General features: G+C 63.9%; 59 protein-coding genes and 1 pseudogene (2 of these 60 only partly in view). 34 read left to right on the top strand and 26 right to left on the bottom strand.

The genetic code is table 11. The features are described 5' to 3' along the window. The 5 genes from A9K71_RS08325 to A9K71_RS08305 form a co-directional block, all read left to right on the top strand. Positions 1-777, top strand: the 3' portion of a protein-coding gene (locus A9K71_RS08325; protein WP_066993214.1) for a betaine/proline/choline family ABC transporter ATP-binding protein. It extends 264 nt beyond the left edge of the window; only the last 777 of its 1,041 coding nucleotides appear in the window; its start codon lies beyond the left edge, outside the window; the stop codon is at positions 775-777. Between the two features lie 100 nt (positions 778-877). Then, entirely contained in the window at positions 878-1,798 is a 921-nt protein-coding gene (locus A9K71_RS08320) for a dihydrodipicolinate synthase family protein (RefSeq protein ID WP_066993091.1), read from the top strand. Continuing rightward, entirely contained in the window at positions 1,783-3,300 is a 1,518-nt protein-coding gene (locus tag A9K71_RS08315; RefSeq protein ID WP_066993088.1) for an aldehyde dehydrogenase, read from the top strand. Before A9K71_RS08320 ends, A9K71_RS08315 begins: the two co-directional genes overlap by 16 nt. Next, the gene (locus A9K71_RS08310; protein WP_066993085.1) at positions 3,297-4,628 is read left to right on the top strand and encodes an FAD-binding oxidoreductase; all 1,332 of its coding nucleotides are present in this window, start codon (positions 3,297-3,299) and stop codon (positions 4,626-4,628) included. The genes A9K71_RS08315 and A9K71_RS08310 overlap by 4 nt, the downstream gene beginning before the upstream one ends. 68 nt (positions 4,629-4,696) lie before the next feature. Next, positions 4,697-5,692 (top strand): 4-hydroxyproline epimerase, encoded by a 996-nt coding sequence (locus A9K71_RS08305; RefSeq protein ID WP_066993211.1) that lies wholly within the window; start codon positions 4,697-4,699, stop codon positions 5,690-5,692. A 43-nt stretch (positions 5,693-5,735) separates the two neighbouring features. Here the strand turns inward: A9K71_RS08305 and A9K71_RS08300 are convergent, their stop codons facing one another. The 4 genes from A9K71_RS08300 to A9K71_RS08285 all read right to left on the bottom strand — a co-directional run bounded on the left by A9K71_RS08300 (position 5,736) and on the right by A9K71_RS08285 (position 10,178). Continuing rightward, positions 5,736-6,764, bottom strand: a complete 1,029-nt coding sequence (locus A9K71_RS08300) for a GlxA family transcriptional regulator (RefSeq protein WP_170950342.1) — start codon at positions 6,762-6,764, stop codon at positions 5,736-5,738. Positions 6,765-6,846: 82 nt separating this feature from the next. Then, a complete protein-coding gene (locus A9K71_RS08295; RefSeq protein WP_066993209.1) occupies positions 6,847-8,400 on the bottom strand; it encodes a trimethylamine methyltransferase family protein in 1,554 nt (517 codons plus the stop codon). Positions 8,401-8,637: 237 nt separating this feature from the next. After that, a complete protein-coding gene (locus A9K71_RS08290; protein ID WP_066993079.1) occupies positions 8,638-9,402 on the bottom strand; it encodes a glucose 1-dehydrogenase in 765 nt (254 codons plus the stop codon). 8 nt (positions 9,403-9,410) lie between these two features. Further along, a complete protein-coding gene (locus A9K71_RS08285; protein ID WP_066993076.1) occupies positions 9,411-10,178 on the bottom strand; it encodes an SDR family NAD(P)-dependent oxidoreductase in 768 nt (255 codons plus the stop codon). A gap of 397 nt (positions 10,179-10,575) precedes the next feature. Between A9K71_RS08285 and A9K71_RS08280 the strand changes: the two genes are divergently transcribed. Beyond that, complete coding sequence (locus tag A9K71_RS08280) at positions 10,576-11,487, top strand: LysR substrate-binding domain-containing protein (protein ID WP_066993073.1); 912 nt, start codon at positions 10,576-10,578, stop codon at positions 11,485-11,487. Between the two features lie 431 nt (positions 11,488-11,918). Here A9K71_RS08280 and A9K71_RS08275 read toward each other — a convergent pair whose 3' ends face one another. From A9K71_RS08275 to A9K71_RS08255, 5 genes are all read right to left on the bottom strand, one after another. After that, positions 11,919-12,872 carry an EamA family transporter gene (locus A9K71_RS08275; RefSeq protein ID WP_066993070.1) on the bottom strand — a complete coding sequence of 318 codons (954 nt, stop codon included), beginning with the start codon at positions 12,870-12,872 and terminating at the stop codon, positions 11,919-11,921. 137 nt (positions 12,873-13,009) lie between these two features. Beyond that, the gene (locus A9K71_RS08270) at positions 13,010-13,579 is read right to left on the bottom strand and encodes an EF-hand domain-containing protein (RefSeq protein ID WP_245299560.1); all 570 of its coding nucleotides are present in this window, start codon (positions 13,577-13,579) and stop codon (positions 13,010-13,012) included. A gap of 135 nt (positions 13,580-13,714) precedes the next feature. Beyond that, positions 13,715-14,866: an FAD-binding oxidoreductase gene (locus A9K71_RS08265; protein WP_082980396.1), complete on the bottom strand. Its 1,152-nt coding sequence runs from the start codon at positions 14,864-14,866 to the stop codon at positions 13,715-13,717. A gap of 24 nt (positions 14,867-14,890) precedes the next feature. Beyond that, positions 14,891-16,210, bottom strand: a complete 1,320-nt coding sequence (locus A9K71_RS08260) for an aspartate aminotransferase family protein (protein WP_066993064.1) — start codon at positions 16,208-16,210, stop codon at positions 14,891-14,893. Between the two features lie 225 nt (positions 16,211-16,435). Continuing rightward, positions 16,436-17,341, bottom strand: a complete 906-nt coding sequence (locus A9K71_RS08255; protein ID WP_066993055.1) for an alpha/beta hydrolase — start codon at positions 17,339-17,341, stop codon at positions 16,436-16,438. Positions 17,342-17,537: 196 nt separating this feature from the next. Here A9K71_RS08255 and A9K71_RS08250 point away from each other — a divergent pair, with 196 nt between their 5' ends. The 4 genes from A9K71_RS08250 to A9K71_RS08235 all read left to right on the top strand — a co-directional run bounded on the left by A9K71_RS08250 (position 17,538) and on the right by A9K71_RS08235 (position 20,126). Then, complete coding sequence (locus tag A9K71_RS08250; protein ID WP_066993053.1) at positions 17,538-18,686, top strand: amidohydrolase; 1,149 nt, start codon at positions 17,538-17,540, stop codon at positions 18,684-18,686. Between the two features lie 193 nt (positions 18,687-18,879). After that, entirely contained in the window at positions 18,880-19,242 is a 363-nt protein-coding gene (locus tag A9K71_RS08245; protein ID WP_066993051.1) for a VanZ family protein, read from the top strand. Further along, positions 19,193-19,567, top strand: a complete 375-nt coding sequence (locus tag A9K71_RS08240; protein ID WP_066993043.1) for a hypothetical protein — start codon at positions 19,193-19,195, stop codon at positions 19,565-19,567. Before A9K71_RS08245 ends, A9K71_RS08240 begins: the two co-directional genes overlap by 50 nt. Continuing rightward, the gene (locus A9K71_RS08235; protein ID WP_066993040.1) at positions 19,557-20,126 is read left to right on the top strand and encodes a DNA-3-methyladenine glycosylase; all 570 of its coding nucleotides are present in this window, start codon (positions 19,557-19,559) and stop codon (positions 20,124-20,126) included. The genes A9K71_RS08240 and A9K71_RS08235 overlap by 11 nt, the downstream gene beginning before the upstream one ends. A gap of 18 nt (positions 20,127-20,144) precedes the next feature. On the opposite strand, the gene A9K71_RS08230 is transcribed toward A9K71_RS08235, so the two are convergent. Then, positions 20,145-20,435, bottom strand: coding sequence for a DUF982 domain-containing protein (locus tag A9K71_RS08230; RefSeq protein ID WP_066993037.1), 291 nt, complete (start codon positions 20,433-20,435; stop codon positions 20,145-20,147). A gap of 149 nt (positions 20,436-20,584) precedes the next feature. Between A9K71_RS08230 and A9K71_RS08225 the strand changes: the two genes are divergently transcribed. Beyond that, a complete protein-coding gene (locus A9K71_RS08225) occupies positions 20,585-20,944 on the top strand; it encodes a hypothetical protein (protein WP_066993034.1) in 360 nt (119 codons plus the stop codon). Between the two features lie 96 nt (positions 20,945-21,040). On the opposite strand, the gene A9K71_RS08220 is transcribed toward A9K71_RS08225, so the two are convergent. Continuing rightward, positions 21,041-21,643, bottom strand: coding sequence for a cupin (locus A9K71_RS08220; RefSeq protein ID WP_066993206.1), 603 nt, complete (start codon positions 21,641-21,643; stop codon positions 21,041-21,043). A 220-nt stretch (positions 21,644-21,863) separates the two neighbouring features. On the opposite strand from A9K71_RS08220, the gene A9K71_RS08215 reads away from it, so the two are divergent. After that, positions 21,864-22,382 (top strand): hypothetical protein, encoded by a 519-nt coding sequence (locus A9K71_RS08215; protein ID WP_156752611.1) that lies wholly within the window; start codon positions 21,864-21,866, stop codon positions 22,380-22,382. Between the two features lie 61 nt (positions 22,383-22,443). On the opposite strand, the gene A9K71_RS08210 is transcribed toward A9K71_RS08215, so the two are convergent. From A9K71_RS08210 to A9K71_RS08190, 5 genes and pseudogenes are all read right to left on the bottom strand, one after another. Then, positions 22,444-23,640: an arabinose transporter gene (locus A9K71_RS08210; protein WP_066993028.1), complete on the bottom strand. Its 1,197-nt coding sequence runs from the start codon at positions 23,638-23,640 to the stop codon at positions 22,444-22,446. 9 nt (positions 23,641-23,649) lie between these two features. Then, a complete protein-coding gene (locus A9K71_RS08205) occupies positions 23,650-24,666 on the bottom strand; it encodes a zinc-dependent alcohol dehydrogenase family protein (RefSeq protein ID WP_066993024.1) in 1,017 nt (338 codons plus the stop codon). A gap of 28 nt (positions 24,667-24,694) precedes the next feature. Next, complete coding sequence (locus A9K71_RS08200; RefSeq protein ID WP_066993021.1) at positions 24,695-25,090, bottom strand: cupin domain-containing protein; 396 nt, start codon at positions 25,088-25,090, stop codon at positions 24,695-24,697. Between the two features lie 19 nt (positions 25,091-25,109). Then, a complete protein-coding gene (locus A9K71_RS30035) occupies positions 25,110-25,580 on the bottom strand; it encodes a cyclophilin-like fold protein (protein ID WP_066993018.1) in 471 nt (156 codons plus the stop codon). A gap of 25 nt (positions 25,581-25,605) precedes the next feature. Then, positions 25,606-26,766: pseudogene (locus A9K71_RS08190) on the bottom strand (MFS transporter); the annotation flags it as partial. Between the two features lie 148 nt (positions 26,767-26,914). Between A9K71_RS08190 and A9K71_RS08185 the strand changes: the two are divergent. The 4 genes from A9K71_RS08185 to A9K71_RS08170 all read left to right on the top strand — a co-directional run bounded on the left by A9K71_RS08185 (position 26,915) and on the right by A9K71_RS08170 (position 31,104). Beyond that, positions 26,915-27,808 carry a LysR family transcriptional regulator gene (locus A9K71_RS08185; RefSeq protein WP_066993015.1) on the top strand — a complete coding sequence of 298 codons (894 nt, stop codon included), beginning with the start codon at positions 26,915-26,917 and terminating at the stop codon, positions 27,806-27,808. Between the two features lie 148 nt (positions 27,809-27,956). Continuing rightward, positions 27,957-28,784 carry a transporter substrate-binding domain-containing protein gene (locus A9K71_RS08180; protein ID WP_066993012.1) on the top strand — a complete coding sequence of 276 codons (828 nt, stop codon included), beginning with the start codon at positions 27,957-27,959 and terminating at the stop codon, positions 28,782-28,784. 49 nt (positions 28,785-28,833) lie between these two features. Next, positions 28,834-30,114: an FAD-binding oxidoreductase gene (locus A9K71_RS08175; RefSeq protein ID WP_066993203.1), complete on the top strand. Its 1,281-nt coding sequence runs from the start codon at positions 28,834-28,836 to the stop codon at positions 30,112-30,114. 18 nt (positions 30,115-30,132) lie between these two features. Continuing rightward, positions 30,133-31,104, top strand: a complete 972-nt coding sequence (locus A9K71_RS08170; protein WP_066993007.1) for an amino acid ABC transporter permease — start codon at positions 30,133-30,135, stop codon at positions 31,102-31,104. Positions 31,105-31,107: 3 nt separating this feature from the next. On the opposite strand, the gene A9K71_RS08165 is transcribed toward A9K71_RS08170, so the two are convergent. Beyond that, positions 31,108-31,923: a PfkB family carbohydrate kinase gene (locus A9K71_RS08165; RefSeq protein WP_066993004.1), complete on the bottom strand. Its 816-nt coding sequence runs from the start codon at positions 31,921-31,923 to the stop codon at positions 31,108-31,110. A gap of 46 nt (positions 31,924-31,969) precedes the next feature. Then, positions 31,970-32,983, bottom strand: a complete 1,014-nt coding sequence (locus A9K71_RS08160) for an SIS domain-containing protein (RefSeq protein WP_066993001.1) — start codon at positions 32,981-32,983, stop codon at positions 31,970-31,972. A gap of 186 nt (positions 32,984-33,169) precedes the next feature. Here A9K71_RS08160 and A9K71_RS08155 point away from each other — a divergent pair, with 186 nt between their 5' ends. The 4 genes from A9K71_RS08155 to A9K71_RS08140 all read left to right on the top strand — a co-directional run bounded on the left by A9K71_RS08155 (position 33,170) and on the right by A9K71_RS08140 (position 37,120). Then, positions 33,170-33,901 (top strand): GntR family transcriptional regulator, encoded by a 732-nt coding sequence (locus A9K71_RS08155; protein ID WP_066993199.1) that lies wholly within the window; start codon positions 33,170-33,172, stop codon positions 33,899-33,901. Positions 33,902-34,333: 432 nt separating this feature from the next. Beyond that, positions 34,334-34,912: a TetR/AcrR family transcriptional regulator gene (locus A9K71_RS08150; protein ID WP_066992999.1), complete on the top strand. Its 579-nt coding sequence runs from the start codon at positions 34,334-34,336 to the stop codon at positions 34,910-34,912. Positions 34,913-34,951: 39 nt separating this feature from the next. Continuing rightward, positions 34,952-36,226 (top strand): beta-ketoacyl-ACP synthase II, encoded by a 1,275-nt coding sequence (gene fabF, locus A9K71_RS08145; protein ID WP_066992997.1) that lies wholly within the window; start codon positions 34,952-34,954, stop codon positions 36,224-36,226. Between the two features lie 78 nt (positions 36,227-36,304). Next, complete coding sequence (locus A9K71_RS08140; protein WP_066992995.1) at positions 36,305-37,120, top strand: oxidoreductase; 816 nt, start codon at positions 36,305-36,307, stop codon at positions 37,118-37,120. A 72-nt stretch (positions 37,121-37,192) separates the two neighbouring features. Here A9K71_RS08140 and A9K71_RS08135 read toward each other — a convergent pair whose 3' ends face one another. Further along, entirely contained in the window at positions 37,193-39,142 is a 1,950-nt protein-coding gene (locus A9K71_RS08135) for an EAL domain-containing protein (protein WP_245299555.1), read from the bottom strand. A 478-nt stretch (positions 39,143-39,620) separates the two neighbouring features. Here A9K71_RS08135 and A9K71_RS08130 point away from each other — a divergent pair, with 478 nt between their 5' ends. Both A9K71_RS08130 and A9K71_RS08125 read left to right on the top strand, forming a co-directional pair. After that, on the top strand, positions 39,621-41,156 hold the full coding sequence (locus A9K71_RS08130) for an FAD-dependent oxidoreductase (RefSeq protein WP_066992990.1): 1,536 nt from the start codon (positions 39,621-39,623) through the stop codon (positions 41,154-41,156). Between the two features lie 268 nt (positions 41,157-41,424). Further along, positions 41,425-41,610 (top strand): hypothetical protein, encoded by a 186-nt coding sequence (locus A9K71_RS08125; protein ID WP_066992988.1) that lies wholly within the window; start codon positions 41,425-41,427, stop codon positions 41,608-41,610. A gap of 54 nt (positions 41,611-41,664) precedes the next feature. Here A9K71_RS08125 and A9K71_RS08120 read toward each other — a convergent pair whose 3' ends face one another. Both A9K71_RS08120 and A9K71_RS32840 read right to left on the bottom strand, forming a co-directional pair. Continuing rightward, a complete protein-coding gene (locus tag A9K71_RS08120; protein ID WP_156752610.1) occupies positions 41,665-41,997 on the bottom strand; it encodes a hypothetical protein in 333 nt (110 codons plus the stop codon). 27 nt (positions 41,998-42,024) lie between these two features. Continuing rightward, entirely contained in the window at positions 42,025-42,150 is a 126-nt protein-coding gene (locus A9K71_RS32840; protein ID WP_280940527.1) for a hypothetical protein, read from the bottom strand. A gap of 173 nt (positions 42,151-42,323) precedes the next feature. Here A9K71_RS32840 and A9K71_RS08115 point away from each other — a divergent pair, with 173 nt between their 5' ends. The 4 genes from A9K71_RS08115 (at position 42,324) to A9K71_RS08100 (ending at position 44,175) form a co-directional block, all read left to right on the top strand. Then, entirely contained in the window at positions 42,324-42,554 is a 231-nt protein-coding gene (locus A9K71_RS08115; RefSeq protein WP_066992985.1) for a hypothetical protein, read from the top strand. A 362-nt stretch (positions 42,555-42,916) separates the two neighbouring features. Continuing rightward, complete coding sequence (locus A9K71_RS08110; RefSeq protein ID WP_066992982.1) at positions 42,917-43,222, top strand: hypothetical protein; 306 nt, start codon at positions 42,917-42,919, stop codon at positions 43,220-43,222. A 343-nt stretch (positions 43,223-43,565) separates the two neighbouring features. Next, positions 43,566-43,865 (top strand): DUF982 domain-containing protein, encoded by a 300-nt coding sequence (locus A9K71_RS08105; RefSeq protein ID WP_066992980.1) that lies wholly within the window; start codon positions 43,566-43,568, stop codon positions 43,863-43,865. A 22-nt stretch (positions 43,866-43,887) separates the two neighbouring features. Further along, on the top strand, positions 43,888-44,175 hold the full coding sequence (locus tag A9K71_RS08100; protein ID WP_066992979.1) for a DUF982 domain-containing protein: 288 nt from the start codon (positions 43,888-43,890) through the stop codon (positions 44,173-44,175). Between the two features lie 51 nt (positions 44,176-44,226). Here the strand turns inward: A9K71_RS08100 and A9K71_RS08095 are convergent, their stop codons facing one another. Further along, positions 44,227-44,736, bottom strand: coding sequence for a DUF892 family protein (locus tag A9K71_RS08095; protein ID WP_066992977.1), 510 nt, complete (start codon positions 44,734-44,736; stop codon positions 44,227-44,229). A 212-nt stretch (positions 44,737-44,948) separates the two neighbouring features. Between A9K71_RS08095 and A9K71_RS08090 the strand changes: the two genes are divergently transcribed. Beyond that, positions 44,949-45,137: a DUF3606 domain-containing protein gene (locus A9K71_RS08090; RefSeq protein WP_066992973.1), complete on the top strand. Its 189-nt coding sequence runs from the start codon at positions 44,949-44,951 to the stop codon at positions 45,135-45,137. Positions 45,138-45,181: 44 nt separating this feature from the next. After that, positions 45,182-45,304: a hypothetical protein gene (locus A9K71_RS32835; protein ID WP_280940525.1), complete on the top strand. Its 123-nt coding sequence runs from the start codon at positions 45,182-45,184 to the stop codon at positions 45,302-45,304. 286 nt (positions 45,305-45,590) lie between these two features. Here the strand turns inward: A9K71_RS32835 and ligD are convergent, their stop codons facing one another. Next, on the bottom strand, positions 45,591-47,360 hold the full coding sequence (gene ligD, locus A9K71_RS08085) for a DNA ligase D (RefSeq protein ID WP_066992971.1): 1,770 nt from the start codon (positions 47,358-47,360) through the stop codon (positions 45,591-45,593). A 239-nt stretch (positions 47,361-47,599) separates the two neighbouring features. Between ligD and A9K71_RS08080 the strand changes: the two genes are divergently transcribed. After that, positions 47,600-47,818, top strand: coding sequence for a hypothetical protein (locus A9K71_RS08080; RefSeq protein WP_095824617.1), 219 nt, complete (start codon positions 47,600-47,602; stop codon positions 47,816-47,818). Between the two features lie 247 nt (positions 47,819-48,065). On the opposite strand, the gene A9K71_RS08075 is transcribed toward A9K71_RS08080, so the two are convergent. From A9K71_RS08075 to A9K71_RS08065, 3 genes are read right to left on the bottom strand one after another with little or no spacing between them, the layout of a single operon-like run. After that, positions 48,066-48,323, bottom strand: a complete 258-nt coding sequence (locus A9K71_RS08075) for a helix-turn-helix domain-containing protein (RefSeq protein ID WP_066992962.1) — start codon at positions 48,321-48,323, stop codon at positions 48,066-48,068. 23 nt (positions 48,324-48,346) lie between these two features. Next, positions 48,347-48,529, bottom strand: a complete 183-nt coding sequence (locus A9K71_RS08070; protein WP_066992959.1) for a hypothetical protein — start codon at positions 48,527-48,529, stop codon at positions 48,347-48,349. Then, positions 48,513-48,707 carry a DUF3606 domain-containing protein gene (locus A9K71_RS08065; RefSeq protein ID WP_066992956.1) on the bottom strand — a complete coding sequence of 65 codons (195 nt, stop codon included), beginning with the start codon at positions 48,705-48,707 and terminating at the stop codon, positions 48,513-48,515. Before A9K71_RS08065 ends, A9K71_RS08070 begins: the two co-directional genes overlap by 17 nt. Positions 48,708-49,100: 393 nt before the next feature. Here A9K71_RS08065 and A9K71_RS08060 point away from each other — a divergent pair, with 393 nt between their 5' ends. The 5 genes from A9K71_RS08060 to A9K71_RS08040 form a co-directional block, all read left to right on the top strand. Further along, positions 49,101-50,099 carry a L,D-transpeptidase gene (locus tag A9K71_RS08060; RefSeq protein ID WP_066992954.1) on the top strand — a complete coding sequence of 333 codons (999 nt, stop codon included), beginning with the start codon at positions 49,101-49,103 and terminating at the stop codon, positions 50,097-50,099. Positions 50,100-50,247: 148 nt separating this feature from the next. Then, positions 50,248-52,686, top strand: coding sequence for an FAD-dependent oxidoreductase (locus A9K71_RS08055; protein ID WP_066992950.1), 2,439 nt, complete (start codon positions 50,248-50,250; stop codon positions 52,684-52,686). Continuing rightward, positions 52,686-53,795 (top strand): mandelate racemase/muconate lactonizing enzyme family protein, encoded by a 1,110-nt coding sequence (locus tag A9K71_RS08050; RefSeq protein WP_066992947.1) that lies wholly within the window; start codon positions 52,686-52,688, stop codon positions 53,793-53,795. Before A9K71_RS08055 ends, A9K71_RS08050 begins: the two co-directional genes overlap by 1 nt. A gap of 97 nt (positions 53,796-53,892) precedes the next feature. Further along, positions 53,893-54,216 (top strand): DUF2934 domain-containing protein, encoded by a 324-nt coding sequence (locus A9K71_RS08045; RefSeq protein ID WP_066992944.1) that lies wholly within the window; start codon positions 53,893-53,895, stop codon positions 54,214-54,216. A gap of 99 nt (positions 54,217-54,315) precedes the next feature. After that, on the top strand, positions 54,316-54,511 hold the 5' portion of the coding sequence (locus A9K71_RS08040; RefSeq protein WP_066992941.1) for a photosystem reaction center subunit H. It continues 89 nt past the right edge of the window; the window shows 196 of its 285 coding nt (coding positions 1-196); its start codon is at positions 54,316-54,318; the stop codon falls past the right edge of the window.

The raw sequence follows: 54,511 nt of genomic DNA, 5'->3' as shown, positions 1-54,511 counted from the left end.
ATGATCGATGGGCGTAACGTCCTCGACATGTCCGAGCTGGAGCTGCGGGAGTTCCGACGCAATCACACAGCGATGGTGTTCCAGAGGTTTGGACTCCTGCCGCACAGGACCGTCATCGACAACGTGACGTTCGGCCTGGAGGTGCGCGGTGTCGAAGCGGCCAAGAGCCGCGATACGGCCATGGGCTGGATCGATCGCGTGGGGCTTTCCGGCTTCGAGACGCGCTATCCGAACGAACTGTCTGGCGGCATGCAACAGCGCGTCGGACTTGCGCGCGCGCTGAGCAACAATGCCTCGATCCTGCTGATGGACGAAGCCTACTCGGCTCTCGATCCGCTGATCCGGACCGACATGCAGACCATGCTTCTCGAACTGCAGACCGAGTTGAAAAAGACCATCGTCTTCATCACCCACGATCTCGATGAGGCGCTGAGACTCGGCGACCAGATCGTCATCTTGCGCGATGGCTCGATCATCCAGCAGGGCGACAGCCAGGACATCCTGTTGCGCCCCGCCGACGGTTACATCGAGCGGTTTGTGAAGGACGTCAATCGCGGCCGCTTCATCAAGGTCGATGCCATCATGGAATCCTTGCTGCAATCCGAGAGCAGATCGCTGCCGAAGCTGAAGTCCGGCTTGACGCTCGAGACCGCCGCCAAGGAACTGACGAACTCCTCCTATGATTCAGCCTTCGTCACAGGCGACGGCGGCCGGCCGCTCGGATTGATTTCGCTGCGGCAGATCACGGCGGCTCTTTCATCCGGGGCGGTCGCGTGAGGTACGCAATTGAAAGCGACGACGCGAGAGTTCGCAAACGCCCCTGTTTTGCCGAACAGCCTATTGATCGAAATCGCCACTCCATTGATGGAGAATTATCTTGAAATTCGAAGGCATCTATACACCGGCGATCACGCCGCTCGGCCCCGACGGGCGGATCGACGACGCCGCTTTCGCGGATGTTCTGGAGTCGCTCATCGAAGCCAAGGTGCACGGCATCATCGTTGGTGGATCGACCGGTGAATATTATGCCCAAAGCGCCCAGGAGCGCTTCGAGCTCGGTGCATACGCCAAGCAGGTGATCGGCACCCGCCTTCCGCTGGTCATCGGCACAGGCGCGACCAGGACCGAAGATTCGGTCGAGTACGCCAAGGCGGCAAAGGAGATCGGCGCCGACGCGATCCTCGTCTCGTCGCCGCCATATGCCTTGCCGACGGAGCGCGAGAACGCGGTTCATGCGCTCACCGTCGACCGCGCGGCCAACCTTCCGATCATGCTCTACAACTATCCGGCCCGCATGGGCGTGATGATGGGCGAGGAGTATTTCTCCCGCGTCGGCAAATCCCGCAACGTCGTCGCCATCAAGGAAAGCTCCGGCGAAATGGGCAATTTGCACCGGCTTGCCCGCAAGTTCCCGCACATCTCGCTTTCCTGCGGCTGGGACGACCAGGCGCTGGAATTCTTCGCCTGGGGCGCCAGGAGCTGGGTCTGCGCCGGCTCGAACTTCCTGCCGCGCGAGCACGTCGCGCTCTACGAGGCCTGCGTGCTCGAAAAGAACTTCGACAAGGGCCGCGCCATCATGAGCGCGATGCTGCCGCTGATGGACTTTCTCGAATGCGGCAAGTTCGTCCAGTCGATCAAGCATGGATGCGAGCTGATCGGCCTGAAGGCAGGCGGCGTGCGCGCTCCGCTGCGGCCTCTCAATTCGGAAGAAAAGCGATCCCTCCAGACTGTCGTCGCCACGCTGAAGCGGACGGTCGCCCAGATCACGTCGGGAGCAAACCAATGCATGAGCCTTTGACCGCCGCCGAATACAAGGCGCTCGCCGCCGAGATTCAATTCCCGACCAATGCCTTCATCGACGGTGCCTTCCGCCCGGCGAATTCCGGCAAGACCTTCAGGACGACCAATCCGGCGACCGGCGAGGTGCTTGCCGACATCGCCGCTTGCGACGCCAGCGATGTCGACTTCGCCGTGGCCAAGGCCAGGGAGGCCTTCGACGACGGCCGCTGGCAGCATCTCGCGCCTGGCGAGCGCAAGACCGTGCTTTTGAAGTTTGCGAAGCTTCTGGAGCGCAACCGCCACGAACTCGCGGTCATGGAGAGCCTCGACAGCGGCAAGCCGATCCGCGAATGCCAGACCGTCGATGTGCCGGACACGATCCATACCATCCGCTGGCATGCCGAGCTGATCGACAAGCTCTACGACAACACCGCGCCCGTTGGCTCGAAGGCGCTGACCATGGTCGTGCGCGAGCCGGTCGGCGTCGTCGGCTGCGTCCTGCCGTGGAACTTTCCGCTGCTGATGCTGGCCTGGAAGATCGGCCCGGCGCTTGCGGCCGGGTGCTCGGTCATCGTCAAGCCTGCCCAGGAGACGACGCTGACCACGCTGCGTGTCGCGGAGCTCGCCCATGAGGCCGGCATCCCGGCCGGCATCTTCAATGTCGTGCCGGGCGGCGGCAAGGAGGTCGGCGAACCGATCGGCATGCATATGGGCGTCGACATGGTGGCCTTCACCGGATCGACGCCGACCGGCCGCCGTTTCCTGCGCTACGCGGCCGACTCCAACCTCAAGCGCGTCGTGCTGGAATGCGGCGGCAAGAACCCGGCCGTGGTTCTCGACGACGCCGAAGACCTCGATCTCGTCGCCGAACAGGTGGTCAACGGCGCGTTCTGGAACATGGGCGAGAACTGCTCGGCCACCTCGCGGCTCATCGTCGACGCCAAGATCAAGGACGAGTTGCTTGAGCGGATCGGCGCCTACATGCGCGAATGGAAGACCGGCGATCCGCTCGACCCTGAAAACCGCATCGGCGCGCTGGTCAGCAAGACCCATTTCGAGAAGGTGAAATCCTTCCTCGGCGACGTGAAGACCGAAAAGCTCTTGGTCGCCCATGGCGGCGCCACGCATAAGGGCGCCTATATCGAGCCGACCGTCGTCGACGGTGTCACCCCTGCGAGCCGCCTCTTCCAGGAGGAAATTTTCGGGCCGATCCTGTCGGTGACGACGTTCAACTCGCTGGGCGAGGCGATCGCGCTCGCCAACGACACGAACTACGGCCTGACCGCATCCGTCTACACGGGGAGCCTGCGCAAGGCGATCAAGCTCTCCCGCGAGATCCGCGCCGGCGTCGTCACCGTCAACTGCTTCGGCGAAGGCGACGCCACGACACCGTTCGGCGGCTACAAGGAATCCGGCTTCGGCGGGCGCGACAAGTCGGTCTTCGCGCATGACAATTACTGCGAACTGAAGACGGTCTGGATCGACGTTTCGGACCGTTCGGTCGACGAGACCGTCCGGTGAGCGATCTCGTCGTCAAGCGGCTTCCGGCTGAATCCGGAATCTCTGGCTGGGAGGCGATCAGCAGACGCTGCTTCCCGGTCCGCACGCTCGACGGCGACATCAAGGCCGACTGGCTGATCATCGGCGGCGGCTTCGCCGGCCTCTCCGCCGCGCGGCGCCTCGCCCAGCTTCGGCCCGGCGACAGGATCGTCCTGCTGGAAGCCGGAGAGGTCGCCAAAGGCCCCGCCGGCCGGAATTCCGGCTATATGATCGACACCCCGCACAATTTGTCGTCGGGCGAATATTCCGTCGCCGGTGAGGCCGAAACAAAGGCGGAGATCGCCGAGAACCGCTTCGCGATCGCTTTCGCCGCCGAGGCGGCCGCGGAATACGGGCTGTCCGCGCGCACCTTCGATCCCTCGGGCAAGATCAATGCCGCGGCGACCGAGCGCGGCATGACACTCAATGCCAATTACGGCCGCTCGCTCAAGACGATCGGCGAAGAGCATCGCTTCCTCGACGCGAGCGACATGCGGGAAATCACCGGGTCGTCCTACTATCTCGGCGGCATCCACACGCCCGGTGCCGTGATGATCCAGCCCGCCGACTATATCCGCGGGCTCGCGGCGGGGCTCGCACCGAAAGTCGACATCTTCGAGCACTCGCCGGTGCTCAAGCTCACCCGGGCCGGAGGAGCCTGGAAGGCGGTGTCGCGCACCGGAAGCGTCACCGCGCCGAAAGTCATCCTCGGCGTCAACGGCCATATCGACGATTTCGGTTACTTCCGCGGCCGCCTGATGCACATCTTCACCTATGCATCGATGACCGCCCCATTCACCGCGAAGTCGACCGGCAAGGACCGGTGGGCCTTGCTGCCGGCCGATCCGATGGGCGCCACGGTCCGGAAGATAACCAGCGAGGGGCTCTCGCGGATCGTGATCCGGACCCGGTTCACCTATGACTGGCCCGTTCGGGTCAGCGAGAAGCGCCTGGCCGGCATCGCCGCCGAGCAGCGGGCATCACTCGATGCCAGGTTTCCGGACCTCAAGGATGTGCCGTTCGAATATGTTTGGGCCGGACGGCTTTGCCTCAGCCGCAACCACGTGCCGGCCTTCGGCGAGATCGATGACGGCCTTTATTCGGCGTGCTGCGAGAACGGTCTTGGGACCGTCAAAAGCACGCTCGCGGGCGTGATGGCCGCGGATCTCGCGACCGGCACCCGGTCGAAAATGCTCGACAAATATGCGGATCAACCGCAACCCGCGCGGCTTCCTCCCGAGCCGTTCGCGTGGATGGGCATCAACACGGTGATCCGTTTGCAGGAATTGCGTGCTGGCCGCGAGGGATGAGCCTGGCGGGGCAATGTGAGGACGTGGCCCGGATGGCGACGTCCACTTGATGGGAAATGAGAAAGATCATGCGCCGCAGCTTCTTTTGCATCGACGCCCACACCTGCGGCAATCCGGTCCGGCTCGTCGCCTGCGGCGGCCCCTTGCTGCCGCACGCTCCGATCGCCGAGCGGCGCGAGTTGTTCATGCGCGAGCATGACTGGATCAGGCGAGCGCTGATGTTCGAGCCGCGCGGACACGACATCATGTCGGGCGCCATCATCTATCCGGCCTACCGCGAGGACTGCGATTTCGCCGTCATCTTCATCGAGGTCAGCGGCTGCCTGCCCATGTGCGGCGCCGGCACGATCGGACTGGTGACGGCGGCGCTCGAAGAAGGGCTCGTCACGCCGCGCGTCCCGGGCAAGCTCTCGATCGAGACGCCGGCAGGAAGGGTCGACATCGAGTATGACAAGCCGGGCGCCTTCGTCGAAAGCGTGCGCATGTTCAACGTCGCGAGCTACCTGCATGCCGCCGATGTCGGCGTCGATCTACCTGGTCTCGGCCGGCTCGTCGTCGACATCGCCTATGGCGGCAATTTCTACGCGGTGGTCGAGCCGCAACAGAACTGGCACGGTCTGGACGGCATGTCGGCCAGCGACATCGTCGAGCTCAGCCGGCGGCTGCGCGACGCGCTGGCGCCTAACTGCGATCCAATCCATCCGGAGGATGACAGGATACGCGGCGTGCATCATGCCATCTGGTGCGACGGGCCTTCAGGCGATGGCGACGGCCGCGGCGCGGTGTTTTACGGCGACAAGGCGATCGACCGATCGCCGGGCGGCACCGGAACGTCGGCGCGCATGGCGCAACTGCATGGCAAGGGCCGCCTGAAGGTCGGCGAGACGTTCCGTCAGGAGAGCCTGATCGGCACGGTGTTCAAGGGCCGCGTCGAGGTGGAAACTAACATCGGTCCGTTCAAGGGCATCAAGCCGAGCATCGACGCCTGGGCGCAGATCATCGGCCACAATACGATCTTCGTCGACGATCGCGATCCGCTCGCGCATGGGTTCCAGATCCGCTGACGGCAAGCGGACACAAGCGCCGGCATGGCTAACCGCCTGGGCCCTACCCCAGGCCAGGCCCGACCCAGGCTGGCACCATCGCGCGACATTGTTGCGGCGAGATGCCGTTGAACGCCCGGAAGCACTTTGCAAAGTGCGAGGCGGATATGAAGCCGCACGCCATGGCGATATCGATGATGGGCAAGCGCGTCCCTTCGATCAGGCGCTTGGCATGGTCTGTGCGTATCCGCAGATAGTGCCGCACTGGCGGCACCTCGATATGAGCAGCAAACAAGCGTTCGAGTTGGCGCCGTGACACTCCGGCCCGATGTGCAACCTCATCCATGGAGAGCGGAAATTCCACATTCTCTTCCATGATCCGCATCGCCATCACGAGCTTGTCGCTCACCCCGGCGAAGGCAAGACCGGTCGGGCCGGTCTGCCGGTTTGAGCCTGAGCGCTGGCCCTCTACGGTCGCATGCCGGCACACCTCTTGCGCGATGTACCCGCCGGCATGACTGCCGATCAGATCGATCGCGAGGTCGAAGGCCGCCAGCTCGCCGGCGCAAGTTGAATATTGTCCGTCTTTGACGAACAGGGAGTCTCGTATTCGCGGCTGATTGAAAACTTCGGAAAATGCGGCGAGCCGAGACCAGTGGATCGTACAACGCGTTCCTGCAAGCAGACCGGTCTGCGCCAGCAGCCATGTCGCCGTTCCAACCGCCGATATCGAAACGCCGCGACGTGCAATCGTGCGCAGAAATCCATTAAGTTGTGGGGTCAGTTGCCGTTCGACCGGTTCGCCCGCCAATATCGCGAGCTGGTCCGGCTTGCGATCGTCCGATTTGCAACCCAGCTCATCGATTGTTGCATCGACTGCAATGGAGAGGGCGTTCGCACCCTCCACGGGCCGAGCGTCCACTCCCGCGATCCGCCAGCGGAACAGTGGCAAGCGCGATATCGTATTGGCGATGCGAAACGGTTCGATATAGGCGTGGAGCGCCAGATGCGAGAAGCCGGGCAACACCAGAACCACCAGGTCGAAGGGCCTGTCGGCGATCGCCGAAATCTCCGGCGTGGCGCAAGACTTCATGGCCCTTATGTTCGCGGACGCGTTCATCAGGCGCCGTAGATGCCGATTGGCTTGCCGGACGTTCCGGGCTCGGGGGTCACGCTCAGTATTCCTCGTTCAGCGCATCGACCGCGGGGATCTCGCGCGAGCGTCGGTCGATGTAGGCGCGCAGCTCCTCGTCTTTCGCTATATCGAGCGTGGGCTCTTCGTATTCGGCCAGAAGCCTGCGGGCATGCTCGAGTGCCCGCTGTTTGATGTCCTTGGCGCCGTCCGCGTACCACTGCTCGATCGAGTTGTTGTCGAACAGCTTCGGGATGAAGAAGGCCCGCTCGAAATTCGCCTGCGTATGCGGATGGCCAAGATAATGGCCGCCCGGCCCGACGTCACGCACGGCAGCCAGGGCCTCATCGAAGTCGTCCCACTGGATTCCCTGCGTCATCCGATAACCCATCGAGCAGACCTCGGCATCGACGACGAACTTCGCGATCGAGCAGTGCATGCCGGCTTCGTTCCATCCCGCCGAATGCCAGATGTAGTTCGCGCCCGACATCAGCACCGCCATCATGGTCATCGCGCTCTCATAGCCGGATTGAGCATCGAAGACCTTGGCACCGCCGAGCAGGTTGGACGTGCGCCAAGGCACGTTGTAGCGGCGCGCCATCTGGCCAATCATGAAGTTCATCAGCGATATCTCCGGCGTCCCAGCCATCGGGGCGCCGGATTGCATCGAGACCGTAGACAGATAGTGCCCGTAGATCGCCGGGCAGCCTTTGCGGATCACTTGGGTATAGGCGAGCGCGGAGAGCGCCTCGGCATTGAGCTGCGCGACAGCGGCGGCTGTGGAGGCCGGTGTATTGGCGCCGCCCAGAACGAAGGGCGAGCACAGCACCGGCTGGTTGCGCCTGCAGAAGGCGCGCATGGCGCCGAGCATCACCTGGTCCCAGACCAGCGGCGAATTGCCGTTGCAATTGCCCGTCGCGACCGAGTGTGTCTCCAGGAAGCCTTCGCCGAACAAGATCTCGCACATGTCGAGCACGTCCTCGGCATTCTTGGGCGAAGTCGTCATGCCCATGAACATCTTGTCGGAATGCTTCATCGACGAGTAGGTGATGTGCAGGTGCCGATGCGCGACCACGATGTCCATCGGCTCGACGATGTGGTGCGCCGATGAATGCAGCGCCGGCATCATGTGGGCCAGCTTGTGAAAGGTCCCGAGATCCGCGATCGTCGGGCCGCGCCTGACATCATCGAGGTCGCGCATGTAGGGCGCACCGGTCATCGGCACGAAGATCGACTTCGGCCCGCCGAGCTCGACATTTTTCGCCGGGTCGCGGGCGAAGTACTCGATCCTGGAGGGAATGGTCTTGATGAGTTCCATGACCAGGCCGCGGTCGAGATGAACACGGTCGTCGGCTCTGACCTCGGCGCCGGCCCTCTTCCAATCCTCGATCGCGATCGGGTCGCGAAACACGACGCCCACGTCTTCGAGGATCGCGAGGGAAGCCTCATGAATACGCTCGACCTGCTCGGCATCCATCGGCTCCACAACCGGCAGGCCGCGCTTCAGCGTCGGCAGCATGTCGATCTTCGGTGCCGTGCGGATGGTCCGTCGCGCCTCCCGCCCACCTCTACGAGAAACTTGCAATTGAGCAGTCATGGCGGTCTCCGAGAAAAAACTTTGCAACCCTTGTGAGCTGGCGGAACTATTGCCGAAACGGGGAGATTTCACCTACTGCAAAAGTCTCACGCGCCTGTTGAGCAAAAGCGCGTAAAGGCCGAAGCTCCAGTGCTGAACAGCCGTCGCCGTCCGACGGTCACGACGCAGGCTTCGGGCCTGGTCGAGCTTGTCCCTAGTCGCGTGGTGAGCCTGTAACGGATTGCCGAACTTCCGGCTTTACGAGACCGGCAGCGGAAGTTTCTTTGTGCGGCCGCCGTCGATGACGCAGACCTGACCGGTGACGAAGGCGCTTTCTTCCGAAGCTAGCCAGACCGCGAGGTTTCCGACGTCCGTTGGCTGGCCGAGACGCCGGACTGGATGCATGACAAGCAGTTCCCTGCGGACGCGGTCGCTGTCGGTCATGCTGTCGATGTAGACCTCGCTGAGGTCTGAATTGATCCAGCCCGGCGCGATGGCATTGCAGCGGATACCCTCATGCCCATGGTCCACGGCGACCGCTGCCGTGAAGCCGTGGATGCCCGCTTTCGAGGCCGAATACGCGGGATGCCCCGGATTGGACGCCAGCCCTTCGATCGAGCCGATGTTGACGATGCTTGCACCGCCGCGCTTGCGAAGATGCGGCATTGCCGCTTTCGTCAGGAGGAACGGAGCCTTCAGATTGATGTCCATCATCTGGTCCCAATCTGCCTCGGTCATCTCGTCGACCGTCTTCTCGAACATGATGCCGGCGTTGTTGACCAGGATATCCAGCCCGCCAAGCCGCTCAACGACGGTCTCGACGGCCGAGGCAATGTCCTGGGAATTCGAAAGATCGGCTTTCACATAAATGGTGCGCTCGTTGAGGATTTCGTCGGGCGGGGCATTTCGCTGGACAATGGCGACTTTTGCCCCCTCCTCGACAAAGCGCTGGGTAATGCCGGCACCGATGCCGCGTCCGCCGCCGGTGATGATTGCAATCTTGCCTGCCAATCTGTCGGCCATGTGTATCCTCAATAGACAGGCTTTGCGCCGTTGACTTCGACGGTCGTGCCCGCGACGTAGCGAGCGGCGTCGGAACTCAGAAAATCGACCACCTCGGCGATATCTTCCGGCTCGGCGATACGGCCGAGCGGCACGGACCTGTTGAGCTCTGCAATGGCGGTGTCGGGATTGAAACCGCGCTTGGCGAAGCCGGTGCGCAGCATCGGCGTGTTGACCTCGTTCGGGCACACCGCGTTGACCCTTATCCCATCGCCGGCATGATCGCGGCCGAGGCACTTCGAGAATGCCGCCACGGCCGCCTTGCTGGTGCAGTAGGCCGCGTGGCCAGGCCCGGGGTAAAGTCCCCAGCAGGATGCGATGTTCACGATCGCGCCGCCGCCGCGGCCCTTCATGTGACCGATGGCTTGCCTGCACGTATAGAAGATCGACTTCAGGTTGATGTCGAATGTCCGCTCCCAGTCGTCGTCGGTCGTCTCGAGGATGTTTCCGCGGGTGATGACGCCGGCGTTGTTGACAAGCACGTCCAGACGCCCTGTGGCCTGGATGGAATGGTCGATCAAATCCTCGCAATAGGCCTTGTTGCGGAGATCGCCGACCTTGCTCCAGACATTCTTTTCGCCTCCGTTGAGCTCGACCCCGAGCCTGTCCAGCCCAGCCTGGTCGGCGTCGCCGGCAATCACACGATAGCCGTTGGCAATGAACTGTCTGCAGATCGCTTGCCCAATGCCTCCGGCCGCGCCCGTTATCACGACCGTCTTCTTCGCAGTATCAGTCATTGCTCGAGCCATCTTCCTAGGGGAGAGTTCAGTGCATATTCTCGAAACCGCCGCCGAAGGCCAGCGGCGCGGGCCTGCAAAAGACTCACCTCCTTGTTGAGTTGCGCGGCGCCAGAACTCGTACGGAGGCAGCGCGCAGAAAAATCATTCGCACGCTTTGACGGTATTGACGGCAGGTGCCTCATGGCAGCGGTGTCGGACGCTGATTGGAAGGCGTCGCGGTAGGCGGGGCTGGGCGGATTGGATTCTCCTATGGTCCGCCGCAAAGGGTTGGGGATCGCCGCCATAGCTGTCGAAACACCGCTATCGCATCGGCTGCAGGCAGTTTCGGACAAGTCGGGCCTCTCTTGCTCAGGCTGTCGCGCTGCGCGATCATCGAAGTGTTGAGAGTTTGGACATGGTTCGCCGCTATTACGACCTGCCGTCATTGACCGCGTTGGCGGTTTTCGAGGCATCCGCCCGGCACCTGTCGTTCAAGCTGGCGGCTGCGGAACTGAACGTCACTCCCGGCGCCGTGAGCCGACAGATCAAAGCGATCGAGGACGAGCTCGGAGTGCCGCTCTTTACCCGCCTGGGCACCGGCGTGGCGCTGACAAGCGCAGGCGAAGATCTTTATGGCGTGCTGGCCAGCGGCTTTTCGCGAGCCGCCGACATTGTCCGAAATGTGAAGCGCGGCGATCGTTCGAAGAACGTTACCCTGGCTTGCTCGGATGCGCTGGCATCGATGTGGCTGATCCCGCGCATGCCGGTCTTCTGGACGCGGCACCCTGACATTTCCGTTGATCACCTGATCTCGGACAATCCTCGCGACTATCGCCGCGCCGAGGTCGAATTGCGCATCCGCTACGGATTTGGGTCGTGGCCTGACGAAACCGCCGAGTTGCTTTTCGACGAGACCATCTATCCGGTTTGCGGGCCGGGCTTTGCGAGCAGCCATCGCGATGCAACGGCGGACTCGCTGGCTGACTTGCCACTGCTGCATGTTGATTGGGTTGATCCTGATTGGGCCGGCTGGGACGAAGTTTTGCGACGCGCCGGCGTGCCCCACGGTTCGACCAGAGGTCGGCGCTTCGGCAAGTTTTTCGTGGCGCTGCAGGCCGCCCAGGCCGACCAGGGCGTTGCGGTTGGCTGGCACCGCCTGGTCAACGCGCAGGTCGACGAAGGCAAGCTGGTCAGATTGACCGATCTCGAACTGCCGGCGCCCGGCGGCTACTATCTCACCTGGAATGACAATCGTAAGCTTTCCCCCGCTGCAGAGAGCCTGCGCAGCTGGATCCGGGAAGTGGCGGCAGAGGAACGAGCGAGCTAGAGCTCGCCGCCGCAGCCTCGGCCAAGCGTCGGCGGACTGGGCGCGAAGTGTCGGCCACAACACCATATTCGTCGACGACCGCGATCCGTTGGCCCACGGATTCCAGATCAGGCAGGCGCTTGCTTCGATGCCTTGTCGTGGCCTCGGTCGTCCGAATGGCCGAGCATGCGAAGCGCACGGCCGATATTTACCTAAGCTGGCCAGTCTGGCCATCGTCCTTAGGGATGCGTTCCAATTGTATTAGCATTGGCGCATATTTCTATCAGCCGGTGCCCTCTTAGCGAAGTCCCCGTACTAGGTCCCCGCCGGTTAGGCCCGGTGGCCCTTGCCTTTCGCCACCAAACCCACAAGGGCTCCGGGCCGCTCCCGTGTCAGGGTGCCGACAGACCGCGCCGATGCGGTAAACTCTCCTTGCACTTGCCAGGACCGGGCTAGGCGACGCGAGCCGCATGCGGCTTCAGCATCGTGGCGAGCACGATGCCGGCGACGATGAAGGCGGCGCCGATAAGATCGTAGTCATGCAGGCTCTCGCCGAGCAGCAGATAGGCGAGGATGGCGACGAACATCGTCTGCAGATAGAGCAGCATGCTCGCCCGGCTGGCGCCGAGCGTCGCCACGCTGCGATTGTAGAGATAGTACATCAGGGCGCCGCCCGGGCCCGCCAGATAGGCGAGCGCGAGCCAGCCATGGGCGTTCAAGGCGGAGCGCTCGTCGTTGACCAGTTCCCACAGATGCAAAGGCAGGGCGACGAGCGCGCCGGCGCCGAGCAGGAGCACCACCAGCGGCAACAGCTCGATGCCGAATTTGGACCGACGCACCAGCACGGTGTAGAGCGCCCAGCAGAACGCGCTGCCGACGATCCACAATTCGCCCAGGTTGAACTGTAGCTGAAGCAGCGCCGTCAGGTCGCCATGCGCGACGATCACCAGCATGCCGGCGAGCGCAACCACCGCGCCGAGCGCCTGCCAAAGCCCGAGCGGCTCGCCGAGCACGAAACGCGCGAGCACCATCGTCATGACCGGAGACAGCGCCATGATGATGCCGGCCGTGGTCGCGTCGGTGTCGGCGAGGCCGCGGTAGATCATGCCCTGGCAGAGCGTCAGGCCGATCGCTCCGGCGGCGGCGATCTCCAGCGGCCGGGATTTGACAAGCGCGATCATCGCGCCGTGATGGCGATGCACGATCGGCAGCAGGATGGCGCAGGCGAGCGCAAGCCGCCAGAAGCAGAGTCCCCAGGGCGGCATTTCCGGCGCTACCCATTTGGCCGCGATATAGACGCCGGCCGACAGCAGCCAGCACAGCACCGCGGCCGGATAGCCGGAGAGCGAAGGTACCGAGGCGGCGGCGGACTGTTCCGCCGGATGAGCTATCGGCACCGCCTGCATGTCATGCCCCCGTTCAAAGAACGTCAGCGCCCAAGGATGGCGGCAATATATCTCAATCCCTGGCCGTCACATATATGCGCTTCCATGGACAGCGGCGGCTAAGATGCTTCGCTCTGGCTGGATGTGCTTCGGCGCCGCTACCGCATGCGCCCGCCACCGGAGCCATGCATGAACGACTGCAGCTCGTCCAGGTCGAGGCTGCCGTCGCCATCCTCGTCGGCGGCGTTGAAGATCCTGCCGACGATATCCTGAACTTCGCCCTGCGACAGTGCGCCGTCGCCGTCGGCATCCACTATCGCGAACATGACCTGCATACGGGCGCGGTGCATCATGCGCGGTCCCATCCGATCAGGCCTGCCAGCCATTCTGTCGCCGTCGCGCCGCGCTTGTCTGTCTTCGGGGTGCCAACGTCCGCCATGCCGGGGTCCCTGTTCAGCCGAACGATCTTCCTGCAGCTTCTCCTGGAGCGCGTCGTCGATCATCTGGCGGATCATCTCGCGCGTCGAACCTGCGGGTTGAGCATTGGCTTCCGGTGTCGCGGTCGGTCCGGGCTTCTGCGGAATCGGCGTGGGCTCCGGCGCAGCACTTGTCTGGGCAAGGACCGGGAAGCTCATGAATAGCAAGGCAGCAGCGGCGGCTGTAGTTCTGTACGGAAGTTTCATCGGGTTCTCCCTTGAGCTGTGACTGTCTCTCAAACTGAGATGCACAACCAACCTGCTCTCGATCCGATGGTTCCGCGCGAAGCGCCGATGGCCCAAGAAGTGTTTCGAGCCTGCAGAATGCCGGCGCGCTCCTAGGCGCGTGACACGGACTTCGATATCCCGCCAAGCTCCATCGCTCAATCACCTAAGAGCAATGTTTCGCGCTGCCGACGGCAGCAGGCTCTCGGTGCCGGACGCGGAAATCGGGGCGCCGTGAAGAACCCAGTCGGCCGCGATCTGCCCGATCACCGGGGCCAGCTGAATGCCGTAGCCGCCGGCGCCGGCGGCGGTCACCAATGTCGGCTCGGAAGCATCGATCGGGCCGACGAAGGGGCGATGGTCCGCGGACACGGGGTAAAGGCCGGCCCAACCCCGGCCAAGCCGCGCGCCCGGCAGGTCGGGCAGCCGCTCGAGGAGAAGCTCCGCCAGTCTGACCTTCGATCGTTCGTCGCACTGGTCGTTGTAGTTGTCGGGATCCTCCGGCGCGAGCGAGTCCACCTTGTGGATCTCGGCGATCAGTTCGGTGCTTTTCTCATGGCGGAAATTGAGGCCGCTTCCCTCGCCATTCACCAGATCCATGACCATCGGCATCGTGTAGCCGAGCGGCTCGTCGAGATGGATGACGACCGCCTCGTGACGCTCGGGCCAAATGTGCAGACACTGGCCGAAGAGTTCGGCGACCTGCGGCGCCCAGGCTCCTGCCGCATTGACCACGACATCGCAATCGATCGGATAGCCGCTGGTCTCCAGCGTGTAGGCGCGCGCTCGCCGCCTTACCCCGAGCAGCTTGCGATACTGGCGGATTTCGCCGCCCTCTGCGCGGACCGTCTGCGCCAGGAAAGTGCACATCTCGTGAGGGTCGAGAAAGCCATTGTCGGGCCCGAACAGCCCACCCTCCAGGCCATCCGGGTCGATATGCGGCACGAGTTCCGTGAGTTCGTTCGCACGATAGAGTCGCGAGCGCAGGCCGGCCGCTTCCTGAATTTCTACCGACTTTGCAAACAGTTCCATCTGCTTCTTCGTGCGCGCCAGCCGCAGGTAGCCGATATGGTTGAAGCCAAGCCCCTGGCTCTCCCATTGGCGGAAGCGGCGCAACGCATGAACGCGAAGCATGATCTCGAACGGATCGGTGAATTGCGATCCGACCACGCCGACCGACCTGCCGCTCGATCCGGAGGCGATCGACTGGCCTTCGAGCACGGTCACGCGCGCGCCCTGTTCGACAAGGTGGAGGGCCGAGCACAAACCCAACGTGCCGGCGCCGATCACCACCACATGAGGAGAAGCTGTCATCCGTGATCCTCCTGTCGGCCTGTCTCAGGACTGGCGAGCGATCTCGCCCAGGGTCTCGTCGATCGCCTGCAGAATGGCGCGGGCGTCCGCCTCGGTCATCGGTGTCGACAGCGCGAACAGGCCATAGCTGGCCGACAAGACGCCGCGGCCAAGCAAGCCCTTGTGGAAGGCATCGAGCTTCCTGCGTTCGGCCTGGCCCGGATAGACGGACCGGTAATCCGTGACCGGATGCGACGTGAAATGGACCTTGAAGAGCGAGCCCAGGCCGACGCATTGGCCGGCAAGACCATGCTTGCCCAATGAGGCCGCGATCCCGTCGCGCAACAACGCGCCGAGGCGATCGAGGTGGGCAAAGCTTTCCCTGGTCAGCGCCCGCATCGCGGCAAGCCCGGCGCGCATCGTCACCGGATTGGCGGTGAAGGTGCCGCCATGCGGCAAAGCGGGCTTGCCCTGGGTCGGATCGAACACCGCCATGATGTCGGCCCGGCCGCCGACGGCACCCACGGGAAAGCCTCCGCCGATGATCTTGCCCAGCGCCGTCAGGTCGGGCTGGATGCCCCACAGCCCCTGCGCGCCCGAATATCCGAGGCGGAAGGAAATCACCTCGTCGAAGATGACCAGGGCACCCGCCGCATGGGCGATCTCGACCATGGCGCGCAGGTAATCCTGCCGCGCAGGAATGAGACCGGCGCGGTTCGGCATGGGATCGATCAGCACGCCGGCGATGGTATTGCGCTCAGCGGCGAAGACCGCGCGCAGCGCTTCGCTGTCGTTGAAGGGCACGGCGATCACATCGTCCAGCACCCCGCGCGGCGTGCCCCTCGCATAGGGCGTGGAATTCGGCATGTCTCCCCAATTGGCGGGAGTACTGTCAAGGCTGACTTCGGCGAAGTCGTAGGAGCCGTGATAGGCGCCCTCGATCTTGACGATCTTCGGCCGCCCGGTGAAGGCGCGCGCGGCCTTGATGGCCATCATCACCCCCTCGGTCCCGGAGTTGGCGAAGCGGATCCGGTCGACCGAGGACAACCGCTCGACCAGCAGCTCGGCAAGCTCGATCTCGCTGACCGTCGGCGCACCGAAGGCCGTGCCGAACGGCAGCTGGTCGATCACCGCGGCGGCCACATCCGGTTGCGTGTAGCCATGGATCATCGAGGTGAAATTGTTGATGCAGTCGTAATAGACGTTGCCGTCCACATCCCAGACCCTGCACCCCTCGCCGCGCGAGGCATAGATCGGAAACGGATCGACAAAGACCGTGGTGCGCGTGTTCCCGCCCGGCATCACCTTCTTGGCACGTTCGAACAGGGTCTTGGACAGGGGCATTGCGTCTGGATAGTGCGGCATGGTTCTCCGAAGCGAATTGGGGGAGCGAAGCGGAGCTGCAGCGGAAGCTGGAGTCGTTCACCCGGTGAGGATCGTATGGCTCGCCCCCGAATGTCCGCAAGCGGCCAGCCCGGCCAAGCAACGCGGGCCACAGATATCGTTTTCGCGGCATCGAGCTGCCAGGCGCGGCCCGAGCAACAAAGCGGTCAGGTCGGGAACATGCCGATCCTGCCTGGCCGCCGGTGGCTACACAAATTCGCGGGCAAAGCTGCCCGCGCTCAGAAGCGCGCGCCGCCCGGCGCTCAATTGCGCATTCCAGACCGGCCAGGCATGGATCATATGCGGCCAGATTTCGAGGCGTGCCTCGACGTCCGCTATGCCGGCGGCCTCGGCGAGCCGCGTCGCGTCCGACAGCAGCGTTTCGGCGGAACCGACCTGGATCAGCATTGGAGGAAATCCGGTCAGATCGGCAAACAAGGGCGAGATCAGCGGATCGCGCCGGTCCACACCATGGGGAACATAGGCGCCCGCCAGTTCCTCCAGATAGGCCCGGTGGATGATGGGGTCGATCGTATCCTTGGCTGACAATGTCGTGCCGGACATCGAAAGATCCGTCCAGGGCGAGACCAGCCAAAGGCAGCCCGGCAACCGCTCGCCCGCCGCGCGCAACCGGCCGACCAGTGACAGGCTGAGATTGCCGCCGGCACTGTCTCCGCCGACAACGATACGATCCGGCGCGATCCCTTGCTCGGCGAGGAAGCGCCACGCCGCGAGCGCGTCTTCGTGCTGCGCGGGAAAGGGATGTTCCGGGGCGCGCCGATAGCCGACCGCAAGCGTGCGCATTCTCATTGCCCGGCCGGCCTCTGTTACCATTCGACGATGGCTTTTGATTGAGCCGGAGCAGTAACCGCCACCATGGAAGAAGAGCAGCACCTTGTCGGTGTCGGACCCGGGCGCCAAGGACCACTCGGACGCGAGGTCGTTGAAAGTCACCGCCTCGCATCGGATATCGGCCGCGACCGGCGAGGAGGAGCCGACCTCGTCGAGCCGCGCCCGGCGTTCGTCCCAGCCCACCGGCCGCGGCTTCGACGCCAGCAAGGCGCGAATTGCGTTGATTTCCTTTAGATCGAGGTTTTCGCCCGCACCGCTCATTTCTACGCCCCACGACCAAGCGCGCCGCCACTAGTAGCGCTTTGAGCTTTGGCAACGGAAGTCGTTGGGATAGTCGCTGGATGTGTCAAGCTGCGTCAGCGAATTCGCGCATGGACTATTTGAATTGATCGGCATGGCACGGCGCGAGCAGAACCCTATTGTGTTTGTGTTAGCTGCAAACCACGCGGAGACGAACGTGACCCTGACCAACCGAGACCTGGTCGAGCTGACGGAATGGCGGCGCAAGCTGCATCGGCAGCCGGAAATCTCCAACGAAGAGGAGAAGACGGCGAAGGAGGTCGTCGACTTCCTCGCCGATACCGGGCCCGACAAGGTACTGACCGGGCTCGGCGGCCATGGCGTGGCGGCGGTCTATGACAGCGGGCAAGCCGGGCCGACGGTGCTGTTTCGGTCCGAGCTCGACGCGCTGCCGATCCACGAGCTTTCGGGCGTCGCGCATGCCTCACAGGTGCCGGGCAAGTCGCATATGTGCGGCCATGACGGGCACACAGCGATCCTGGCTGCGCTCGGCCGCCAGTTCGGGCGCCAAAGGCCGGCGCGCGGCCGCGTGGTGCTGATGTTCCAGCCGGCGGAAGAGACCGGCAATGGCGCGGCCGGCGTCGTCGCCGATCCACGCTTTTCCGAGATCCAGCCTGACTTCGCCTTCTCGCTGCACAATCTGCCGCGCGTGCCGTTCGGCGAAGTGCGGCTCAAACCCGGCGTGGTGAACTGCGCCTCGCGCGGCATGCGGATCGTGCTCGAAGGCAAGACTGCGCATTCCTCCATGCCCGAAACCGGCAGCTCGCCGATGCTGGCGGTGAGTGAGCTGATGCCTCAATTGCCGGCGCTCGGGCGCGGCATTTTCGCCGACGACGATTTCGCCATGGTCACCGTCACCCATTGCTCGATGGGCGAAGCGGTGTTCGGCATTGCGCCCGGCTATGCCGAGGTGTGGGCGACGCTGCGCACCCGCCGCGACGAGCGCATGGCGGAGTTGGTTGCAGCGGCGGAAGCGCTGGCGGCAAGAATCGCCGCCCAACACGGCCTTTCCGTCCGCCACAACTACCACGAGATTTTCGTGGCCAGCGTCAACGCGCCGGACGCGGTGGAGCATCTCGAGCGCGCGCTGGACGAGGAAGGCGTGTCGCGCGGCGAGGAAGCCTTGCCGATGCGCGCCTCGGAGGATTTCGGCATCTTCGGCCACAGCGCCAAGTCGGCGATGTTCTTCCTCGGCGCCGGCGAGCGCTACCCGGCGCTGCACAATCCCGACTACGATTTCCCGGACGACCTGATCCCGATCGGTTCGAAGATCTTCATGCGCGCGGCGCGCAATCTGCTGGGGTGAGCGGCTGGAAAGGAGGCGCATTCTCCGGCCGGAATTGCGTCGGAACAGAGAGACAGGGCAAGTTCACCCTTTCCCACGAAACGCTGAACTGACATGGTGCGCAGGGACGGCCGGACAGCTTTCGCCGGCGGTTTGCGTGTGCCGCGTAGCGCCCTGTATTGTTATGCCGGCTTGCCGCTTGTATGAGCGGGGAATGACCTCGATCTCCCGTCTTACCGCCCTCGTGCTGCTGGCGGCCATCACGTTTGCCACCCTCTCACCCGTCCAAATGCGCCCGCACCTCGGTGAGGCGAACATGGAACGCGCTCTCGCCTATGCCCTGTTCGGCCTTGTCTTGGCCTTCGGATTCCGCGCCCGCCTGATGCACGCAATGCTGTTTGTCTGCGCCGCGGCCGGCCTATTGGAATTGCTGCAGGCGGTCGATCCCGGCCGGCATGCCCGGCTCCAGGATGCGCTCGTGAAAGCGGCGGCCGGCCTCATCGGGATCGCCTTGGCGCGGATTATGTTTGGCGTCGCGAGCAGGGCCGTCGATCGTTCGGCAGGTCCGAGGATTTGAATCCCGGCACGGCAGCGCAGGCAAAAGCCGCGCGGAACCCGCTGGGGGTTCTTCGCTGGCGCGGCGCTATCGCGCGGAAAAGGTCCGTGAGGTCGGGGATCGGATCGCGACGATCATCAAAAACCAGCTGGCGCGGCACCGCCGCGAGATCGCGCCCGACCTCGATCTGGGCGATGCGGCGGCGCTCATCGAGACGCTCCTGGAGAACGTGGTCCACCGCGCCATCGAACGGCACCCGGTCAGCGTCGCCGGCGAACGCGCGATGGGCCAGTGCCGCAGGATGATCATGGCTTATCTGACGAGCGTTGACCGCCATGCCGCCTAGCGCTCACGCCGACCAGCACCACAATTTCTTCGCGCGCGAAGCCGTCACGGTGGCGCGCGCCTTGATCGGCGCGCGGCTCGGCCTCGCCGGCGTCGGCGGCATCATTGTCGAGACCGAGGCCTATCGCCCCGACGATCCGGCCTCGCACAGCTATCGCGGCCGCACGCCGCGCAACGCGCCGATGTATGGCGCCCCCGGCACGGCCTATGTCTATCGCTCCTACGGCTTGCATTGGTGCCTGAATGCGGTGTGCCTGCCGGGCAGCGCGGTGCTGATCCGCGCGATCCAGCCGCAGTCCGGCATCGCCGCCATGCGCGACAGGCGGGGAACCGACGATGACAGGCTGCTATGCTCCGGCCCGGGCAAGCTCTGCCAGGCGCTGGGCGTCGACGGCTCGCATAACGGCCTGTCGCTCATCGCGCCGCCCTTCGAGTTTTCCGCCTCGGAAACCAACGCGGCCGCTATTTTGAGCGGACGCAGGATCGGCATCACGAAGGGCGTGGAGGCGCAGTGGCGGTTCGGCCTCGGCGGATCGCCTTATGTCAGCCGGAAGTTTTGACAGATCGATAGCGATCGATCACGCCGCCATCCATTCGTGCGCGGCACGCGCCGCGGCCAGTTCCATCGCTTCGGCAGCGAGAATGCCGCGCGACCTCGCGAACGCTTCGAAGGCGACGCGTGCGGCTTCGGCATCCTGTTCACCCGCGACCGCCGCCCGGCACAGCGCGAGGGTCGTTGCGTAGGTCGGGCTGCGGCTGCCCGTCCATTCGTCGAGAAACTGATAGGCCTCGAAGACGGTGTTTATCTCGCGCGGAAAGCCGAGCCCGACGAAGATTGCGACGGGCTGAGAGAAACGCTTGGCGGGCATTGCTGTGGGCTCCATGAGGTAAGCTGCTTCGACAACGCGCGTCCCGCAGGCCGGTTGCAGCTCGAAAGCGATTTTGGTTCCCGTCGACGGATGCTTGCCCGAAGCCTCCGTGTGTGTTTTCTCGCCCGCACATTAGGAAAGGCTTGCGGATGCGAATCGCAATGATCCTTGCGCTGAGCGCGGCGCTGACTGGATGCGTGACCTCTCCGGTCGACTACGGAGCGAAGCTGTCGCAGCAGGACCCGAAATGGGCCTCGCCGGAATGCCAGCAGGCCCGCATTGCGGCCTCGGACTACGACGTGCGCGAAAAGGAGCATCCCGGCTGGGGTTTTGGCGTGCTGCTCGGCCCGTACAGCATGGGGATGGTGGCGGCGGTGAAGGAGCATGAGCAGCAACAGCGACGGCTTCTTGCCCGCCAGGTGCACCTGCAATGCTCCAGCCAGCCGTTGCCCAAGGAGCTGGATTTCGATCCGGCAACCTACGCGCCGAAGAAGACGCAGTATCCGTAGGCGAAAGCGCGCCGCTGCGACTTCGAATCGGCGGCCGCTGTTTCTTGTTGAAGGCGCAGGTGGGGATGGCCTCGCTTGATGGCGAGATGCTTGCATTCAGCGTTCGCCCCACGCCTTCAGCAATGGTCCGTCGCGGCCATAGACCGGGTCCTTGCGCGGCCGGCTCACCTTCGGGATCATGCGTAGCGCTTCCGCGTGCTGCTCGGGCTTGGTGCATTCGTCATAGGTGCCGGAGGGCGGATAGGCGCCGACGACGAGGAAATCGTCGGAAGCCGAGAGCCGCTGGTGACCGGTGCCGGCCGGCAGGACCGCGACGTCGCCGGCCTTGACCGTGAGCGCGCGGCCCTTGTCGCCGCCGAAGCGCACCTTGGCCGTGCCGCGCGCAATGCCCAGCGCCTCATGGATGCGCGAGTGGTAGTGGACATAATCGTAGATGCCGTTGCGCCAACTGCCGCCCCAGCCATTCGCCTTGAATAGCTCCTCGAAGACGGCTGCCGGATCGAGATCGTCCGGCAACGTCACGGCGCCGCGGTAAACGATCAGCGGCCAGGACGGATGGTTCGGAACGAGGCCGTCGTCCTTGAAGCGGAAGGCATTGGCTTTCCTCTGCCTGACCAGATCCGCGAGCCTGGACGTGCCCGGTCTTGCGATCCCAGTCAGCTTCTCCGCTGCTTTCTTGATGCTCTCGACAATGCTCAAAGCCGGGCCCTCCATAAGTGCCGCTTGCAACGCCTTGCGACCTCGGCCGACTGAACTCAACCCCGTGGGGACGGCCTTGGTTCCAGAGGTTGGCGACGCACGATCGCGGCACGAGCGACCCCCATTGCTTCCCGGCATCGCAGCGGTCAAGCTGCGGGAGGTTGCCGGCGTCCATGCGCGACGCCAGCAATGGCCGCGCGCCCTTCCCGAGGAGGTCAAAATGCGTGCATTTTGCCTTTCGACCATCGGCGTTTTCGTTTCGGTGGTGCTTGCGGCATCCGCCTTCCCGGTGCTCGCTTCAGGCAGCGCGGCAAAGGCCCAAAATCTCCATCAACTGTGCCGCCAGGTGAAGAACGACGATACGACCCGCGCCTACTCGCACGAGCTCTACGGCGGCACGGTCAAGGCGTTCAGGAAGCTCTTTCCGGACGCCAAGGGCGCGCCGGCGGAATCGGAACTGCAGGCGCAGACCAACTACCGCTGCATGGACGGCAAAGTGCTGGCCTGCTTCGTCGGCGCAAACCTGCCCTGCGCCAAAATGAACGCCGCGCGCGACAATCCCGGCGCGGACGAATTCTGCAAGGCCAACCCGAATGCCGACGTCGTGCCAGCCTTCGCGACCGGTCACGACGCGCTCTATTCCTACAAATGTCTGGACGGCAAGGCAGTGGTGACCGGCGAGACCTGGGTGCTCGACAAGCGCGGCTTTGCCGCCCGGTTGTGGGCCGAAGTGCCCTGAAGCTGACCGAAGAGCCGATCCGACGACCTGCAGAAACGGCGCAGCGGCGGCGCGCTTTCCGTTACATCCTTGCCCGGGCTGACCTGCGGCGAAGCAAGAGCGCGATGGCCAAAGCCGGAAGTGTCGTCGCGGCGGCGGCGAGGAAGACGAACCGCAGCCCGGCGGACGCGGCGATCAGGCCGAGCACCGGGCTGCCGAAGCCGAGCGCCACGTCGAGAAAGACGGTGTAGAGCCCCATGGCAAGGCCGCGGCTGCTTGCGGGGAGATGGGCGACCGCCTCGGCGCCAAGGCCGGGATAGACCAGCGAGTAGCCGAGCCCGGTCAGGCCCGCTCCGATTACCGCGACGAGCGGCCCCGGTGCCAGCCAGATCGATAGAAGACCCGCCGCCTCGACCACCACGAAGATGGCGGCGACGCGGGCGCCGCCGAGCCTGTCCGGCAGGTGGCCGAAGCACAGCCTTGCCGCGATCAGCGATGCCGCATAGGCGGTGAAGGGAAGCCACACCGGATGCCAGCCGCGCTCGGCAAAGAGCAGCGCTGCGAAGGACAGGATCGCGCCATAGCCGAGGCTGCTGAGGGCCGCTCCGACGCCCGGAAGCAAGATCGCTTGCGCGACGCTCGTCCAGGACTGCCGCGCGGCGCTGCCGACGGCCTTGACGCCGCGCATCGGCAGAGTGGCGAGCAGTGTTGCAAGGGGCAGGACCATTGTGGCGAGAGCGATCGCGGCGAAGCCCCCGGCTTCATAGAGCGCGGACCCGATCGGCGCGCCGAGCGCCAGTGCCGCGAACATTGCCATGCCGATCCAGGCGATGACCTTGCCGGAGTTCTGTCCGCCGGCAAGCGCCAGGCCCCAGGCGACGCCGCCGGTGATGATGAAGCTCTCGGCCGCGCCCAGCACCGCCCTGCCGACGAAGAGCACCGTAGCGGACGCGATCGGCTGAGCGAGCAAAGCCAGTGAGCCGAGATAGATAAGCCCGGCCAGCGCGGCGCCGACAAGGCCGACCACGACGGCGCGCTTGCCGCCACGCAGATCGGCATAGTTTCCGGCACCAATGCGCGACAGCAGCGAGGCGACGAACTGGCTGCCCGTCACCAGCCCGACGGCGAACGGGCCGAAGCCGAGCCTGTCATGCAGATGCAGCGGCAGGACGGGCAACGCCAGGCCGATGAGCAGGAAGCTGGCAAAGACCGCCGCCATGATCGGCAGCAATCTCGCCATCGTCCGGCTTTCATCGGCTGCAGTGCCCGTCGCGACCATCGCCGGCGCCTAGACCTCGAGCATGACCTTGATCGCGCGCCGCTCGTCCATGGCGCGGTAGCCCTCGGCGACCTCAGTCAGCGGCAGCTTGAGGTCGAAAACCTTGCCGGGCTTGATCCTGCCCTTGAGCACGCGCTCCATCAGCTCGGGCAGGAAGCGGCGCACCGGCGCCGGGCCGCCGAGCATGCGCTTCTGGCCGAAGAACAGTTTCTGGCCGTCGAAGCTCACGCCATGCGGCACGCCGACATAGCCGATGGTGCCGCCGGGGCGCGAGCAGGCCAGCGCCTGGTCGAAGGATTCGGCCGTACCGACGCATTCCAGCACCGAGTCCGCGCCGACGCCCGCAGTCAGTTCCTTGATGCGGGCGATGCCTTCCTCGCCGCGCTCGGCCACGATGTCGGTCGCGCCGAACTCGCGCGCGAGTTTCTGGCGGCTCTCGTGCCGGCTCATGGCGATGATGCGCTGCGCGCCCATCTCGCTCGCCGCGAGCACGCCCATCAGGCCGACGGCGCCGTCGCCGACGACGACAACCGTCGATCCTTGGCGCACCTCGGCCGCATCCGCCGCATACCAGCCGGTGCCGAGCACATCCGAGACGGCCAACAGGTCAGGCACAAGGTCGGCCGGCGGAACCTCGGAAGTCGCCACCAGGGTGCCGTCGGCCAGCGGCACGCGGGCGTAAGGCGCCTGCGCGCCCGACATGAACTCGCGTTGCACGCAGGAGGACTGGAAGCCGAAGCGGCAATGCGGGCAGGTGTTGTCGGAGAGGCAGAAGGAGCCGACGACGAACTGGCCGGGGCGCACGTTGCGCACTTCCGCGCCGACCTCGACGACGATGCCGCAATATTCGTGGCCCATATGCATCGGGCGATCGATCGGCTGCAGCCCGCGATACGGCCACAGGTCCGAGCCGCAGATGCAGCTCGCCGAGAGCTTGATGATGGCGTCCGTCGGGCGAAGGATCTTCGGGTCCTCGATTTCCTCGCAGCGGATATCGCCGGGCTTATGAAGAACAGTTGCGAGCATTTTGCTTTCCTTTTCGTTCGATCGGTAATCAGGCGCGGTAGTCGGCGTCGCTGACATGTTCCAGCCAGTCCACGACCTTGCCGTCCTTGACCTCCTGGAGGGCAATGTGGGTCATGGCCGTCTCGGGCGACGCGCCGTGCCAATGCTTCTCGCCGGGCGCGAACCAGACGACGTCGCCGGGGCGGATCTCCTCGATCGGCCCGCCCTCGCGCTGCACGCGGCCACGGCCGGAGACGACGATCAGCGTCTGCCCCAGCGGATGCGTATGCCAGGCGGTGCGGGCGCCGGGCTCGAAGGTGACCTGCGCGCCCTGCACCCGCGCGGCATCGAAGGGATTGAAGAGCGGATCGATCCGGACCGTGCCGGTGAACCAGTCGGAAGGCCCCTTGCCGGACGGCCTCGTGCCAGCGCGAAGAATGTCCATGGTGATCTCCTTTGCGTTCTCACATGCGTTCGATGCGCAGCGGGAACTCGCCGCGTATGTGCAGGGCCTCTTCGCCACCGTCGAAGCGGCCGAGCCTGATCAGCCCGGGATGGCGGTAGCCGGCGTAGAACATCGCCAGATTGCCCCAGGGCACGAAGTAGCAGAGGTCATAGGGCTGCTCGTTGCCGAACGGGCCGCTGCCCTCTTCGGTCAGCTTGCGCGGCAGATAGGCGATCTTCTCGTTATGCGCGTAGTCGTCGATCGTGAGATCGAGCGGCAGCATGGAAAAGAAATCGCGTGCCGAAGGATTGTCGTAGAGCGTGGCCGTCATGGTTCGGCCATCGAATGTCATTCTGATCTTCATGTCGGCGGGTTCCTGGCTGGCCGGGCCCCTGCCCTGCTGGCTGCGGGCGCGCCGCGGCAGGAGCGTTGATGCGAGCGCGGCGCCGAGCAATGCGCGGCGACTGAGCTTGGGATGGCCGGTCGTCATGGCACGGCCCTACGCCCATGCGCGATGCGGCGAACGCGGCGAGCGCCGATCCGCAAAGCAGCGCCGCGCCGAAGGCAAAGGCTCCCCACCAGCCGACCGTGTCGAAAAGCGTGCCGCCGATCGCGGCGCCGCCGGTAATGGCAAGCTGGATGACGGCCACCTGCAACCCGCCGCCGGCCTCCGCGTCTTCAGGCAGCGTGCGGCTGAGCCAGGTGCCCCAGCCGACGGGCGCGGCCGTGCCGAAGAAACCCCAGGCGATAAGCAGCAGGGCTGTGGGAAGGGGTATTGCGCCGAGGGCGATGAGCGCGAGCGCAAGCACGGCCATGACCAGCGGAATGACGATCAGGATGCTGAACAGACGCGCGCGCAGCAGCCGGCCGATGCACCAGGTGCCGCCGACGCCCGCGAGCCCCATGACCAGCAGGATCGCCGAAAGCGTCGCGACGTCGACCTGGGTGACCCTTTCGAGGAAGGGACGCAGATAGGTGAAGAGCGCGAACTGACCCATGAACAGCATCATGACCGATGCCATGCCGACGGCGACCGGAGGACGGCCGAGAAGAGCCAGGCTGTTGCCCGGCCCCTTCCGCCGACGCGGCGGGAGCGGCGGCAGGCTGAGCCACTGCCAGACGAGCGCCAGGAACCCGAGCGGCACGACCAGGAAGAACGCGCCGCGCCAACCGACATAGGCCCCAAGCAGGCTGCCCAGCGGCGCGGCAATGGTGGCCGCGACGGCGTTGCCGGCGTTCAGCATGGCGAGGCCCTTAGGGACCTGCTCCTCGGGGACGAGGCGCATGACGATCGCGGTCGACATCGACCAGAAGCCGCCGATCGCCATGCCGAGCAGCGCGCGGCCGGCCATCAGGAACGCGTAGTTGGGGGCGAAGGTGACGGCAAGCCCGGACGCGATGAGAAGCACAGTGAAGCCGGTGACTACCAGCCTGCGATCGGTGCGGCGCGTCAGGCCGGCGACCAGCAGGCTGGTCACGACAGCGAAAATGCCCGAAATCGAGATCGCCTGGCCCGCCCGACCCTCGGTGATACCGAGATCGGTCGCGATCGGCGACAGCAGGCTGACCGGCATGAACTCCGAAGCGATGAGCACCGAAACGCAAAGCGCCATCGAGAGCACCGCCCCCCGCATGGCGCGGTCTTTGACAAGCCTTATGTCGTAAGTGGTTTCCATTCGGGGGCATCCTTGCAAACGGGGCGCCGGAATCGGCCACGGCCGCCGCGACCTGCCCGGAAGATATTGCAGTGCAACCAATTCGATTAGAGCAGATAATCCGTATGGACTTATCGACCTGTGATATAAATCGACCAGGAGGTTCTCCATGCAGCGCGGCGACATGAAAGATTTGCTGTGGTTCCTGGCTGTCGCCCGGGAGCGCAGCTTCACCAGGGCGGCGGCGGAACTCGGCACGTCACAGTCGACGCTCAGCCACACCATCAAGCAGCTGGAAGCCCGCCTCGGCGTTCGCCTGCTTACGCGCACGACGCGAAGCGTGGCGCCGACGGAAGCCGGCGAGCGGCTCTACCAGTCGCTCGCCCCACGCTTCGAGGAGATCGAGGCGGATCTCGCGGGTCTGGTCGCCTTCCGGGACAAGCCCGCTGGCACGGTACGCATCACGCTGTCCGACCATGCGCTGGAGACGACGGTCTGGCCGAAGCTCGAGCCGATGCTCTGCGACTATCCCGACTTGCGCGTCGAGCTCTACAGCGACAACGGCATGCGCAACATCGTGGAGGAGCGCTTCGACGCCGGCGTGCGGCTTGGCGAGAGCGTCGACCGGGACATGATCGCGGTGCGGATCGGCCCCGACTGGCGGCTGGTGGCCATCGCCTCGCCGGATTATTTTTCCCGCCGCCCAGTCCCGAGGACACCGCAGGATCTGGTCGGGCATGACTGCATCGGCCTGCGGCAGGCGACGTTTGGCGGGCTCTATGCCTGGGAGTTCGAGAAGAAGGGCCGCGAGCTTCGGGTCCGGGTCGATGGCCAGCTGACCTTCAACTCGACCCTGCCGATGATCGATGCGGCGCTAAGCGGCTACGGCATCGCTTATGTCCCGGAAAACCTCGTCAGCCGCCACATCGCGGACGGGCGGCTGACGCTCGTGCTCGATGATTGGAGCCTGCCCTTTCCGGGCTATCACCTCTATTATCCGAGCCGGCGGCAGCTTTCTCCGGCGATGGCAGTCGTCGTCGAGGCGCTTCGGCATCGGAGTTGAGCCTGGGGCCGGGGGCGGCACGAGCGCCCAGCGCCTGGACGCCCATTGCAGGCTCAACTCGGCAATGCCCGACAAAAGATGCTTGACTCGCCCTGCCCCTTCCGGACAATTGCGTTGTCAGACATCTTACATACGAGAGGGAGGTTTCGTGAGGAGATTGATCGCTTGTTTCGCGCTGGCTGCCGGCGCGCTCGCATTCGTGTCGGCAGCGCGAGCGGGAGAAACCCTGGATCGCGTCACATCCAAGAAGGCCATGGTGGTCGCGACCAACAGCGGCTGGCCGCCGCAGAGCTTTCTCGACGAAAGCAACCAGTTGGTGGGTTTTGATATCGACGTCTCGAAAGAGATCGCCAAGCGTCTGGGCGTGGAGGTCAGCTTCGAGACGCCCGACTGGGCCACAATGACTGGCGGCCACTGGCAGGGCCGCTACGACCTCGGCGTCGGCTCGGTGACGCCGACCAAGGCCCGGGCCAAGGTGATCGATTTCGCCGGCATCTATTATTACAGCCCTTATGTTTATGTGGTCCACAAGGACAGCAAGGCGAAGTCCGTGAACGACCTGAACGGCAAGGTGATCGGTGTCGAAACCGCCACGACTTCGGAAGATTTCATCCGCCGTCAGCTGGAGATCGACGCTCCCGGCCTTCCGCCAGTCGAATACAAGCTGCAACCCGGCGAGATACGGACCTTTGCCGATTCCATGCTGCCATTCGACGATTTGAGACTTGGGGACGGCGTGCGGCTCGACGCAGTCATCGCGCCCGAGCAGACCGCCCAGAACGCCATCAAGAACGGGTATCCGCTGCGCATCCTCGAGGGCGACTACGCCTTCCGCGAGCCGCTGGTGGTGATCGCGGACAAGGGTGACGCCGAGTGGACCACCAAGATCGGCGGCATCATCGACGAGATGAAAAAAGACGGCACACTCGCCACGCTGACCACCAAATGGTACGGCAAGAACTACAGCGCCGACTGACGTTCTTCGCGGGCGGCTTTCAAGGCCGCCCGCTCTCATGCGATTCATCATGACCTATCCCGATACTTACTATCGCCGCACGCTTGCCGACGAGAAGGTCAGACCACCTTTGGCGGGCCTGGCCGAATGCGACACGGTCATTGTCGGCGGCGGACTGGCCGGTCTGACGACGGCGCTGCAGCTGGCCCGCGCCGGGCGCGAAGTCGTCCTGCTCGAAGCCGAGCGCGTCGGCTTCGGCGCCTCGGGCCGCAACGGCGGCTTCGTCAGCCCCGGCTTCGCCACCGGCAGCGACAATATCGCCGCGATGGCCGGCACCGCGGCGGCACAGAAGCTGCACCGATTGTCGATCGAAGGGGTCGAATTCGTGCGCCAGACGATCAAGGATCTCGACATCAAGACGGCAAAGCCTCGCCCCGGAATTATCGGCGTGCTTCGCCATGACGGCGGCGCCGAACTGAAGGCCCACGCCGAACGGCTGGCGCGGGATTTCGACTATCCGCTCGAATATCTCGAGCGTGACCAGGTGCGCGCGGTGCTGCAGTCCGAGCGCTACTATCAGGGCCTGCGCGACGCCAACGCCTTCCACATTCATCCGCTCAACTATCTGCGCTCCGTCGCCGAGGAGATCGAGCGGCTGGGCGGCAGGATCCACGAGGCGTCGAGCGCCGTCGAGGCGAGACTCGACGGCCCGCAAAAGACCATGCGCACAGCAAACGGCGAAGTACGCGCGCGGCAGGCGGTGTTCGCCACCGGCGGCTACACAGGACGGCTGCTCGGCCAGTTGAGGCGGGCCATGTTGCCGATTGCGACCTATGTGATGCTGAGCGAGGAGGCCCCGGAGCTCATCGCCAGCGCCATCGCGACGACCGACGGCATAGGCGATAGCCGCCGCGCCGGCGACTACTACCGCGTCGTGGAAGACGGGCGGCGGCTGCTCTGGGGTGGGCGCATCAGCACGCGGGCCGCTTCGCCGGCGGCGCTGGCCAGGGAATTGCGCCGGGAGATGGTCGGAACCTATCCTCAGCTCGCTGCGCTCAAGACCGAACTCGCCTGGTCGGGGCTGATGGCCTACGCCCGGCACCTGATGCCCCAGATCGGACAGCTGCAGCCAGGCGTCTGGTATCTCACGGCGTTTGGCGGCCATGGCATCAACACCACCGCCATGGCCGGCAAGGTGGTGGCCGAGGCGATACTCGGCCAGTCGGACCGTTACCGGCTGTTCGAACGGTTCGGACTGACCTGGGCGGGGGGGCCGGTCGGGCTTGCCGCGGCGCAACTCACCTATTGGAAGCTACAGGCGCAAGATTGGTGGCGCGAACGCCCCCGCTGACCACAGGGAGATCGACAGGTGATCGGCAGACTGCTGCTCAATTATCCGGACGCCGCGCGTCGCATCGGCATGTGCCTGGCGCTCGCCGCGTTCGCTGCAGGCCTCTACGGGCTTGGCATCAAAGCCGACTGGATCGGCAAACTGGTTCCGAGCTCCCTCGAATGGCTTGCCGCCAATCCCGCGGCAGCGCGAGGCGTTTCGGCGGTGCTGATCGCGCTGATCGCGGCGGCCAACTGGAAAGCCCTGCAGCAACTCGGGCGCAAACAGCAGATCGTGGCGGTGTGGATCGAGCTGTTCGTGCTGCTGATGCTGTTCTTCTATTCCTTCGACCTGTCGTTCTCTTTCATTGCCAGGAAGATCGGCTTCCTCGTCTCGCAGGGCGTGGTGACGACGCTCTACATCTCCGCCATTTCGATCGCCATCGCCACGGTCATCGCCTTCATCGGCGCCATAGCCAAGCTCTCCAAGAACGGCGTCGTCTATGGCCTGGCAACGTTCTACACCTCGCTGTTCCGCGGGCTGCCGTTGCTGATGCAGATCTACATCATCTATCTCGGCCTGCCGCAGGTCGGCTACGTGATCGGGGCCGTGCCCGCCGGCATCATGGCGCTGTCGCTTTGCTACGGCGCCTACATGACCGAAATTTTCCGGGCCGGCATCGAAAGCATTCCGCGCGGCCAGACGGAGGGCGCCACCGCGCTTGGCCTCAGCCCCAACCAGACGATGTTCCTGGTGATCCTGCCGCAAGCGATGCGCGTCATCGTTCCCCCGACCGGCAACCAGTTCATCGCGATGCTGAAGGATTCCTCGCTGATTTCGGTGGTCGGCGTATGGGAGATCATGTATCTGGCGCGCACGCAGGGCCAGACCGAGTTCCGGCACATCGAGATGCTGATCACCGCCTCGATGATCTACTGGCTGCTGTCGATCGGGCTCGAATTCCTGCAGTCCCGCATCGAGGAACGGTTCGGGCGCTCGCTGAAGCGCTGAACTTCAGTGCGGCATTCCCTCCTGGGGGAAGCCGCCGAGATGGCAGCAGGTCAGCGCGGCGCGATCGCGGCCGCTTTCGAGACATTGCAACAGCGGCTTTTTGGCCAGCCAGGCGTGGAGAAAGCCGGCAATGAAACTGTCGCCGGCGCCGGTCGTGTCGACGACCTCGACCGGACGGATGCCGGTCTCGGCGCGCTCGCGGGCAGTGAACGCCATCGACCCCTCGGCACCGCGCATGACGACGGCGCAGCCTGCGCCGCGCGACAGAAGATCCGCCGCCATCGCCGCCGCGGCACCATAGGGTTCGCCGGTCGAGCAGAAGGCTATGCTCAGGCCCTCGACGCCGAGATTGGCCGGATCGGCGTTGACCGAAATGTCCTGCGAGACGCTGACGCCTGCCCGCGACAGGCGCCTGCGCAAGGCGCCGCCGTCATCCAGCCAGCCGATATGGACGTGATCCATCGCCTCCAGGATCGCAAGTTCGGCCTCGTGCGGCGCGTATCCGGCGCAGGCGCCGAAATCCTCGGCGGCGATCAGCCGCTCACCTGACGGCAACACTTTGATGTCGGTCCAGGCGGTGTTGCGGTCGCCGACGCGCAGGTGGTCGACCACGACCCGATTGGCTTCGAGCTCGGCGCGGGTGCGCTCGCCTTCGGCGTCGCGGCCGACGGCACCGAAATAGAAGCTCCTATTGCCAAGCCGGGCGAGCTGGACGGCGACGTTGAGCGCGTTGCCGCCGACCAGCGAGCGCCCGATCGGCAAGCCGAGGCGGTCAGTGCAATTGTCGCCGACGGCGGCAAATCGAAATCGAGCCGTCATATCCCCCTCTGCTACGCCATGAAGCGCTGCCGCTAAAGGCACGCGCTCAATAGGCTACGCGTTTATAGTAGCGGCGCGTCGTCAGCGGGTGGTTGCGGATCACCTCGAGATGAGCGCTGACGCGTTCGAGGGCGGTGGCCAGCACGACCGGCGAAACCAGCGCGCGCACGTCCGCAGAAATGCCGGGCAGTTCGAAGGCGGCCGTGTCGAGCACCGTCGTCTTGTCCGTGTAGTTAGCTGCGAAATTCTCGACCCGCTCGGCCAGCGGCCGGGCGCTGTCCTCGCCCTTGAAGAGAACAACGCTCACGTCTTTTTCCACCAGTTCCAGCGTGCCGTGGAAAAAATCGGAGGCATGCACCGGACGGGTCCGGATCCATTGCATCTCTTCCAGGATGCACATGCCGTAATACCAAGCCTGCGGCCAGACGTTCCCGGCGCCGGTTATGATGTGATAGTCGGAGGCGGCCAGGTTTTGGGCGAAGTCGGCGGCTTGCTTTTCATAGCTCCGCTTCACCTCCAGCAGCAATCGCGGCAACTGCGCCAACTCGGCGAAAATCCGCTCGGATTCGGCCAGCTCGCCGCGATGCTTCAGCACCGAAAGCGCAAAGAACAGCGACTGGAGGTAGAAGGACTCGCAGGAGGTGTCGTCTTCAGCGAAGTTGACGAATACGTGGTCCCCGCCCCTGCCGAGCGGCGTCTCCTCATGCCCAACCAGCGCGATCACCGTCGCTCCGATCTCCTTGATCCTAGCCAGCAGCGCCACGCTTTCCTTGGTAGTGCCCGAGAGCGAGGGCAGCACGACGATCGACTTCTCGGTCAGGTGCACGGATTGGGCAAGCTGCAGCTCGGCAGTGATTTCGACGAAGGCGGGAAAGCCGGACCGGCGCTGCAGCAATTGCGCGGCCGGATGCATCAGAATCGCCGCGCCGCCGGTGCCGAGGAAGAAGATGTTTTGAGCCCCGCCGGCGAGACATTGCGCAACGGCGGTTTCGATGCGCTCCCGCAAAGCCACCGCCCCCGATTGAATGCGCACAAACCGGGCTTCGTCGAAATTGAGCATCGTTCCCTCGATCGCTTCTGTTGTAAGACAACTGACATCTTCATGAAGGCATTTCAAGAGAAATCTTGCGGACCGGCTCCGGTCCATTTGGGTGTGCAGCATGTGAAGCGGCACGACATGCCCCGCTTGACCTAGCCGCGATTGTCCGACAACAAAAGGAGAGTTGGCACAATGGGGATAACGGACTTGGACGAGCCGCTTCGCGATGCGCGCACATTGGCGGTCCAGCTCCGAGACCGCCTTGCCGACCTGATCAGAAGCGAGGGGCTCAAGCCCGGCGACCGGCTGCCGACCGAGTCGCAGTTGACGCAGCGCTTCCGCATCTCGCGCCCTGCCCTGCGCGAAGCGCTGAAACTTCTCGAACAAGACGGCGTCATTTCCGTCACCCACGGCCTCGGCCGCTTTGTCACGGCGAGCTCTGCCGTGCAGGTCGACCGGCCGATCACGATTTTCGAAAGCGTGACCGACATGTCGCGCCATTATGGCTACGACACCATCAACAAGGTTCTGTCGATCGCCGAGGAAACGCCCGATCCGGTGATCCAGCAGCAATTGCGGCTGGCCGACGGAGAGCGCGTCATAAGGCTGGAACGGCTGCGGCTGCACAACGACGTGCCCCTGATCTACTCGCTGGATTACGTGCCGCGCGGCCTTTTGCCCGGCCGCCTTTTCGACATCGAATGGAGTGGTTCGCTGCTCGCGCTGTTGGAGAAACACCGCCACCAGCCGCGTATGTCGGCCGCCTCGGTTTCAGCCGTGACGCTGCCGGACGAAATCGTGCAGCGCAACGACCTGCGCGATTTCGGGCCGGCGCTGCTCATTACTGAAACCTGTTTCGATGCGACCGGGACACCGGTCGTCTATGCCGCTGTCTATCATCGCGGCAGCCATTTCGCCTTCAGCTTCGCACGGCGGTGACGCCCAACGCCGGCGATTCGGGCCGGCGACGGCGGTGTTCGCCGGGACGCTGCCGATTGGGAATTGAGTTCGAGAAGAAGCCTTCGAATAGGTCCTCTGGTCCACGCGTCTTTTGTTAGGTCCTGGCCAACGCTCTGAGACTCTTGTCCGGCAGCTGCCAGGCCGCGATCCGTGGCGGGGTAGTCCGGCAGCGTTGCGCTCATCTGCATGTCGCCCACGGTCGAGACCGTCACCTCCCCGCCGGATCTCGAGAGCGCGTAGAGCTGTTCGCGGTGGCCCGGCAGAAGCTCACGGAATCCCGGCCGGCGGGCGCATCTGGCCTGCCGCAAACCTACGCCCGACGAGCCGCCTATCCCGGATCCTTAATTAGATTGCGCTCAGTCTCTAAATGGCATATAGATTTCGTACGCAATCTAAATATGGAGGCCGATCATGCGCGTGAGCCGCATTCAGGCTGAGAAGAACCGGCAGACCGTGATCGACGTGGCCAGCCGCCTTTTTCGGGAACATGGCTTCGACGGCATCGGCCTCAAGGATCTGATGAAGGGTGCCGGGCTGACCCAAGGCGCCTTCTACAAGCAGTTCGCGTCGAAGGAGGACTTGGTCGCACAGGCGTCCAGACGGGCGGTGGAGAGTACGGCTGCCCGATGGGCGACGGCGACCGCAGCCAATCCCCGCGATCCGCTTGGGGCGGTGATGGCATTTTACCTCAGCATGGGCCATCGCGAGCAAAGGATCGACGGCTGCCCGGTCGCGGCGCTCGGCTCGGATGCCGCCAGACAGGGGGCCGACGTGAAAGGATCGTTCGAAGCCGGCATCAAGCAGTATCTCGAAATCATCGGCCGGTTGATCGCCGCGACCGATGGCGAAGAGCCCAACAGCAAGGCCATGGCCATTCTTTCGACGATGGTCGGCGCGCTGACGTTGTCGCGCGTCGTCAACGACCCCGACCTCGCTCAGGCCTTTCTGGATGCGGCGGCCGAACAGGTTCGCGACGCAGTCACGGCTTGAACGGCGCGGGACTGACGACCGGGATTGATAGGAGAATAGATGCGACGGATCGTTGTAACGGGCATGGGCGCGGTCACGCCGCTTGCGGCGGATGTCGAGACGTCCTGGTCGCGTCTCCTGGCCGGCCGCTCTGGTATCCGCAGGCTTGCGGACGAGGTGGTGGAAGATTTGCCGGCGAAGATCGGCGGCGTGGTTCCTTCCCTGGAGGATGATCCCCAAGCCGGCCTCGATCCGAACGGTTTCCTGGCGCCGAAGGATCAGCGCAAGGTCGACCGCTTCATCCTGTTCGCGCTGGCCGCTGCGGAAGAGGCGCTTGCCCAGGCGAGATGGAAACCGGCCTCGGAAAAGGATCGGGTTCGCACGGCGACGATCATCGCTTCCGGTGTCGGAGGTTTTCCCGCCATCACCGAGGCGGTCCGGACCGTCGACCAGCGCGGCGTTCGGCGCCTTTCACCGTTTACGGTGCCGTCTTTCCTGGTGAACCTCGCGGCTGGCCACATCTCGATCCGCTACGGCTTCAAAGGCCACATCGGCGCACCGGTAACCGCATGCGCCGCCGGCATCCAGGCGATCGGCGATGCGGCTCGCATCATCCGCGCCAATGAGGCCGATATCGCTTTGTGCGGCGGCACCGAGGCATGCATGAACACGGTCAGCCTGGGCGGCTTCGCAGCGGCACGCTCGCTTTCGACCTCCTTCAATCACCGCCCCGATCAGGCTTCTCGTCCGTTCGACATGTCGCGGGACGGGTTCGTCATGGGCGAAGGCGCCGGCATCCTGGTCATCGAGGAATTGAGCCATGCGCTGGCGCGCGGCGCGAAACCGCTCGCCGAGGTCGTCGGCTACGGCACCACGGCGGATGCCCATCATGTCACTTCCGGCCCCGAGGATGGCGATGGCGCGCGACGTGCGATGGAGATCGCGATTGCCCAGGCCGGCATCTCGCCACGCGAGATCCGCCACCTCAATGCGCATGCGACCTCCACGCCGGTGGGCGACCTGGGAGAAATCGAAGCGATCAAAAGGGTCTTCGGCGCGGATTTCTCGATCGCCGTCAGCGGGACCAAGTCGGCGACCGGACACCTGCTCGGCGCCGCCGGCGGGCTCGGCGCGATCTTCACGATATTGGCGCTCAGGGACCAGGTGGCGCCGCCAACCCTCAATCTGGGCGCGCCCGATCCGGCCGGCGACGGCATAGACTTCGTCGCGAACCAAGCCCGGCCAATGGAAATGGACTACGCGATCTCCAATGGTTTTGGCTTCGGAGGTGTGAACGCCAGCGCGCTGTTCCGGCGTTGGGACGGACAGGCCTGAACGGTCGAGCCGCTCCCTGGCTGAGGCTTTTGTTTCGGCATTCCGATTTCCCCACTCCAGCCGCAAGAAAGTGATCTCATGGAAAAGACCAATCCTGGCGTCGCCCTCGTCACAGGCGCATCCTCGGGCATCGGGCGCGCAACAGCCGCAGCCCTCCGGAACGCGGGCTTTCGCGTGTTCGGAACCAGCCGTCGCGCGATCTCCGAACAGCCCGACGGCGTTACCATGCTGACCGGCGACGTGACCGACGACGCGTCCGTATCGAAGCTGGTCGAAGAGGTGCTGGCCGAAACCGGACGCATAGACCTGCTCGTCAACAATGCCGGCATCGGCCTGCTCGGCGGCGCGGAGGAATCCTCGACTGCGCAGGCTCAGGCGCTGTTTGATGTCAATGTCTTTGGTGTCATCCGGATGACCAACGCGGTGCTGCCGACAATGCGACGCCAACGGAGCGGCAGAATCGTGAATTTGAGTTCCGTGCTGGGCCTGATTCCGGCTCCCTATTCCGCTCTCTATGCGTCGACCAAGCATGCGATCGAAGGCTATTCAGAATCGCTGGACCATGAACTGCGCTCGTTCGGAATTCGCGTGGTGCTGGTCGAGCCCGCCTACACCCGCACGTCGTTTGAAGAAAATCTCGCCAGGCCCGATCAGTTGCTGGACATCTATGGCACCGCGCGCGCCGGCATGGATGTGGTTCTGCGGAAAGCCATCGAGACAGGCGATGCGCCCGAGATCGTGGCCAAGACGGTCTTGCAAGCGGCGACCGCCTCCGTTCCACGGAGGCGCTATGCTGCCGGAAAAATGGCTCGCCAGATCAGCTTGCTGCGCCGTTTCGTTCCCGAATCCGCCTTCGACAAGAGCCTGCGAAAGCAAAACGGCCTGCCGGCCTGATATCCAAGTCGCCGACAGGGTCCTTCGAGGCTCTCTGACACAGGAGTTGGGCAGCCGCAGCCGCCCACCCCCTTAGGCGGCGCTGCCGGTTCGGCGCGACGGGAGTTGCCCGGGATCACAGGCGGCCCTTGCGGCGGCAGAGGTGTCGAAATGCCTCGGCTCGAAGGCCAGCGCATCGTGCATGGGAAGCGCTGCCGAGAAGAGGAAGCCCTGCCCGATCATGCAATCGAGCGAGCGCAGGATCAGGCGATCGGCGTCCGTTTCGACCCCCTCCGCCATGACCTCTATGCCAAGCGTTCGTCCGAGATCAATGACCGCCTTGACCAGCGCCTGATCTTCCACGGACTTGGCCAGATCGCGAACGAAGTCCTTGTCGATCTTGATCTTGCGGATCCGACTGTCCTTCAGCGAAACCAGGGTCGAAAAGCCGGTGCCGAAATCGTCCAGCACGATCGATATGCCCGCGTCCGCCAGGCGTTCCAGCTTTTCGTCGACCCGGGCGCGATCCACGGGCGCCTCTTCGGTGATCTCTATCTCGAGCATGGCCGCGGGGACATTCCTCGTCTTCAGGATGTCCAGCATCATATCGTCGACATTGCCTGCCTCGAGTTCACGCGGCGACAGATTCATCGCAACGCGCACATCCTGGCGCCCTTTCCTCGCCAGTTCCTCGATCATGGAGCAGCAATTGAGAAAGACCGTCTCGGTCAGCAGAGAAAGCAGACCGGTTTCACGCGCCGCTGTCACGATCTCCGGCGGGGGAATGGCGCCGTGAACCGGGTGCTGCCACCGCAGCAGCGCTTCGAAGCCGGCGACCGCTTGCGTGTCCAGCCGCACGATGGGCTGGAACCATGAGCAAAGCGTGCTTTTCTCGATGGCTGCGCGCAGGTCGCGCTCGATGCAGTGCTTGCGTTCGAGCCCGTGATCGAGCTCGGCATCGAAGAGGCAGTATTCGTTCCTGCCGCTGCGCTTGGCCGCGTAAAGCGCGAAGTCGGCGCGCAGCAGCATCTCCGTCAGTCGCGGTGTCTCCGATACGTAGATACCGATCGACGCGCCGACACGCACCGATTTCAATGCCGGATCCGGATTGGCGATGGCCGCGATGATCAAGGACGCAAGCTCGTCTATCGAGTGCCCCGAGCTTGCGGCGGGAAAGAGCAGCACGAACTCGTCGCCGCCGATGCGCGCGATCGTTGCCCCCGGCGGCGCGTGGTTCTCTATCCTGCGCGCGACCCGGACCAGAAGGTCGTCGCCGATATTGTGACCATAGGTGTCGTTGACGGATTTGAAGCCGTCGAGATCGATCAGCATGGTCACGAACGGACCGTCGGAAAAACCCATCTCGCCAATTGCGTGCTCGAGCCCGTGCCTGTTGAGCAAGTTCGTCAGCGGATCGCACCTGGAGTTTCGTTCCATCCGGGCCGCGAACGCCCTCGCCTCGTATTTGAGGCGGCTCGTCTCCTTGAAGCGGGTCTGCCCGAGCAGCGAGCTTCTGATCATGCCTCCAAGAAAAAGCAGGACCGTGAGGCCGAGGACGTAGTTCTCGATATTGCCTTTCGCCAACACGCATCCTGCGGCGATCAGAAGCGGCAATGTCAAGAAGTTGATCGAAGCCGGCGCGTATGACGCACCATAGGTGACCGAACCGGCCGACAGGCCGGCGAGGACGACCAGATAGAGCGGCGCCTGGGGAGTGGTGTATCCATCCGACAGCACGGCCAGAAAAGACCAGGCGATGCCCGATGCCAGCGCCAACAGCCCGTAAACGGAAAGCCGCGCATCGACCGGCCTCGACCGGCCATCGGGCCCATTAAAGGCAATTTCCGGCTGGGCGAGCGCCAGTCCTATGCGAGCGCCGTTGATGATGGTGACCGCCGCAAACCACAGAACCGCCGCCGGGCCACCGCCCGAGAGCATCTGCACGGCCAGGATCAGGGCCGAGAGAACCGTGCCGATGGGCATCGAGATGAAAAGGCCCTTCTTCAGGTCAGCGAACTGGTCCCGCAGAATTCCCGCTTCCACGGCTTCGCTTTGCCCCTGAAGGGCTGAATCTGGGCCAGGCTGGTCGGAATCTCTCATGCCTAGTGGCTAAACGAGCGGAATGAAAATCGCGTTAAGGATTTCAGCGACTTACGCCGCATCAGTCATCGATAGGCGAGCGCGACGGTCCGGCCCGCCTCCCCATCGGGGTCGAGGCTGTCCACAACTCCAGCCGCACCGACTGTCCCCCACGCTGCCTCTGCGCTTCGATCTACCCCGGTGTGGCGGGAGCTTGCGAAAATATTTGGGTCCGTTTGGAAACCGATCTGACGAAACTCCATCAAATCATTCGTCGGCCGCTACGGTCACCAAAGGATGGGTGTCGATGTCGTGACAGGCCTCGAACTTTGCTCATCGACTGGCGCAAAGCAGGCCAGGCGATCGTTGATTTGCCCAAACCAGCGTCGGGAGTCAGTCTGGCTCGGTCGGACTCCAATCGAATAGCGCAGGGAGAAAGAAGATGGCTCAAGACCACTCTAAATCGAACGGACCGGATCTGGCCCAAGGCATTGCGCTATCCGACCTTGCCGATGGCGCAAAGCTGGTCGGTCACTGTGGCGATGAACAGGTGCTGTTGGTGCGCCGCGGGACAGAGGTCTTCGCAATCGGAGCGGCGTGCACGCATTATGGCGGGCCGCTGGTCGACGGTCTTGTCGTGGAGGATACCGTTCGATGTCCGTGGCACCACGCCTGCTTCGATTTGCGCACCGGCGAAGCCGTGCGTGCGCCTGCGTTCAGTCCACTCGCCTGCTGGTCGGTGGAACAGCGCGGCGATCGCATATTCGTGGGCGAGAAGCGCAAGCGAGCGGCTCAAAAGCCCGGCAGCGGAGGAGCTGGCCAGTTTGCCGGCAGAATCGTGATCGTCGGAGGCGGCGCGGCTGGTTTCGCAGCCGCCGAAAGACTGCGTCGTGAAGGCCATCAGGGCAGCATCGTCATGCTCAGCGACGACGAGGCGCCGCCCGTCGATCGCCCCAACCTTTCCAAGGATTACCTCGCCGGCAAGGCGCCGTCGGATTGGGTTCCGCTGCGCGGGGAAAGCTTCTATGCCAAGAACGGCATTGATCTGCGCCTCAAGACCAGCGTCGCCGACATCGATGTCCGGTCCGGCGAGGTCGTGCACGCAGACGGGAACCGAACTGCCTACGACCGTTTGCTGCTTGCTACGGGAGCCGAACCGGTCCGCCTCACGATCCCGGGCGCCGATCAGCCACAGGTCCATACGCTGCGCTCGCTCTCCGACTGCAGCACGATTATCGAGGAAGCCGAGACGGCCCGCAGCGCCATCGTGCTGGGCGCCAGTTTCATCGGTCTCGAGGTTGCCGCGTCCCTGCGTGCGCGGAACATCGAAGTTCATGTCGTCGCGCCCGACGAACGGCCGATGGAGCGGGTCCTCGGGCCGCAGATGGGCGACTTCATCCGCAGCCTCCACGAGCAAAATGGCGTCGTCTTTCATCTCAAGGACACCGCGACCGCCATCGACGGCACGAACGTGCAACTGAGCAGCGGCCTTACGCTGACCGCGGATCTCATCGTCGCTGGCATCGGCGTGCGGCCGCGGCTCGGGCTTGCCGAAAAGGCTGGGCTCAGGCTCGACCGCGGCATCATGGTGGATGCCTTTCTGGAGACGAGCGCGCCGGGCGTTTTCGCGGCTGGCGACATTGCGCGATGGCCCGATCCCCACTCCGGCGAAAACATCAGGGTCGAGCACTGGGTGGTCGCAGAAAGGCAGGGACAGACGGCAGCTCTGAACATGCTCGGACAGCGCGAGAAATACACTGCCGTGCCGTTCTTCTGGAGCCAGCATTATGACGTCCCGATCAACTACGTTGGACATGCGGAGCGATGGGACGAGATCGCGGTGGAAGGCGACATCGCCGCCAAAGATTGCCTCCTGCGTTTCAAGCGCAAGGGACGCACACTGGCGGTCGCCTCGATTTTTCGCGACATCGAAAGCCTGAAGGCCGAATTGGAGATGGAACGCCAGAGCGCTACCTGATGAAGCATGCAGAGGCCGCTTAGAGCAGCGCACGCACGGAGGCGGCCGGCGTCGGTCTGCAATGCGCTCAAATCCGACATCCGACCGGAACGGCCGACCGCTGCAAATGTGATGCAGTTGAAGACCAAAGGCCGTTTTGCCGTTTCAGACGGCCTGGCGAAGGCTGATTTGCCGCCATGCGATCGGCGGTACCAATCGCCTACGAAAAGCAACAACGCGATGAAACCTTTCAGGGCTTCTTTCCGTTCGGTCGGAGGAGGATCCAACAATGACCGAACCCGGCGAAAGCAGTTCCCATAACCGGATCGACGACAAGCAGCTCGTCATTTTGCTGAAACAGAAAACAGGCATTTCGGACGCGCAAGCCAGGAGGCTGATAAAAGCGGTTGGACGCGATCGTCCTGCGCTGTTGCGGGAAGCCAGAATCATCAGGGCGAGGCACTCGGGCGTCTAGTTCACGCCGCCGCTTGAGCCGGTCGATGGACCTTTCCGAAAAACGGCCATCCCCTCAGCGTGCGACCAGCCGAGAAACCTTGAGCCGCGGCGCGAAGAAGCAGCGCAAATAGGGCTGATTGGTTATCACGTAGTTGTTTTCGCAGATATGATATTGGCCGTCCGGCGATTCCTGAACCCGATCTCGCGGGATGTTGAAACCGTCGGGCAAATAGGTATAGCCGCCGTCGGCTCTGGACCGCACCGAAGACTGAGGGATGGCGCGGCAATCTTGACCGCCGCAGCACTTGAATTTCGTTACGGGGTCAATCTTGTCTTCGTACCAATCATGCGCATTGGCGCCTGTTGCGGCGGCAATGCACATGGCTGTGAAGATGACCCTTCGCATGGCATTCCTCGTGTGCGGAGGCGCTGCTCATTCGGGCGTCATGTATATTAGCGTTGCGCCGAAAATGCCATCGGCTTGGCCAAGGCCCGGCACGGCAGCCGTCTGCCTCGCCCGCTCACACCAGCCATCGTTGTGGATGGTCTCGCCGGTCATGAACGCGTTCTGCATAGGATACAGACGGGCGGGCGCGCGATGTCGGAGGGCGTGGCGAAGCGCTTTTAGTCGTTGGTTGGTGCGTCTCGCTGCCCCAGAATCGCTGTGCCTCCTGGCGGCATGCACAAGAATCGGCGGCTTGCGCAGACCTGCCGATTGCGAGATGGTGGGCGATGATCGCCGGTAGGTATCTGGATCACAAATTGGAATGCCCGTATTGCGGTGTGATCCGGTTGCAGATCCCCATCGATGCTCAACCCACTACCCAAATCCATTGTGCCGAATGCGGCAAATATCTGGGTACGTGGGACGAACTCCAGACCGACTTCGAGCGCCAGGGCGGCACTGAGGGGGTGTTCCGTCTGGACAAAGGGCGTATCCAGAAGCTCGCTTCCAGCCAATGACGGACCGCCGGTGGCAGCCAAGCCCGGAATTGGCGGGAACTAATTTCTGACTTGAACGTTGCGCCGCCATAGGGGACTCCCGATGGCGCTCACATCTGACAGTCAGTCACAGGAATCTGTTGTTCAACGGCTTGTCCGGGAGATCGGCATTACCGAAGCGCAGGCTTTGGAACTTGTTTCTTTCCTAGGCTTGAATTGGGGTTCGCTCGTTCGCGAGGCGAAGGCACTGTCGCTCAGGAAGTAGCCTGTTGACGAGCCAGATCCGGTTTTCTTGCACGCGTGCCAAGGCACGCGCTGGAAAGTGCGCAAAGATACATTAGCGATCGCTTGACGAATCCGCTGGCCGCACCAGTCTTGCGTCTATGGCAAGAGGCATCAAGGTCGGAGACGAGGTCGCCATCACCGCAACGGTTCGCCGGCGGGTGACGGAGGACCGCGTCAGCGTGTCGATTCCCTCCTATGAGCAGCCGCATTCGATCATCGACCGCACGTCGACCGTGAAGAGAGGCCAGCCGATCGAGCTCGTCGGAGATGTAACGCGCGTCAATGGGGACCGGGTGACCGTGAAGCTCGGCGTACCGGTTACAGTGGACATCGACAAGGTCAGGCTGGTGACCACCAGCAAGCCTCCCGCGCGAAAGCCACCGGTGGTTCAGCGGCCGGCGTAAGGAAGACTGTGCCTGCCGGCAGTTCCGGACGGAAACCCGAGTCACGCTTTTCTAGAATTGCTCCGGCAAAAACCCGCCCGGGGAGGAGCGCGGGCGGGTTTTCGCAAGAGCGGCCAGATGACTCGCTCACGGATGGCGGCCCTCATATCGGAGCAAAGGTTCGCCCCGCCGCTGCGTACCGAACAGCAAGACCCGCGGAAGGTTCCCATCGAGCCGAACGCTCCCGCACGCGCCCTCATCTTGACGGCCAAAAACCGCAAACCCATATCGCAGCCAGGCCAGGATCGCTGCCGGTTCCGGCCTGTCTCAGAACTCAAATTGTTCGTTCGACTTGGAGGATCTTATGAACGATCGGATGTTTGACAGCCCTGTTTTCGTGAAGAGCGGGAACAGCCTCATCCAGGAAATCGCGTGCCTCGATGACGCCCTGGAATTTCTCTACGAATGGCCCAAGAACAAACGCGGCACCATCTACGAGACCGCCCTGCGTGCCTGTCAGCGAGCATTCGACAGCGACTATCCGCTAACGGCCGCCAGGGACGCGTTCTGCGGCTTCGCAAAGTCGGTCAAAATCCACGAGGACGTGAGTGTCACTTTGCCTTGGATGACCGGCAAGGGCCCAGGCAGCGGCGTGGCTGCGTAGCAGCAAAAAGGAGGCAGTCGCGATGCTTGCAAAACCGTTCGAAAAGCCGATCCGCGTCTGGGTCGGACTGGGATTTCCGCGTCAGCTGAACACTGTCGTAGATGCCTATCATTTCGTCGTCGACTGGTGTGGCAACAGCCCTGAGCAGAAGGCGGCGGTGCGTGCCTGCAAGGCCGCCTTGGCCGGCGAAATCGACGCAGAAACGGCGAGAGGCGTCTTCGTTGCCTTTGCCCGCCGGAAGGACATCCTCATCGAGGATGGAGCAGTTCCGCTCCCAACTGGAAAGGCAGCCCAGCCGAAGCACGCTTGATGGGACCGAGGCGGCGGCCAACGCCGCCTCGTTTCACCTGTAGGACGCAAACTAGCGCTTGGCGCTGTCGCTGTCGGCATCGGCCCGGGCGAGGAATGTCTCGGTGACCTGCGGAAGATTGTCCTTCAGCCACTCGGCCATCGCTTCTTCTTCGCGCAGGTTCTGCTCACAGACCCGAGCAATCTCGGCTTCACCCACGGCTTCAGCGGCAGCCATGAGGATCGTATAGGAAGCGATCTCCATATGCTCGAAGGTGTAGCTGGCCAGAGAGCCTTTCATCACCTCGTCGCCGGCGAACACGCCGCTGATCGACTGCGCCATTGCGGTCAGTTTTCCGCCTGCGTCCTTCAGTGTTGACGAACCTTCTTCCAGGCCATCCAGGCAAGACTTCAATCGTCTCGCCTGCTCCTTGGTCTCGGCGAGGTGAGCCCGGATGCGTTCGCTGAGGTCCGGATAGCTCTCGAGCCGGCCCAGCTGGCCGGACAGCATCGTCTCGGCTTGCTCTTCCATTGCGTGAGCATCCCTCAGCCACTGGATCAGCCATTCGCGGGATTCAGACATAGTTTGTTCCTCCTGGTTGGGTGCGCCCGAACCACAAGGACTGCGGATTGTTCCGTGGCGAGAGTGACGGGAGTGGGCATGACGAGCAGCAGGCCCGCGGCTCCTCGAAAAGCGTCGCTGAGAGGACGGAAGCCGCGTCCGCATACCAACCTCCCAGAGGCTGGAACATTCCCAAAGGGAGGCGGTTTTATTCCTATCCAGGAGGAACAACCATGGCAGACGACACGACCAAGCGCGATTTCCGCGACCGCGGCCGCGTGTCAGGCGATAAGGAATATGAGGTCGCCCACTTCGCGAGGAAATTCCAGCTGACGATCCCCGAGGCTCGCGACCTCATCAAAAAGCACGGAAACGATCGTGCGACGCTGGAGCGCGAAGCAAGGGCGGTGGCGAGCCGCTGACGGGCGTTCGCACTTCTGCGGAGATACTGCGAAGGAGACTTGACATGGCTAACAACCTATCCCGCGAGGAGGAGCAGCGTGGCACCAGCAGGGTCTTCATGTGGGGCAGCGTCGCCGCGGCCGCAATCTTTGTGGCCCTTCTGGCGCTATTTTGGTTCGGCTCGTGATTGCCGTCGGCCACAAGGCCAAGGACCTTGCGGCGTACCACAGCCCTGCTCGACCGGTCAGGGCTGCGTCCTTGATTTGAGATTCGAAATGAGGCAACCGACGGCATGGGCGGGGGGCGATGGGGAGCCGTCGGTTACCAGGAACAGGGGCCATCGAATCAAAATATGCATAGGCCCTTATATGATCATGCCAGCAATTTGCGTTCTTGGAAACTGGTTCCGCCCGAAAATTCAATCGCCTATGACTAAGAACGCAGATTCGGGATGATCTTCACGGGCTCGCCCGCTACGCCGCATTTCGCTGAGCCGCCCTGAACGGATGGTCCATGGTAAACGCATCCGGCCGGATACGCCGCTCTACCTGCACCCAAGTAACGGGATGCGCGATGGGGAAGCCGGGGCGGGCCCGCGGCGAAAAAGCGCCGGCGGCCGTGTTGCCGCGTCCGTTGCGCAGATAGTCGATGAAGATGCGGCCCTTGCGGGCCACCGGCGCGGCCGACAGCAAGTAGCGGTCGGGTTCTGCGTCGGCGAGGACCTGGGCAATCGACCTGGCGAGCTGCCGCGCGCGGTCGTGGGTCATCTTCGCCGCCAGCGGCGCCATCAAGTGAATGCCCTTGCCGCCCGTGACCTTCGGCCAGCTTTCCAGACCTGACGCTGCCATGATGTCGCGCAGCGCCAGCGCGGTCTCAGTCACTTGCGCCCATTCCACGCCCTCACCAGGGTCGAGATCCAGCACGATCCGGTCGGCATGCTCTATGTCATCCACCGTGGCATTCCACGGGTGGAGCTCGACCGCATCCATTTCGACCAGCCCGAGCAAGCCGTCGAGGTCGTCGACCCAGACCCGAGTGCCCTCCCCACCTTCTCGCTTCTCGACGCGCAGCTGGTGCACCGCTGCCGGGATCTCGGGCAGCGTCCCCTTGTGGTAGAAAGTTGCCCCGAAGGCATGACGGACGAGCTTCAGTGGGCGACGGCCGAGGTGCACCAGCGCCTGATCGGCGACCAGACTCCAATAGCGAACGAGTTGATCCTTGGAAGGCGAGACCGCATCGGGCAGCAGCTGCAAGATATTCTCACGCGGCACGCCGTGATCTCGGTCCGCTCTTCGTTTCGACGGTGCCGGCGGCTTTGGCGGGACCGCCACCAGGTCCTCGCGGAGCCCCTTGAACACGGCCTCGCGCAAAATCCCGCGATCGGTAACGCCGCTGAACTGCACCTCGGCCAGGACTTCGGGTCTCACCCAGGTCGCCTTTGGCTTCACAATGGGCTCCGACAAAGGCGATCTGCCGATGATCAGCGGATCGAGCCGTTCGCGAACGCGTCGCGCCACTTCAAGCGTATAACCGCTCTGAGCCTTGCCTGCATAAAGCAGCCGATCGCCCTCGCGCCTGCCGATGTAGAGCGATGCGATCCGGCGCGGCTCAGCGCCAAGCTTCGCGACGAACGCGACGATCGGAAAGGTGTCGCTCTTGATGCATTTGACCTTGACCCAGCTCGTCTGCACGCCGGAACGGTAGGGCGCGTCCGCGCGCTTCGACACGATCCCCTCCAGGCCCATCCGGCAGGCATGATCGAACATCTCCCTGCCGCTCACCTCCAGATGCTCGGCATAGGTCAGCGTCGGCGCGCTGTGCTTCAGCAGCGTTTCGAGCGCTGCCTTGCGTTCGACCAGCGGCTGCTGTCGCAGATCGCGGCCGTCAAGGTGCAGCAGGTCGAAGGCATAGAAGATCAATCTCGGAGAGTTTGGGTTGCCCAACTCGCGCTCCAGCGCCTGGTAGTCAGGCAAGCCGGTGTCGCCGAGAACGACAGCCTCGCCATCAATGATCGCAGATTTCACCGGCAAGCCTGCCGCCGCCTGGACAATCCTCCTGTAGCGATGCGACCAGTCATAGCCGCGGCGCGTGAAGGCTCGCGCTGTTGCGCCTTCCACGATGAGCTGGGTTCGGTAACCGTCATATTTGATCTCGTGCAGCCATTCGCCGTCTTCGGGAGCTTTCTCGACCAAATTGGGGGATTGGAACTCGATGAAGGAAAGCCGGTCTTTGCCGCTGGTCATGCACGCGCGACTCCAGGAACCGCGACTCAAGCCGGAGCAGTCCCATCAGTTCCTTCCATTTTAGTAAAATCGTATGTTTGTCCAACTTGGCCAAGCGCGGCCTCGCAAAGGCAACACGTTGCCCTCCGGGCCGCAGAGTGCTCCGATTATCTGATCAGATGTTTTATCAGTTGAGTGCGGAACAATCCTTAGCCGGCGACGTTTGGCTGCGGGGTGGATCTTCTTCAGGTGGGCCGTCAATGAACAAGTCAATCGTAATGGATTCGGTCGAGATCGACACGCTGGAAGACAGGTATTACGTGCGCGTTATCGAGGATGGCGTTGTCACCATCAAGGGTTTCGGTTCCGAAGCGGACGCGAAAGCTTTTGCCAAGCACGAACACACCCGACTGGGACTTGACGCTGTCAAGCAGCCGGGCACCGGCCAAAAGCTGCGATACGGGTTTCCGGAAAGTTGATGCCGCCTCGAAGATCGAGGAATCTCTGACTTCCCCTTCGGGAACGCGGCAACGCGCGGCCGCGGTCCTGCCCTACAAATAAGTCAGCCATACGCGTCGTTCATTTGCCTGGTCGAGGTTGAACCAGCTTGAAGTCGAAGCTCTCCAGCAAACGTCCACGAGTGCTCACAGGCCTCACGGAGGACGCGACCTCCGGTTTGCGTGGACAGTTAGCTCGCTGCCAGCAGCGCTCGGCAGCGGGACTAGCTTAGCGGCGCTGTTTATGGCGATAGCCATTCATTTCGGGCCTGAGGCCCGAAAGCGAGGGCCCCTTCGCCGTGAACACGACGCCCGCCGCCTCAAAAGCGCGACGGATGCGGGTTCGTTTCTCGACCCGCAGAATTCTGATCCCGTTCTCGAAGTCGCGAATGGTCCCTTCGCCTAGGCTGGCCTTGGCGCCGAGGCGCACCTGCGACCAATGCAGGAGTTCTCGTGCGGCTCGCGACTCCTCTGGCGTCAAATCCATCAAGGGGTCTCCCCTAGGGCTTTTCAGCTGTCAATTTCCAGCTTCGTGTGTCCCGGCTGCTCATGCCAGATCACCTGCCGGAGGTCGCCCCAGTCCACTGCCTGCCCGCAGGCGGGACATATCCGGAACTGGTCCTCTTCGTTGGCGGCTGCTCTGACCCGCAACCGGGCAAAGATCGGCGGCCCCAAATCAGAAAGCTTTGTCACCCAGCTTCCTTGCCTCACGTTGCAAAATCTTACGGTCGTTGCCGTGCTCGCTGATCAGCTCCCGAACCTGTTCAGGCGTGATGCGATGCTGCTTGGCAAAGTAGCGAACCTCATAATCGTCGTCCGCCGACACACGGTCGCGGTCCCGGAAATCGCGCTTCGTTTTGACGTCTGCCATGGTTGCTCCTCCTGGCAAAACGAACACCGGGAAGGCAGGAATGTTCCAAACCGCTAATATGTGCGTGAAGCGCTAGCGTTTTGCCGGAATCGGGTCGGCCACGGCATTGCCTGGGGCTGAGGCCTCAAATGAAAGTAACCGGCGGCATGGGCGGGGGGCGTTGGGGAGCCGCCGGTCACCAGGCAAGGGCCCATCGAATCAGAGAATGCATAGGCCCTTATATGATCATGCCAGCATTTTTCGCTCTTGGGAACTGGTTTCGGCATAAAATTCAAGATCGTACGCCCAAAGGTGCACGTTCTAATGATTTGCACGCCGGCGCTGCGACAGGAACCAGATCGGCACGCCCGCGTCATAAAGACAGGTTTCTGTCGCAACCCGGGAGTGAAGTCGATGGTCCGGCTCTTCGTTGTCGCTGCCGTGGCGTTCGCGCTCGCATGCAGCGGAGCTCAGGCGGCCAGGCTTGACCTCGACGCGGTCAATCAGGCGCAATTCAGCGAGGGCGAGCCGAAGGACGTCAGTCCGATGCTTCTCAAGGCGCAGATCCTTCTCGATCGCGCCCGCTTCTCGCCGGGCCTGATCGACGGTCGCCTCTCCGACAATTTTGCCAAAGCCGTGGCGGCGTTCCAGGCGGCCAACGGACTGGCTTCCGACGGCAAGCTCACACGCGAGACCTGGGACAAGCTGACGGCGAGCTCCGCCGAGCCGGTTCTGGTGACATATGAGGTCACGGTCAAGGACGTGCGCGGCCCCTTTACCAGGCGCATCCCCACCCGCCTGGAGCGGATGGCCCGTCTGAAGCGCCTCGGCTATCGCAATGCGCGGGAGAGGCTGGCCGAGCGTTTCCATATCAGCGAACAATTGCTGAAGACGCTAAACCCGCGCGTCGGGTTCCGGAAGGCAGATGTGAGCCTCGTGGTGCCCGATCTCGGACGGGGCGACGCCCCGGCGGAGATCGAGACCATCGAGGTCGACAAGGCATCCCGCCAGGTCCGCGCGCTCGATCCATCAGGCAAGCCGGTTGCGGTCTATCCGGCCTCGATCGGCAGCGAGGAAAAGCCGGCGCCGAGCGGCGCCGCGGAGGTCAAACGCGTGGTGCGCAATCCGACTTATCACTACAATCCGAAATTCGCCTTCAAGGGGGTCAAGAGCAAGCGGCCCTTCACCATCGCCAAGGGACCGAACAATCCGGTGGGATCGGTCTGGATCGACCTCTCGATCGAAAGCTACGGCATCCACGGCACGCCGGATCCCGGCAAGATCGGGACGACCTACTCGCATGGCTGCATCCGGCTGACCAACTGGGATGCCGAAGACCTCGCCGCCATGGTCAAGCCGGGCACGAAAGTCGAGTTCAAGGACGAGACGGCGCAGGACGGGCAGGCGCAGTAAAAACGCCGGGAGGAGCGAGCCGCCAAGGCGGGATCGCTGCATAAGCCCAATTTATCGTTACCCCTAGTTTTTCAGAACGTTACACGGCCTTCCGCCGCCTGTAGCTTCGGCGGCGCGCTTTTGAAAACGATCTGGAATTGGTGGTTCGATGCAAGCACATGCGAGAGTGGTGATCGTCGGCGGAGGATGCGTCGGCGCCGGCATCCTTTACGGCCTGGCCAAGCGCGGCTGGACCGACGTTGCGCTGCTCGAGCGGACCCAGCTTACGGCCGGCTCCACCTGGCATGCGGCGGGCCTGATCCCGTCCTATACCCGCAACATCAATGTCGGCCGCATGATCAAGAAGACCATCGAGATCTATGAAGGGCTGGAGGCCGAAACCGGCCAGCCGGTCGGCTGGCACAAATGCGGCCAGCTGCGCATCGCCAACTCGCGAGATCGGCTCGATGAATTCAAGAGCTATATGAGCGTGGCCGACGTCCAGGGCATGCGCGCTGAGTTGCTGACGCCGGCCGAGGCGAGGCAACTGGTGCCGCTGCTCGACAACGACCACATGCTCGGCGCGCTTTATCATCCCGACGACGGCCACATCGCGCCGGCCGATGTGACGCACGCCATGGCCAAAGGCGCGCGGGATCTGGGTGCCAAGGTGTACTTGAACACCGAGGTCACCGGCTTCAGGCGCACGCCCGGCGGCGAGTGGCTCGTCCAGACCAACCGGGGCGACATCACCTGCGAGCACGTGATCTCCGCGACCGGCAATTATGCGCGCCAGACCGGCGCGCTGCTCGGCCTCGATATCCCGGCGATCCCGATCCTGCATCAGTACTGGATCACCGAAGCGGTGCCGGAAATCGTCGAGCGGAAAAGGCAGGGCCGCCCCGAAATGCCGATCCTGCGAGACGAAGGGTTCGAGGGCTATCTGCGCGAAGAAGGCGACGGGCTGATGTTCGGGCCTTACGAGCGCACGGCGAACCTGAAACTGTTCGCCGAGGACGGCGTCCCTTCCTGGTTCGGCGCCGACCTCGTCGAAGAAGATTTCGAGGCGGTGTCGTGGAACTGGGAGCAGGCTCTGCAGCTGGTGCCGGCGCTGGGGCGCGTCGGTATCAAGGCCAATGTGCGCGGACCGTTCCAGATGACCGCGGACGAGCTTCCCTTGATGGGGCCGGCCTGGGGCCGGCCCAATGTCTGGCTGGCCGAAGGTGTGCCAGGCGGCATCCTGTGGGGCGGCACGATCGGCTATTACCTGTCGGAACGGATCGTCGAAGGCGGCAACAGCCTCGACACCTCGGATCTCGATCCGCGTCGCTTCGGCGACTACGCCAACAAGGCCTGGACGCGCGAAAAGGTCCGCGAGGCCTGGGGCACACATGCGGAGCAGAAATATCCGGGACAGGACATGCCCGCCGCCCGGCCGCAGAAGACCGCGCCTTCCTATGACAGGCTGACCGAGCTCGGCGCGGTCTGGGGCGTGCTCAATGGCTGGGAGATGCCCAATTGGTTCGCGCGCAGCGGCGTCGAAGCCAAGGACCAGTATAGCTGGCGATGGACGCCGAAGGGGAACCTCGTCGCCGAGGAAGTCCAGGCGGTGCGCACTGCCGTCGGCCTGGTCGAGATGACGCCCATGACCAAGTTCGAGGTGTCCGGACCGAACGCGGCCGCCTGGCTGGACAGGATCATCGCCAATCGCCTGCCGGCGGTCGGAAAGGTGACGCTGGCGCATCACCTCACTGCGGGCGGCGGCGTGCAGGCGGAGTACATGGTGGCGCGGCTCGGAGAAGACCTGTTCTACCTGATCTCGACGCCGCGCGCCGAGCGCTGGAATTTCGACGATCTCTCAAGGCTGCTGCCCGCCGACGGCAGCGTATCATTGAAGAACGTCACCAACGATCGCGGCTGCTTCACCGTCGTCGGGCCCAAGGCACGCGAAGTGCTGCAGCCGCTGACCGAGGTCGATCTTTCGAACGAAAAGTTCCCGTGGTTCAGCGTGACGACCGGCAGCGTCGCCCTGGCCAGCGACGTTCGGCTGCTGCGCGTCAACTATGAGGGCGAGCTCGGCTGGGAACTCTATCACCCGCTGGCCTACCAACGGCAGCTGCTGGATGCCATCCTCAAGGAGGGCGAAAAGCACGGCATGCGGCTTGTCGGGCTGCATGCGCTGGAGTCGCTCAGGCTCGAAAAATCCTATCGCGCCATGTATCGCGACATGAACCCTGAGCTCAACGCGCTGGAGAGCGGGCTCGAGCGCTTCATCCGCCTCGACAAGGGCGATTTCGTCGGCCGCGAGGCGATGCTGAAATACAAGGCGAGGAACGACCAGCGCCGGTCGGTGACGCTCAAGATCGAAACCGACGGCGCGAGCACGCTTGCCTCGGAGGGCCTCTATATCGACGGCGAACTTGTCGGGCGCATTACGTCGGGCGGCTACGGCTACGCGCTCGGCCATGACGTGGCGCTGGCCCTTCTGCCGCAGCGTCTGAGCAAGCCTGGCACCAAACTCGAGGTCGCCATTCTGGGGGAATGGAAGATCGCCGAAGTGATCGCGGACTCGCCTTACGATCCGACCTCGGCCAGGGCGCGTATGTGATGCGCGTCGATCGGATCAACGTCTATTCGGCGCAGCTGCCCGTCAAAGGCGGCGTCTACCGCATGGCCAGCGACGACGTGGAGTCGCTGGACTCGACGCTTGTCGAGATCGTGACCGAAGATGGCTTCACCGGCTGGGGCGAGACCTGTCCGATCGGACCGGTCTATCAGCCGCACCATGCGCTGGGCGCCCGCGCGGCGATCGCCGAAATCGCCCCGGGGCTGATCGGTGCGGAGATCGCTTCGATCAGACTGCTTGCGGAACAGATGGACGAGCGCCTGAACGGACATGGCTATGCCAAGGCCACGTTCGACATGGCCTTTCTCGACCTGCTCGGCCAAAAGCTCGGCGTGCCGGTCTCGACGCTGCTGGGCGGCGCGCTGACGGATCGCGTGCCGGCCTATTATTCGCTGATCGTAGGTCCGCCGGACGAAACGGCGAGGATCGCCGCCGACAAGGTGAAGGCCGGCTATCCCCGCCTCCAAGTGAAGATCGGTGGGCGCAACCTCGAAGAAGACGTGGCCGTCGTGCACAAGGTCTGGGAAGCTGTCGGCTACAAGGCGCGCATCGCGGTCGACGGCAACCGGGGCCTGACGGTCGCGTTGGCAATCCACCTCGACCGGCTTTGCCAGGCGATCCCCTTCGTCTTCGAACAGCCCTGCAACACCATGGATGAAGTCGCCACGCTGAAGGGCCGGGTGACGCATCCGGTCTACCTCGACGAGAGTACCGAGGACCAGAACGCGGTGCTGCGAGCGATCTCCATGGGCATCGCCGACGGCTTCGGCTTCAAGGTGACGCGCCTCGGCGGCCTCACGAAGATGACAACCGTGCGCGACCTTTGCGCCATTCGCTCGCTGCCGCACAGCTGCGACGACGCCTGGGGCGGCGACATCATCGCGGCGGCGTGTGTCCACCTCGCGGCGACCGTGGAGCCGCGCCGGATGGAGGGGGCCTGGATCGCCCAGGAATATATCGACGGGCATTTCGACCGGAAGAACCCGGTCGTGATCGAAAAGGGCTTCATAGCCGTGCCGCAGCGGCCGGGCCTGGGCGTGAAACCCGAGGCCGGGATATTCGGCAGTCCGCTGGCGACTTACGGAGCCTGACAACCGGCCAGGCTTTGGCCCAGCCGATCACTTCTTGGGTCTCGCGGATCGTTCCGCCTCATCCCGCGTTGAGTGGCACGCAAAGGGAGGAACGGCAATGGATGATGATCGGACCGAGAAGATCAGGCAGCGTGCCTATGAGCTCTGGCAGCGCGAGGGCAGTTTGCATGGCGACCATGAGCGGCACTGGCGCCAGGCCGAGATGGAGATCGATCGCGAGGCGGCGCTGCCGCTCACGGCAGGCGATGCGCTGCCTGGAACGCGCGAGATCGACAGCGCGGATGTGCTGACGGTCGAGGCGCTTGCGATACGCACCGGCATATCGGCCCAAGAAGCGCAGGAGTTGCTCGACAGGCTGGGCAGCGACCGCGCCGCGATCGAGCAGGCGGCGCGGAGCATCCGGGCACGGAAAGGGCTGTAGGTCAGGAACCCAGACGCGTGCGACGTTGCCGGCATTCGACGTCGGCGGAACCCTCCTTGCCATCGACAGTTCCTCCTGTCTAACCACAGGAGACCTGTCATGGATCATACCAACCACGTGAGGCTGACAAACGCCGAATTGACTCCCAGCGTTCTCGAAGACGCCACCATCTACGGCCCCGACGACGAAAAGATCGGGTGGGTCGACCACATGCATGGCAGCCAGGTCGTCATCGATGTCGGCGGCTTCCTCGGCATCGGTGCAAAGCCGGTCGCCGTCAGCGCCAACCAATTGG

The organism is Mesorhizobium sp. WSM3873, from assembly GCF_001672445.1.
Classification (GTDB): Bacteria; Pseudomonadota; Alphaproteobacteria; order Rhizobiales; family Rhizobiaceae; genus Mesorhizobium.
Note: the sequence above shows the minus strand (reverse complement) of the source record. Positions and strands in the feature narration are given on the sequence as shown.

What these genes read in the sequence shown, in the direction of transcription:
- A9K71_RS08315 (WP_066993088.1), top strand. Translation starts at nt 1,783, where the DNA reads ATGCATGAGCCTTTGACCGCCGCCGAATACAAGGCGCTCGCCGCCGAG.
- A9K71_RS08305 (WP_066993211.1), top strand. Translation starts at nt 4,697, where the DNA reads ATGCGCCGCAGCTTCTTTTGCATCGACGCCCACACCTGCGGCAATCCG.
- A9K71_RS08300 (WP_170950342.1), bottom strand. Translation starts at nt 6,764, where the DNA reads ATGAAGTCTTGCGCCACGCCGGAGATTTCGGCGATCGCCGACAGGCCC.
- A9K71_RS08295 (WP_066993209.1), bottom strand. Translation starts at nt 8,400, where the DNA reads ATGACTGCTCAATTGCAAGTTTCTCGTAGAGGTGGGCGGGAGGCGCGA.
- A9K71_RS08290 (WP_066993079.1), bottom strand. Translation starts at nt 9,402, where the DNA reads ATGGCCGACAGATTGGCAGGCAAGATTGCAATCATCACCGGCGGCGGA.
- A9K71_RS08285 (WP_066993076.1), bottom strand. Translation starts at nt 10,178, where the DNA reads ATGACTGATACTGCGAAGAAGACGGTCGTGATAACGGGCGCGGCCGGA.
- A9K71_RS08280 (WP_066993073.1), top strand. Translation starts at nt 10,576, where the DNA reads ATGGTTCGCCGCTATTACGACCTGCCGTCATTGACCGCGTTGGCGGTT.
- A9K71_RS08275 (WP_066993070.1), bottom strand. Translation starts at nt 12,872, where the DNA reads ATGCAGGCGGTGCCGATAGCTCATCCGGCGGAACAGTCCGCCGCCGCC.
- A9K71_RS08265 (WP_082980396.1), bottom strand. Translation starts at nt 14,866, where the DNA reads ATGACAGCTTCTCCTCATGTGGTGGTGATCGGCGCCGGCACGTTGGGT.
- A9K71_RS08260 (WP_066993064.1), bottom strand. Translation starts at nt 16,210, where the DNA reads ATGCCGCACTATCCAGACGCAATGCCCCTGTCCAAGACCCTGTTCGAA.
- A9K71_RS08255 (WP_066993055.1), bottom strand. Translation starts at nt 17,341, where the DNA reads ATGAGCGGTGCGGGCGAAAACCTCGATCTAAAGGAAATCAACGCAATT.
- A9K71_RS08245 (WP_066993051.1), top strand. Translation starts at nt 18,880, where the DNA reads ATGACCTCGATCTCCCGTCTTACCGCCCTCGTGCTGCTGGCGGCCATC.
- A9K71_RS08235 (WP_066993040.1), top strand. Translation starts at nt 19,557, where the DNA reads ATGCCGCCTAGCGCTCACGCCGACCAGCACCACAATTTCTTCGCGCGC.
- A9K71_RS08230 (WP_066993037.1), bottom strand. Translation starts at nt 20,435, where the DNA reads ATGCCCGCCAAGCGTTTCTCTCAGCCCGTCGCAATCTTCGTCGGGCTC.
- A9K71_RS08225 (WP_066993034.1), top strand. Translation starts at nt 20,585, where the DNA reads ATGCGAATCGCAATGATCCTTGCGCTGAGCGCGGCGCTGACTGGATGC.
- A9K71_RS08215 (WP_156752611.1), top strand. Translation starts at nt 21,864, where the DNA reads ATGCGTGCATTTTGCCTTTCGACCATCGGCGTTTTCGTTTCGGTGGTG.
- A9K71_RS08210 (WP_066993028.1), bottom strand. Translation starts at nt 23,640, where the DNA reads ATGGTCGCGACGGGCACTGCAGCCGATGAAAGCCGGACGATGGCGAGA.
- A9K71_RS08205 (WP_066993024.1), bottom strand. Translation starts at nt 24,666, where the DNA reads ATGCTCGCAACTGTTCTTCATAAGCCCGGCGATATCCGCTGCGAGGAA.
- A9K71_RS08200 (WP_066993021.1), bottom strand. Translation starts at nt 25,090, where the DNA reads ATGGACATTCTTCGCGCTGGCACGAGGCCGTCCGGCAAGGGGCCTTCC.
- A9K71_RS30035 (WP_066993018.1), bottom strand. Translation starts at nt 25,580, where the DNA reads ATGACGACCGGCCATCCCAAGCTCAGTCGCCGCGCATTGCTCGGCGCC.
- A9K71_RS08185 (WP_066993015.1), top strand. Translation starts at nt 26,915, where the DNA reads ATGCAGCGCGGCGACATGAAAGATTTGCTGTGGTTCCTGGCTGTCGCC.
- A9K71_RS08175 (WP_066993203.1), top strand. Translation starts at nt 28,834, where the DNA reads ATGACCTATCCCGATACTTACTATCGCCGCACGCTTGCCGACGAGAAG.
- A9K71_RS08165 (WP_066993004.1), bottom strand. Translation starts at nt 31,923, where the DNA reads ATGACGGCTCGATTTCGATTTGCCGCCGTCGGCGACAATTGCACTGAC.
- A9K71_RS08160 (WP_066993001.1), bottom strand. Translation starts at nt 32,983, where the DNA reads ATGCTCAATTTCGACGAAGCCCGGTTTGTGCGCATTCAATCGGGGGCG.
- A9K71_RS08150 (WP_066992999.1), top strand. Translation starts at nt 34,334, where the DNA reads ATGCGCGTGAGCCGCATTCAGGCTGAGAAGAACCGGCAGACCGTGATC.
- fabF (WP_066992997.1), top strand. Translation starts at nt 34,952, where the DNA reads ATGCGACGGATCGTTGTAACGGGCATGGGCGCGGTCACGCCGCTTGCG.
- A9K71_RS08140 (WP_066992995.1), top strand. Translation starts at nt 36,305, where the DNA reads ATGGAAAAGACCAATCCTGGCGTCGCCCTCGTCACAGGCGCATCCTCG.
- A9K71_RS08130 (WP_066992990.1), top strand. Translation starts at nt 39,621, where the DNA reads ATGGCTCAAGACCACTCTAAATCGAACGGACCGGATCTGGCCCAAGGC.
- A9K71_RS08125 (WP_066992988.1), top strand. Translation starts at nt 41,425, where the DNA reads ATGACCGAACCCGGCGAAAGCAGTTCCCATAACCGGATCGACGACAAG.
- A9K71_RS08120 (WP_156752610.1), bottom strand. Translation starts at nt 41,997, where the DNA reads ATGCGAAGGGTCATCTTCACAGCCATGTGCATTGCCGCCGCAACAGGC.
- A9K71_RS32840 (WP_280940527.1), bottom strand. Translation starts at nt 42,150, where the DNA reads ATGACCGGCGAGACCATCCACAACGATGGCTGGTGTGAGCGGGCGAGG.
- A9K71_RS08115 (WP_066992985.1), top strand. Translation starts at nt 42,324, where the DNA reads ATGATCGCCGGTAGGTATCTGGATCACAAATTGGAATGCCCGTATTGC.
- A9K71_RS08110 (WP_066992982.1), top strand. Translation starts at nt 42,917, where the DNA reads ATGGCAAGAGGCATCAAGGTCGGAGACGAGGTCGCCATCACCGCAACG.
- A9K71_RS08105 (WP_066992980.1), top strand. Translation starts at nt 43,566, where the DNA reads ATGAACGATCGGATGTTTGACAGCCCTGTTTTCGTGAAGAGCGGGAAC.
- A9K71_RS08100 (WP_066992979.1), top strand. Translation starts at nt 43,888, where the DNA reads ATGCTTGCAAAACCGTTCGAAAAGCCGATCCGCGTCTGGGTCGGACTG.
- A9K71_RS08095 (WP_066992977.1), bottom strand. Translation starts at nt 44,736, where the DNA reads ATGTCTGAATCCCGCGAATGGCTGATCCAGTGGCTGAGGGATGCTCAC.
- A9K71_RS08090 (WP_066992973.1), top strand. Translation starts at nt 44,949, where the DNA reads ATGGCAGACGACACGACCAAGCGCGATTTCCGCGACCGCGGCCGCGTG.
- A9K71_RS32835 (WP_280940525.1), top strand. Translation starts at nt 45,182, where the DNA reads ATGGCTAACAACCTATCCCGCGAGGAGGAGCAGCGTGGCACCAGCAGG.
- ligD (WP_066992971.1), bottom strand. Translation starts at nt 47,360, where the DNA reads ATGACCAGCGGCAAAGACCGGCTTTCCTTCATCGAGTTCCAATCCCCC.
- A9K71_RS08080 (WP_095824617.1), top strand. Translation starts at nt 47,600, where the DNA reads ATGAACAAGTCAATCGTAATGGATTCGGTCGAGATCGACACGCTGGAA.
- A9K71_RS08075 (WP_066992962.1), bottom strand. Translation starts at nt 48,323, where the DNA reads ATGGATTTGACGCCAGAGGAGTCGCGAGCCGCACGAGAACTCCTGCAT.
- A9K71_RS08065 (WP_066992956.1), bottom strand. Translation starts at nt 48,707, where the DNA reads ATGGCAGACGTCAAAACGAAGCGCGATTTCCGGGACCGCGACCGTGTG.
- A9K71_RS08060 (WP_066992954.1), top strand. Translation starts at nt 49,101, where the DNA reads ATGGTCCGGCTCTTCGTTGTCGCTGCCGTGGCGTTCGCGCTCGCATGC.
- A9K71_RS08055 (WP_066992950.1), top strand. Translation starts at nt 50,248, where the DNA reads ATGCAAGCACATGCGAGAGTGGTGATCGTCGGCGGAGGATGCGTCGGC.
- A9K71_RS08050 (WP_066992947.1), top strand. Translation starts at nt 52,686, where the DNA reads ATGCGCGTCGATCGGATCAACGTCTATTCGGCGCAGCTGCCCGTCAAA.
- A9K71_RS08045 (WP_066992944.1), top strand. Translation starts at nt 53,893, where the DNA reads ATGGATGATGATCGGACCGAGAAGATCAGGCAGCGTGCCTATGAGCTC.